The sequence below is a fragment of the Rhizobacter sp. OV335 genome (assembly GCF_900142965.1).
Taxonomy (GTDB): Bacteria; Pseudomonadota; Gammaproteobacteria; order Burkholderiales; family Burkholderiaceae_C; genus Rhizobacter.
The window spans coordinates 1-55,717 of sequence record NZ_FRCQ01000011.1 but is presented as its reverse complement, the minus strand read 5'-3'; the positions used below and the strand labels follow the sequence as shown (position 1 = coordinate 55,717).

54 protein-coding genes and 1 tRNA gene (1 of these 55 cut by a window edge) are annotated in these 55,717 nt (G+C 68.8%); 39 read left to right on the top strand and 16 right to left on the bottom strand.

Annotated features, from left to right (window positions below):
• A protein-coding gene (locus BUE42_RS13495; RefSeq protein ID WP_073465629.1) for an SDR family oxidoreductase crosses the window boundary here: on the top strand, positions 1–979 show its final stretch. 1,019 nt of this gene lie to the left of the window's left edge; the window shows 979 of its 1,998 coding nt (coding positions 1,020–1,998); its start codon lies beyond the left edge, outside the window; the stop codon is at positions 977–979.
• Here the strand turns inward: BUE42_RS13495 and BUE42_RS13490 are convergent.
• The 6 genes from BUE42_RS13490 to BUE42_RS13465 form a co-directional block, all read right to left on the bottom strand.
• On the bottom strand, positions 929–1,855 hold the full coding sequence (locus BUE42_RS13490) for a nucleotidyltransferase domain-containing protein (RefSeq protein WP_073465628.1): 927 nt from the start codon (positions 1,853–1,855) through the stop codon (positions 929–931). The two genes, BUE42_RS13495 and BUE42_RS13490, sit on opposite strands and share 51 nt — an antisense overlap.
• A gap of 67 nt (positions 1,856–1,922) precedes the next feature.
• Positions 1,923–3,158: an MFS transporter gene (locus BUE42_RS13485; protein WP_159445417.1), complete on the bottom strand. Its 1,236-nt coding sequence runs from the start codon at positions 3,156–3,158 to the stop codon at positions 1,923–1,925.
• A 17-nt stretch (positions 3,159–3,175) separates the two neighbouring features.
• A complete protein-coding gene (locus BUE42_RS13480) occupies positions 3,176–4,234 on the bottom strand; it encodes a phosphotransferase family protein (protein ID WP_143171482.1) in 1,059 nt (352 codons plus the stop codon).
• Positions 4,235–4,263: 29 nt separating this feature from the next.
• Positions 4,264–5,031: an SDR family oxidoreductase gene (locus BUE42_RS13475; RefSeq protein ID WP_159445416.1), complete on the bottom strand. Its 768-nt coding sequence runs from the start codon at positions 5,029–5,031 to the stop codon at positions 4,264–4,266.
• A 28-nt stretch (positions 5,032–5,059) separates the two neighbouring features.
• Positions 5,060–6,061, bottom strand: coding sequence for a Fe(II)-2OG oxygenase family protein (locus tag BUE42_RS13470; RefSeq protein WP_073465624.1), 1,002 nt, complete (start codon positions 6,059–6,061; stop codon positions 5,060–5,062).
• A gap of 13 nt (positions 6,062–6,074) precedes the next feature.
• Positions 6,075–7,205 carry a hypothetical protein gene (locus tag BUE42_RS13465; RefSeq protein WP_073465623.1) on the bottom strand — a complete coding sequence of 377 codons (1,131 nt, stop codon included), beginning with the start codon at positions 7,203–7,205 and terminating at the stop codon, positions 6,075–6,077.
• A gap of 298 nt (positions 7,206–7,503) precedes the next feature.
• Here BUE42_RS13465 and BUE42_RS13460 point away from each other — a divergent pair, with 298 nt between their 5' ends.
• Genes BUE42_RS13460 through BUE42_RS13450 form a run of 3 tightly spaced genes read left to right on the top strand, consistent with a single transcriptional unit; the run spans position 7,504 to position 11,853 of the window.
• Positions 7,504–8,889 carry an FAD-containing oxidoreductase gene (locus BUE42_RS13460; RefSeq protein WP_073465622.1) on the top strand — a complete coding sequence of 462 codons (1,386 nt, stop codon included), beginning with the start codon at positions 7,504–7,506 and terminating at the stop codon, positions 8,887–8,889.
• Positions 8,890–8,930: 41 nt separating this feature from the next.
• Positions 8,931–10,571, top strand: coding sequence for an acid phosphatase (gene acpA, locus BUE42_RS13455; RefSeq protein WP_073465621.1), 1,641 nt, complete (start codon positions 8,931–8,933; stop codon positions 10,569–10,571).
• A gap of 19 nt (positions 10,572–10,590) precedes the next feature.
• Positions 10,591–11,853 (top strand): ATP-binding protein, encoded by a 1,263-nt coding sequence (locus BUE42_RS13450; protein ID WP_073465746.1) that lies wholly within the window; start codon positions 10,591–10,593, stop codon positions 11,851–11,853.
• 1 nt (position 11,854) lies between these two features.
• On the opposite strand, the gene BUE42_RS13445 is transcribed toward BUE42_RS13450, so the two are convergent.
• Positions 11,855–13,117 carry a cytochrome-c peroxidase gene (locus tag BUE42_RS13445; protein WP_073465620.1) on the bottom strand — a complete coding sequence of 421 codons (1,263 nt, stop codon included), beginning with the start codon at positions 13,115–13,117 and terminating at the stop codon, positions 11,855–11,857.
• 132 nt (positions 13,118–13,249) lie between these two features.
• On the opposite strand from BUE42_RS13445, the gene BUE42_RS13440 reads away from it, so the two are divergent.
• The 3 genes from BUE42_RS13440 to BUE42_RS13430 all read left to right on the top strand — a co-directional run bounded on the left by BUE42_RS13440 (position 13,250) and on the right by BUE42_RS13430 (position 17,445).
• On the top strand, positions 13,250–14,044 hold the full coding sequence (locus BUE42_RS13440) for a substrate-binding periplasmic protein (RefSeq protein ID WP_369822968.1): 795 nt from the start codon (positions 13,250–13,252) through the stop codon (positions 14,042–14,044).
• A gap of 13 nt (positions 14,045–14,057) precedes the next feature.
• Positions 14,058–16,631, top strand: a complete 2,574-nt coding sequence (locus tag BUE42_RS13435) for a CHASE domain-containing protein (RefSeq protein WP_143171481.1) — start codon at positions 14,058–14,060, stop codon at positions 16,629–16,631.
• Between the two features lie 64 nt (positions 16,632–16,695).
• On the top strand, positions 16,696–17,445 hold the full coding sequence (locus tag BUE42_RS13430) for a class I SAM-dependent methyltransferase (protein WP_073465617.1): 750 nt from the start codon (positions 16,696–16,698) through the stop codon (positions 17,443–17,445).
• Position 17,446: 1 nt separating this feature from the next.
• Here BUE42_RS13430 and BUE42_RS13425 read toward each other — a convergent pair whose 3' ends face one another.
• Positions 17,447–18,286 (bottom strand): tetratricopeptide repeat protein, encoded by an 840-nt coding sequence (locus BUE42_RS13425; protein ID WP_143171479.1) that lies wholly within the window; start codon positions 18,284–18,286, stop codon positions 17,447–17,449.
• Positions 18,287–18,436: 150 nt separating this feature from the next.
• Between BUE42_RS13425 and BUE42_RS13420 the strand changes: the two genes are divergently transcribed.
• Positions 18,437–18,820: a thioredoxin family protein gene (locus BUE42_RS13420; RefSeq protein ID WP_073465615.1), complete on the top strand. Its 384-nt coding sequence runs from the start codon at positions 18,437–18,439 to the stop codon at positions 18,818–18,820.
• A 2-nt stretch (positions 18,821–18,822) separates the two neighbouring features.
• Positions 18,823–19,551: a cytochrome c biogenesis CcdA family protein gene (locus BUE42_RS13415; protein ID WP_073465614.1), complete on the top strand. Its 729-nt coding sequence runs from the start codon at positions 18,823–18,825 to the stop codon at positions 19,549–19,551.
• Here the strand turns inward: BUE42_RS13415 and BUE42_RS13410 are convergent.
• Complete coding sequence (locus BUE42_RS13410; protein WP_083614111.1) at positions 19,526–20,263, bottom strand: cation efflux transmembrane domain-containing protein; 738 nt, start codon at positions 20,261–20,263, stop codon at positions 19,526–19,528. The genes BUE42_RS13415 and BUE42_RS13410 overlap by 26 nt on opposite strands.
• Before the next feature lie 72 nt (positions 20,264–20,335).
• Between BUE42_RS13410 and BUE42_RS13405 the strand changes: the two genes are divergently transcribed.
• Complete coding sequence (locus BUE42_RS13405; protein ID WP_073465613.1) at positions 20,336–20,773, top strand: Cd(II)/Pb(II)-responsive transcriptional regulator; 438 nt, start codon at positions 20,336–20,338, stop codon at positions 20,771–20,773.
• Positions 20,774–20,835: 62 nt separating this feature from the next.
• Positions 20,836–21,771, top strand: a complete 936-nt coding sequence (argB, locus tag BUE42_RS13400) for an acetylglutamate kinase (RefSeq protein ID WP_073465612.1) — start codon at positions 20,836–20,838, stop codon at positions 21,769–21,771.
• Positions 21,772–21,778: 7 nt separating this feature from the next.
• On the opposite strand, the gene BUE42_RS13395 is transcribed toward argB, so the two are convergent.
• Positions 21,779–21,970 (bottom strand): heavy-metal-associated domain-containing protein, encoded by a 192-nt coding sequence (locus tag BUE42_RS13395; RefSeq protein ID WP_073465611.1) that lies wholly within the window; start codon positions 21,968–21,970, stop codon positions 21,779–21,781.
• Between the two features lie 128 nt (positions 21,971–22,098).
• On the opposite strand from BUE42_RS13395, the gene BUE42_RS13390 reads away from it, so the two are divergent.
• From BUE42_RS13390 to tatC, 15 genes are all read left to right on the top strand, one after another.
• Positions 22,099–24,258: a heavy metal translocating P-type ATPase gene (locus BUE42_RS13390; protein ID WP_073465610.1), complete on the top strand. Its 2,160-nt coding sequence runs from the start codon at positions 22,099–22,101 to the stop codon at positions 24,256–24,258.
• On the top strand, positions 24,255–24,641 hold the full coding sequence (gene cueR, locus BUE42_RS13385; RefSeq protein WP_073465609.1) for a Cu(I)-responsive transcriptional regulator: 387 nt from the start codon (positions 24,255–24,257) through the stop codon (positions 24,639–24,641). Before BUE42_RS13390 ends, cueR begins: the two co-directional genes overlap by 4 nt.
• On the top strand, positions 24,638–25,342 hold the full coding sequence (locus tag BUE42_RS13380) for a pyrimidine 5'-nucleotidase (RefSeq protein ID WP_073465608.1): 705 nt from the start codon (positions 24,638–24,640) through the stop codon (positions 25,340–25,342). The genes cueR and BUE42_RS13380 overlap by 4 nt, the downstream gene beginning before the upstream one ends.
• A 17-nt stretch (positions 25,343–25,359) precedes the next feature.
• Positions 25,360–26,016 (top strand): nucleoid occlusion factor SlmA, encoded by a 657-nt coding sequence (slmA, locus tag BUE42_RS13375; protein ID WP_073465744.1) that lies wholly within the window; start codon positions 25,360–25,362, stop codon positions 26,014–26,016.
• Positions 26,017–26,044: 28 nt separating this feature from the next.
• Positions 26,045–26,713 carry a ligase-associated DNA damage response endonuclease PdeM gene (gene pdeM / locus BUE42_RS13370; protein WP_073465607.1) on the top strand — a complete coding sequence of 223 codons (669 nt, stop codon included), beginning with the start codon at positions 26,045–26,047 and terminating at the stop codon, positions 26,711–26,713.
• A 51-nt stretch (positions 26,714–26,764) separates the two neighbouring features.
• Positions 26,765–29,590 carry a diguanylate cyclase domain-containing protein gene (locus BUE42_RS13365; RefSeq protein ID WP_073465606.1) on the top strand — a complete coding sequence of 942 codons (2,826 nt, stop codon included), beginning with the start codon at positions 26,765–26,767 and terminating at the stop codon, positions 29,588–29,590.
• A 74-nt stretch (positions 29,591–29,664) separates the two neighbouring features.
• Positions 29,665–30,543, top strand: a complete 879-nt coding sequence (locus BUE42_RS13360) for an ATP-binding protein (RefSeq protein WP_073465605.1) — start codon at positions 29,665–29,667, stop codon at positions 30,541–30,543.
• Complete coding sequence (locus BUE42_RS13355; protein WP_073465604.1) at positions 30,540–30,989, top strand: NUDIX domain-containing protein; 450 nt, start codon at positions 30,540–30,542, stop codon at positions 30,987–30,989. Before BUE42_RS13360 ends, BUE42_RS13355 begins: the two co-directional genes overlap by 4 nt.
• Positions 30,986–31,375, top strand: a complete 390-nt coding sequence (hisI, locus tag BUE42_RS13350; RefSeq protein WP_047584645.1) for a phosphoribosyl-AMP cyclohydrolase — start codon at positions 30,986–30,988, stop codon at positions 31,373–31,375. The genes BUE42_RS13355 and hisI overlap by 4 nt, the downstream gene beginning before the upstream one ends.
• The gene (locus tag BUE42_RS13345; protein ID WP_073465603.1) at positions 31,372–31,749 is read left to right on the top strand and encodes a phosphoribosyl-ATP diphosphatase; all 378 of its coding nucleotides are present in this window, start codon (positions 31,372–31,374) and stop codon (positions 31,747–31,749) included. Before hisI ends, BUE42_RS13345 begins: the two co-directional genes overlap by 4 nt.
• The gene (locus BUE42_RS13340; RefSeq protein ID WP_073465602.1) at positions 31,746–32,132 is read left to right on the top strand and encodes a DUF4870 family protein; all 387 of its coding nucleotides are present in this window, start codon (positions 31,746–31,748) and stop codon (positions 32,130–32,132) included. Before BUE42_RS13345 ends, BUE42_RS13340 begins: the two co-directional genes overlap by 4 nt.
• Complete coding sequence (locus BUE42_RS13335; protein ID WP_073465601.1) at positions 32,129–32,479, top strand: histidine triad nucleotide-binding protein; 351 nt, start codon at positions 32,129–32,131, stop codon at positions 32,477–32,479. Before BUE42_RS13340 ends, BUE42_RS13335 begins: the two co-directional genes overlap by 4 nt.
• 45 nt (positions 32,480–32,524) lie before the next feature.
• Positions 32,525–32,767 carry a Sec-independent protein translocase subunit TatA gene (gene tatA / locus BUE42_RS13330; RefSeq protein WP_073465600.1) on the top strand — a complete coding sequence of 81 codons (243 nt, stop codon included), beginning with the start codon at positions 32,525–32,527 and terminating at the stop codon, positions 32,765–32,767.
• A gap of 43 nt (positions 32,768–32,810) precedes the next feature.
• Positions 32,811–33,299: a Sec-independent protein translocase protein TatB gene (gene tatB / locus BUE42_RS13325; RefSeq protein WP_073465599.1), complete on the top strand. Its 489-nt coding sequence runs from the start codon at positions 32,811–32,813 to the stop codon at positions 33,297–33,299.
• A gap of 33 nt (positions 33,300–33,332) precedes the next feature.
• Positions 33,333–34,121, top strand: a complete 789-nt coding sequence (tatC, locus tag BUE42_RS13320; RefSeq protein ID WP_073465598.1) for a twin-arginine translocase subunit TatC — start codon at positions 33,333–33,335, stop codon at positions 34,119–34,121.
• Positions 34,122–34,152: 31 nt separating this feature from the next.
• Here the strand turns inward: tatC and BUE42_RS13315 are convergent, their stop codons facing one another.
• Positions 34,153–35,331: a trypsin-like peptidase domain-containing protein gene (locus tag BUE42_RS13315; RefSeq protein ID WP_073465597.1), complete on the bottom strand. Its 1,179-nt coding sequence runs from the start codon at positions 35,329–35,331 to the stop codon at positions 34,153–34,155.
• A 17-nt stretch (positions 35,332–35,348) separates the two neighbouring features.
• On the opposite strand from BUE42_RS13315, the gene BUE42_RS13310 reads away from it, so the two are divergent.
• Positions 35,349–36,110 carry a Nif3-like dinuclear metal center hexameric protein gene (locus BUE42_RS13310; RefSeq protein ID WP_073465596.1) on the top strand — a complete coding sequence of 254 codons (762 nt, stop codon included), beginning with the start codon at positions 35,349–35,351 and terminating at the stop codon, positions 36,108–36,110.
• Here BUE42_RS13310 and BUE42_RS13305 read toward each other — a convergent pair whose 3' ends face one another.
• Complete coding sequence (locus tag BUE42_RS13305) at positions 36,111–39,044, bottom strand: GH92 family glycosyl hydrolase (RefSeq protein ID WP_159445415.1); 2,934 nt, start codon at positions 39,042–39,044, stop codon at positions 36,111–36,113.
• 209 nt (positions 39,045–39,253) lie between these two features.
• The gene (locus tag BUE42_RS13300; RefSeq protein ID WP_255376864.1) at positions 39,254–39,643 is read right to left on the bottom strand and encodes a BLUF domain-containing protein; all 390 of its coding nucleotides are present in this window, start codon (positions 39,641–39,643) and stop codon (positions 39,254–39,256) included.
• A gap of 82 nt (positions 39,644–39,725) precedes the next feature.
• Here BUE42_RS13300 and BUE42_RS13295 point away from each other — a divergent pair, with 82 nt between their 5' ends.
• Complete coding sequence (locus BUE42_RS13295) at positions 39,726–40,493, top strand: Crp/Fnr family transcriptional regulator (protein WP_073465593.1); 768 nt, start codon at positions 39,726–39,728, stop codon at positions 40,491–40,493.
• Between the two features lie 26 nt (positions 40,494–40,519).
• Positions 40,520–41,518: a 4-hydroxythreonine-4-phosphate dehydrogenase PdxA gene (gene pdxA, locus BUE42_RS13290; RefSeq protein WP_073465592.1), complete on the top strand. Its 999-nt coding sequence runs from the start codon at positions 40,520–40,522 to the stop codon at positions 41,516–41,518.
• A 23-nt stretch (positions 41,519–41,541) separates the two neighbouring features.
• Here pdxA and BUE42_RS13285 read toward each other — a convergent pair whose 3' ends face one another.
• A complete protein-coding gene (locus BUE42_RS13285) occupies positions 41,542–44,232 on the bottom strand; it encodes a DUF1631 family protein (protein ID WP_073465591.1) in 2,691 nt (896 codons plus the stop codon).
• Between the two features lie 160 nt (positions 44,233–44,392).
• Positions 44,393–44,821 (bottom strand): large conductance mechanosensitive channel protein MscL, encoded by a 429-nt coding sequence (gene mscL / locus BUE42_RS13280; RefSeq protein ID WP_073465590.1) that lies wholly within the window; start codon positions 44,819–44,821, stop codon positions 44,393–44,395.
• A gap of 186 nt (positions 44,822–45,007) precedes the next feature.
• On the opposite strand from mscL, the gene petA reads away from it, so the two are divergent.
• From petA to BUE42_RS13250, 6 genes are all read left to right on the top strand, one after another.
• A complete protein-coding gene (gene petA, locus BUE42_RS13275) occupies positions 45,008–45,670 on the top strand; it encodes a ubiquinol-cytochrome c reductase iron-sulfur subunit (protein ID WP_073465589.1) in 663 nt (220 codons plus the stop codon).
• 27 nt (positions 45,671–45,697) lie between these two features.
• Complete coding sequence (locus tag BUE42_RS13270) at positions 45,698–47,098, top strand: cytochrome b (protein ID WP_073465588.1); 1,401 nt, start codon at positions 45,698–45,700, stop codon at positions 47,096–47,098.
• A gap of 28 nt (positions 47,099–47,126) precedes the next feature.
• Positions 47,127–47,900 (top strand): cytochrome c1, encoded by a 774-nt coding sequence (locus BUE42_RS13265; RefSeq protein ID WP_073465587.1) that lies wholly within the window; start codon positions 47,127–47,129, stop codon positions 47,898–47,900.
• Between the two features lie 119 nt (positions 47,901–48,019).
• Complete coding sequence (locus BUE42_RS13260; RefSeq protein WP_073465586.1) at positions 48,020–48,631, top strand: glutathione S-transferase N-terminal domain-containing protein; 612 nt, start codon at positions 48,020–48,022, stop codon at positions 48,629–48,631.
• A 21-nt stretch (positions 48,632–48,652) separates the two neighbouring features.
• A complete protein-coding gene (locus BUE42_RS13255; RefSeq protein ID WP_073465585.1) occupies positions 48,653–49,195 on the top strand; it encodes a ClpXP protease specificity-enhancing factor in 543 nt (180 codons plus the stop codon).
• A gap of 13 nt (positions 49,196–49,208) precedes the next feature.
• Positions 49,209–49,284 (top strand) — tRNA-Thr (locus tag BUE42_RS13250).
• 69 nt (positions 49,285–49,353) lie between these two features.
• Here the strand turns inward: BUE42_RS13250 and BUE42_RS13245 are convergent.
• On the bottom strand, positions 49,354–49,671 hold the full coding sequence (locus BUE42_RS13245; RefSeq protein WP_073465584.1) for a DciA family protein: 318 nt from the start codon (positions 49,669–49,671) through the stop codon (positions 49,354–49,356).
• A 16-nt stretch (positions 49,672–49,687) separates the two neighbouring features.
• Here BUE42_RS13245 and BUE42_RS13240 point away from each other — a divergent pair, with 16 nt between their 5' ends.
• From BUE42_RS13240 to argJ, 4 genes are all read left to right on the top strand, one after another.
• Positions 49,688–50,650 (top strand): M23 family metallopeptidase, encoded by a 963-nt coding sequence (locus BUE42_RS13240; RefSeq protein WP_073465583.1) that lies wholly within the window; start codon positions 49,688–49,690, stop codon positions 50,648–50,650.
• Positions 50,651–50,877: 227 nt separating this feature from the next.
• On the top strand, positions 50,878–53,634 hold the full coding sequence (secA, locus tag BUE42_RS13235; protein ID WP_073465582.1) for a preprotein translocase subunit SecA: 2,757 nt from the start codon (positions 50,878–50,880) through the stop codon (positions 53,632–53,634).
• Positions 53,635–53,697: 63 nt separating this feature from the next.
• The gene (locus tag BUE42_RS13230) at positions 53,698–54,300 is read left to right on the top strand and encodes a GNAT family N-acetyltransferase (RefSeq protein ID WP_073465581.1); all 603 of its coding nucleotides are present in this window, start codon (positions 53,698–53,700) and stop codon (positions 54,298–54,300) included.
• Between the two features lie 9 nt (positions 54,301–54,309).
• Complete coding sequence (gene argJ, locus BUE42_RS13225) at positions 54,310–55,539, top strand: bifunctional glutamate N-acetyltransferase/amino-acid acetyltransferase ArgJ (RefSeq protein ID WP_073465580.1); 1,230 nt, start codon at positions 54,310–54,312, stop codon at positions 55,537–55,539.
• The last annotated feature ends 178 nt before the right edge of the window (positions 55,540–55,717 follow it).

Sequence of the window (55,717 nt, the reverse complement as noted above, 5' to 3'; positions counted from 1 at the left end):
CTCGGGCATCGCCTGCCCGGACCTGCGCGACTACGCATGGCGGCTGTGGGATTACTGGGAGCGCCACCTCGACCCGGCGCTGCTGATCGACCGCTCGCTGCGCGGCACGGTGGGCGGCAAGGTGGTGCTGGTGACCGGCGGCTCGTCGGGCATCGGGCTGGCGGCGGCGATCAAGTTCGCCGAGGCCGGCGCGATCACGCTGATCTGCGCCCGCGACGAGGCCAAGCTGGCCGAGGCCCGCAAGGAGATCCTGTTGGCCGCCGGCAAGGACGCCCGCGTCGAGACCTTCTCGTCCGACATCTCCGACGAGGCCAGCTGCCGCGATTTGATCGACTGGATCAACACCAACTTCGGCGGCGTCGATTTCCTGGTCAACAACGCCGGCCGCTCGATCCGTCGCGCGATCGAGAGCAGCTACGACCGCTTCCACGATTTCGAGCGCACGATGCAGCTGAACTACTTCGGCTGCCTGCGCGTGACGATGGGCCTGCTGCCCGGCATGGTCGCGAAGAAGAAGGGCCACATCGTCAACATCAGCTCGATCGGCGTGCTGACGAATGCGCCGCGCTTCTCGGCCTACGTGGCCAGCAAGGCGGCACTCGACGCCTGGACGCGCTGCGCATCGAGCGAGTACGCCGACACCGGCATCACCTTCACGACGATCAACATGCCGCTGGTGCGCACGCCGATGATCGCGCCGACCAAGATCTACAACAACGTGCCGACGCTCGCGCCCGAAGAGGCGGCCGACATGATCGCGCAGGCCTGCGTCTACAAGCCGGTGCGCATCGCGACGCGCCTGGGCATTGCCGGCGAGGTGCTGCATGCGCTGGTGCCGCGCATCGCGCAGATCGTGATGAACACCAGCTTCCGGATGTTCCCGGACAGCTCCGCGGCCAAGGGCGACAAGGCCGGCAAGCCCACGCTGTCACCCGAGGCGATGGCCTTGCAGCAGATGATGCGCGGCATTCACTTCTGACGAGAGCGGCGCCGGTTCCGAGACGTACTCGCGCGCCGCGACCGCGCCGGCGCTGGTTTCCATCCAGCGCTCGGGGGCTGCGGCGATCTGTTCCAGGTGCTGCTGCGCCGCGCAGGTGCCCTTGCTGCGCTCGGGCAGGTCGCGCAGCACCGCCCAGCAGACACGCCGCAGCGCGTGCAGCGCCGCGGCCAGTTGCAGCGCGTTGCCGCCGAGGTGGGTCGAGGCGCTGTCGATCTCGCGCACCACGCGGTCGCTGTCGAGGCCTTCGCGCACGATGCGCTTGACGCTCGCGACCGGGTCGTAGGCGCGGCCCAGCTGGAACAGGCGCAGCGCGAGCGCGATCGCGACCAGGCTGGCCAGCACGTGGCGCGCCGCGAACAGCTCGCCGCGCGACAGGTGGCGGCAGATCGACATGTGGGCATAACCGACGTCGAACTGGGCGCGTGCCGCGATGCGGTCGTTCGTCAGCTGGCGAGCCACCGCCGCCTGGAGCGGCATCAGGTGCCTGGAGCCCCACAGCGGCTGCCAGCGCAGCACGCGCTCGACGACCGGCAGCGTGTCGGGCGTCACGACGAAGAGTTCGAGCTTGAAGCCGTCGGCGTACAGCACCGAGGTGCGGCAGCCGAAGCCTTCTTTCCAGCTCGGACCGCCCACCAGCTGCACCGGCTCGGCGACCAGCGGCAGCAGCGCGGCGGCGACCTGCCGGGCGCCGTCGATCAAGGCCCCCTCGGCCAGCAGCACGACGAGGTCGAGGTCGGACTGGTCGTCATGACGGCCGCTGGCCTGCGAGCCGCCGAGCGCGACCGCCAGCGCATGCGGGCAGTGCTGGAGCGTGGCCTGCGACAGCCGTGCGGCGAGTTGCGCGCAATCTCTCATTTGGGGCTTCTCGTGGGGATGACGGGCAGGGCGAACGGCAGGAGCGGGGGCCGCTGGCGGCGTGGTGTCAGGCCTGCAGCACCGCGCTCACGCGTGCACGCTCGGCCAGCGCCGCGCGCGTCGCGATCACCAGCGCGCCGCCAGCGGTCATCGTGGCCGCCAGCCCGTACACGCCGGCGCCCCAGGTCGGCAGCGCGCGGCTGGCGAACCAGGCGGCGCCGGCCAAGCCGATGCCGTGCGCGCAGGCGGTGTAGATCGCCTGCCCGGTGATGGCGTAACGGCTCGGGCTCAGGTCGCGGACCCACAGCGCGCACAGTGCGTGCATCCACGAGAACGATGCGACGTGCAGCACGAAACCCGCCAGCATCCACGGCAGCGCGCCGTCGGCCGCGAGCAGCGACCAGCGCAGCAGCGACAGCATGACGATCACGCCGAACACCCGGGCGTTGCCCCAGCGGGCGCGCAGGCGGTCGAAGGCGGCGAAGCCGAGCGCTTCGACGCCGAACGCGGCGCACCACAGCGCGGCGATGGCCGGGCCCCCGGCGCCGCGCTGTTGCAGCAGCAGCGTCGCGCTGCCGTAGAACACGCCGTTGGCGCCGATCAGCAGCGTGGCGCCCGCCAGCAGCAGCAGGCCGCTGCGGGTCGCGAGCGAGGGCGGCGTGCGCGCTGACCTTGCGGCGGGGTGCTGCGCGGCAGCCGGCGACTGCGTCTGCGGCCCGCCCTGCACCGTCGCTTGCAACATCGCCTGCACGGCCGATTGCATCCCGCGCAGGCTGAAGAGCAGCACCAGCGCCGACACCAGCACCAGCAGCGGCAGCGCGGCCTGCTGCCACGCCGGGCCGGCCGACCACAGGCCGCCGAACAGCAGCACGCCGGCGCACACCGAGGCCGAGCCGAGCGCCCGCATCGACCCATAGCGCACGCCGCCGCCGGCACCGCGCAGCCGGGTCGCGAGGGCCTCCAGCAGGCTCTGGAAATAGTTGCGGCACGCAGCGATGACGACCACGCCGAGCAGCAGCCCGCCGAAGTGCGTCGAGCTGGCCAGCAGCCAGACGGCGGCCAGGCCGGCCCAGGCCGCCATCCACAGCAGGTGCGACTGGCGCCGCGACGCATCGGCCCACCAGGCGAGCATCGGCCCGGTCAGCAGCTTGACGCCGAACACCGCGCTGAAGATCCAGCCGACCTCGTCGGGGGCCAGCCCCTTGTCGCGCAGGAAGGGTGGCAGGTAGCCCAGCAGCACACCGGCCGGCAGGAAGAAGCCGATGTAGCCGAGCGGCAGATGCCACGTTCGCCAATCTCGCAAGCCTTGCCCGGTGCGGGTCACAGCAGGCGCTCCAGCACGCCCAGGCTCCATTCGCGCACGCGCCGGCCGGCGGCCTCGTCGAGGTGGCCGGTCCAGACGGCGCGCGTCGGGCCGACCAGCCGGTACAGGCACTGGAAGGCCAGGTGCAGGTGCAGGCGCCGCTGCCAGGCCGCCGGGTCGGCCGGCAGCCTGGCGCTGCCGTAGTGATCCCAGGCGCGGGCGACGATCGGCAGCGGGTCGCGGTCTTGGTGCAGCGCGCGGATCGCGTACTCGCTGAGCAGGTAGGCGAGGTCGTAGCTGCCTTCGCCGAAGTGGCCCTGCTCGAAGTCGATCACCGACACCACGTTGTTGCCGTCGACCAGCAGGTTGCGCGAGTTCAGGTCGCCGTGCACCGGCTCGGCTTCGAGCGCCAGGTAGTCGTGGATGAACGCCAGCGCATCGCGGTGCAGCGGCGGCGGCAGTTCGTCGACCAGGCGGACGTATTGCAGCTCGATCTTGAAGGCCTTGAACGGCCGGCTCGCGGCGAGCAGGTGGTTGCGCGGCTGCAGTGGCAGCGAATGCAGCCGGCCCAGCCAGCGCGCGATCGACCGCAGCGGCACCTCGAGCGCGGCTGCCTCGCTGCTGGTGGCCTGCAGGCGCTCGTACAGCGGCGCGCCGGCCGCGGCGTCCATCGCGACGATGTCGTATTCGCTCTGTATCGCGAGCAGCGCCGGCACGTTCAGCGGCCGGGCGGCGGCCTGCGGCGCGCAGGCGCGCGACGCCAGGTCGTGCCAGCTGCAGGCGACGAGGCAGCGCTGCGCGGCACGGGTCGGCAACGGCGGGAAATCGCCCGACAAGGCCACTTCGGTGAAGCGCTTCAGGTAGTGCGTGCCGGCCGGCGAGGTCACCTTCAGCACGCGGTTGAACAGGCCGCCGGCGACCGGCTCGATCGACTGCGGGCTGGGCCAGAGCAGCCTGGCGACCTGGAGCATTTCGCTGTCGATGCCGGTGGTGTCGGCCGGTGCGGTCGATGCGCCCGACAAGGGCAGGCTGAGGGGGGCCGTGGCGAGCGGTGTGGTGAAGGCGGTGTATGACATGGTGGCGTGCCGTGAGTGGAGGGACAGGGTCAACGCAGGGATGCCGCCCGGCTGTCGACCGGGGGCGGGTGGCGATGGATGCCGCGCACGTACAGGCTTTGCGCGACCGGGAAGAGGCTGATCTCCTGCACGTTGACGTGCGCGGGCTGACGGTGGATCCATTCGATCGTGCGGGCGAGGTCTTGCGCTTCGAGCGGCGCAAAGCCCTCGAAGCGCTGGGCGGCGTCGAGCCCGGGCTGGCCGTCGAGCAGGCCGGTGCGGGTGGTGCCGGGCTGCACGCAGCTGACGCGCACGCCCGAGCCGTGCAGGTCGGCGCGCACGCAGCGCAGCAGCTGCTGCGTGTAGGCCTTGCTCGCGGCATAGGCGGCCATCGCCGGCGCGGCGTCGTGGCCGGCGATGGAACCGAGCACGATCAGCGTGCCGCCGCCGCGCTGCTGCAGCAGGCGGGCGACGTCGCGCACGACCAGCGTGGTCCCGAGCACGTTGGTGTCGATGGTGGCGTGCAGGTCGGCATCGCTCATGTCGGTGAGCGGCGCGCCCTGGAACGCGCAACCGGCGCAATGCACCGCGAGTTCGATGTCGTGCAGCCGCAGGCGCTCGCTGGCGGCGAGCCTGTCGAAGGCGGCGCGCAGGCCGGGCCGGGCGACGTCGTGCGGCAGCGCGATGAAGCGCTGCGGCCAGTCGCGCACCATCTCGGCCAGCAGCGCGGCATTGCGGGCGATGCCGATGACGCTGAACCCGCTCGCGAGCAGCCCCTGCGTGACCGCACGGCCGATGCCGCGGCTGGCGCCCGTCACGGCGCACCAGCGGGTGGGTGGGTGCCGCTCATCCATTGATCAGGTACGAGCTGCCCGGGACCAGGTGGGGCACGTGCGGCGCGATCGCATGGACGTTGACCGTCTTGATGCTCCAGCGCTGGCGTTGCGCGGCCTCGTTGCGCACGGCGCCGATCTCCTTGCCGTGCAAGGACAGGTTGTTCGAGATCGATACGAAGTCGCCGGGCCGCATCTGCACCCGACGCTTCACGGCATGCAGCGCCTCGGTCAGGCGCTTCACCGCCCGGGTCGCCGAATCGGTCAGGCCTTCGGTGCGGTTCTCGAAGAAGCGCAGTTCGACCTCGCGCGTCAGCACGGCATGGTCGGCCGCCTTGCCCAGCGCCACGTTGCCGCCCATCATCGACAGGTCGTCGTACGGGGTGTAGAACGCCCCTTCGCGCAACACCGCGAGCGTGTTCTTGTCGAGCGCCGCGAGAACGTCGCGGTTGGCGACGAAGGTGGTCCAGATCTCGTTGTCGTCGCAGCTGCGCAGCGCCAGGATGTTGACCAGGTCGGGGCGCACGAAATGGTTCGCCAGGTCCTTGTGGAAGTGGATCGGGCCGAGCGCCTTCTGCGATTGCGAGGCGCCCAGCGATTCCTTCGGGAAGATGTCCTGGAAGACATCGCCGTCGTTCACGTTCAGGTACGAGATCGGATGCTCGCCGGCCACCTCGGCATGCAGCTGCAGGAAGCCCTCGGCGACGAAGCTGCGCTTCAACCGGTGCTTGTCGGCCACCGGGTCGGCATTGCCGAGCTCGGGCAGCACGTCGTCGATCGGGCAGTTCTCGATGAACACGAACGGCCGCTCGTAGGCCGACACGCGGCGGCGCCCCTCCATGAAATCGCGGTACCGCGCGACGTGGGGGTCGCCCGCGACCAGCATGCGGATCTCGTGGCGGAAGGCCTCGTAGGCCTTGTACGGGTTGACGCGGATGGATTCGAGCCGCCGCACCAGCGCGCTGCGCTCGGTGTCGGCGAAACTGAAGTCCAGCGGCAGTTCTCTGCAGGTCATGTTGTGTTCCCTTTCATCGATCGAGAAGTTTCCGCAGGCCCTGCTTGCCGCTGACCGGGTCGAGCGTGAGCTCGAGCCAGGGGACGCCGGCGGCACGCAGCCAGCCGAGCGCCGCGGCGGCGGGGTCGCCGCGCTGCGCGAGGCCGCGCGTGTCGCCGTGCCAGCACGGGAAATCGGGGTCGTCGGCCGGGAACAGCGCATCGGCGATGTCGGCATGCTGCAGGCCGGCGGTGCTGCCGGCCGAGTGCAGCGTGATGCCGGCCGCATGGCCGGGTTCGAGCGTGGCCCGCACCACGCCGGCCAGCGGCGCGCGCGGCACGTACAGCGTGCCCAGCACCTCGGCCAGCAGGCAGGGCGCGACGATGCGCTTGTGCTGCTGCTGGTAGCTGCGCCGGTACAGCGCGCGGTCGCAGGTCTGGCCGGCGTCGAGGTGGCGGCGCTGCAGGTCGCGCAGGCCGGCGTCGAAGATGCGCCGCAGCTCGGGGTAGTCGACGATGGTGCCTTCGCAGTACGACAGGTAGCTGGGCCACGACCACACGCTGCGGCCGTCTTCGGCATCGAGCAGCACGCGGTCGTTGGCCAGCGGCCGCGCGCCGTGCCGCAGCACCGTGTCGATGAACAGCGTCGACTTGCCGGCCCCCTTGCTGCCGAGGAACAGCCAGGCCGCGCCGTCGAGCACGATCGCGCTCGCATGCAACATGGGTGCGAAGCGCGGGCCGCGGCGCCACAGCGTCAGGTTGCGCGCCGCATGGAAGATCAGTTCGCTGGAGCGCAGCGCGTGCATCGGGTCGATGTGCACGTCCAGGCAGGCGCGGCGCGCGTCGTGGCGGAACAGCATGCCTTCGCCGGGCAGGTGGATCGCGCCGGTGCTGCTGTCGGCATCGAGCTGGGCCGGGCCTTCGAGGTTCCAGTGCGGGTAGTTCAGCGAGCGGTGGAAGCGCGCATGCGCCGGCCAGTCGGCGGCGGCGTCGATCAGCTCGGCGGCGCTCGCGTGGTGCACGCGGATGTCGAGCGACGGCGTGGCGCAGGGCTCGATCGGCGAGGGTTCGTACGAGCGCGCGATGCGGTCGAAGAACCACGCATCGCCGAACGCGCTGTGAAGCTGGAACTGGCTGTCGAGCAGCCGATGACGACTCGTGTCCACGCAGGCCTCGAAGACGCAATGTTCCTCGGCGGCAAGGGCAGCCGAGGCCCGGTTGAAGGGGGGGAGCGTCTCCGTGTGGGAGTCGTGTGCCGCATGACAGGCGGCCGGCTGGCGCGGGCCCCAAGAATTCTTGGGGGCCCTGGGCGGCGGAGTCTAAGGAGCCGGCATGGGCGGGTCAAGCGCCCTGCTGTGATGAGGGCTGTCAGTTTCCTGTCGCGAATCCGACCGAGGTGCAGCTTCTTTCATGTCGACGCATGATGCTCGGCAGCTTGTTGCACACACCCCTCGGAGGATTCTGATGACACGCCAATTCGACGCCATCGTGATCGGCAGCGGCCAGGCCGGCCCGTTCCTCGCCGCGAAGCTGTGTGCCGCCGGCATGAAGACCGCGCTGGTCGAGCGCGAGCACCTCGGCGGCACCTGCGTCAACGACGGCTGCATCCCGACCAAGACGCTGGTGGCGAGCGCGCGCACCGCGCATGTGGCGCGCCGCGCGGCCGACTACGGCGTCGTGATCGACGGCGCGGTGCGCGTCGACATGCAGGCAGTGAAGGCGCGCAAGGACGCGATGGTGGCGCAGTCGGTGGCGTCGCTGTCGTCGTGGCTCGGCGGCATGGAGAACCTGAGCCTGGTCTGGGGCCACGCGCGCTTCGCCGGACCGCAGCGCGTGCAGGTCGGCGACGAACTGCTCGAGGCGCCGAAGGTCTTCATCAACACCGGTGGGCGCGCGCTGCTGCCCGACTGGCCCGGCATCGCCGACGTGCCGGTGCTGACGAACACCTCGATGATGTCGCTCGACGTCGTGCCGGAGCACCTGCTGGTGGTCGGCGGCAGCTACATCGGGCTGGAGTTCGCGCAGATGCACCGCCGCTTCGGCGCGCGCGTCACGGTGCTGGAACACGGCGGGCGCCTGGTGTCGCGCGAGGATCCCGAGGTGTCGGCCGAGATCCGCGCGATCCTCGAGCGCGAGGGCATCGAGGTGGTCACGATGGCGCGCGATTTCTCGCTGGCGCGCACGGCGGAGGGTGCGATCCGGCTGAACATCACGCAGGACGGCCGGCCGCGCGAGTTCACCGGCAGCCACCTGCTGGTGGCGGTGGGCCGTCGACCGAACACCGATGACCTCGGGCTCGAGCACGCCGGCGTGGCCTGCGATGCGCGCGGCTTCATCGAGGTCGACGACCAGCTGCGCACCAGCGTGCCGGGCATCTGGGCGATGGGCGATTGCAACGGCCGCGGCGCGTTCACGCACACCTCGTACAACGACCACGAGATCGTCGCCGCCAACCTGCTGGACGACGACCCGCGCCGCGTCAGCGACCGCATCCCGGCGTATGCGCTCTACATCGACCCGCCGCTCGGCCGCGTCGGCATGACCGAGGCCGAGGTGCGGGCGAGCGGGCGCGACGCGCTGGTCGGCGTGATGCCGATGACGCGGGTCGGCCGCGCGAAGGAGCGCGGCGAGACGCAGGGCTTCATGAAGGTGCTGGTGGATGCGCAGACCGAGCGCATCCTCGGCGCGTCGCTGCTGTGCATCGACGGCGACGAGATCGTGCATTCGCTGCTCGACGTGATGGCGGCCAACGCGCCGTACACCGTGATCGCGCGGGCGGTGCACATCCACCCGACCATCAGCGAGCTGATCCCGACCTTGTTGCAGCAGCTCAAACCGCTGGAGAAATGATGGAAGATGGCGCTCCCTAGAAGAATCCAGGAGAGCGACCGATGAAGATCCGTGCCACTGCCGTTGCGCTGGCGGCGTCCCTTGCCGCGTGCGGCACCCAACCGCCGGTGGGCGGATCCGTCAGCGATGCGAAGCTGCAGGACAGTATCCAGACGATCGTCGTGATCTTTGCGGAGAACCGCGCCTTCGACACCCTGTACGGCCTGTTCCCCGGTGCCGACGGCATTCCCGGCGTGAACCCGTCGTCGCGCGGCACCTGGCAGCCGCAGACCGAGCGCGACAGCAACCTCGTGCTGCCCAAGCTGCCGCAGACCTGGGGCGGCGTCACCGCGGCGGGCCAGGCGGTGACGCTGGCGCAGGGCGCGACCGCGAACCAGGACAACAAGCCGTTCCAGATCGATGCCGAGGCCGGCTACCAGGGCAGCGGCGTGAAGGTCGGGAAGGACGTGATCACGCGCGACCTGTACCACCGCTTCTTCGAGAACCAGATGCAGATCAACGGCGGGCACAACGACAAGTTCGCCGCCTGGGCCGACGGCGGCGGCCTGTCGCTCGGCTACTACGACGGCAGCCGCATGCGGCTGTGGCAGGTCGCGCAGCAGTACGTGCTGGCCGACCGCTTCTACATGGGCGCGTTCGGCGGCTCGTTCCTGAACCACCAGTACCTGGTGTGCGCTTGCGTGCCGGTGTATCCGGAGGCCGAGCAGTCGCCGGCCAAGGGCTCGATCTCGGTCGTCGACAAATTGCCCGACGGGCGCTGGAGCGCGAAGCTGACGACGCGGCCCGATTCGCCGTCGTCGGCGATCGCCGGTGCGCCGAAGTACATCAACAGCAGCAACCTGACGCCGGCCAACTACGCGGGCGATGGCCAGTACTACGCGGTGAACACGATGCAGCCGGCCTACCAGCCGAGCGGCGTGCCGCCCGCGGCCGCAGGCAGCGGCCTGCTGGCCGATGCCGGCAAGGCCAACACGCTGCCGCCGCAGAAGCAGCTGACGATCGGCGACATGCTCGACCGCAAGGGGGTCGACTGGGCCTGGTACGGCGGCGCCTGGAACGCGGCGACCGACGAGGGCCGGCAGCCGGCCGCGGTGGCGCGCAAGATCATCTATGCGTCGCCGATCGGTTTCCAGACGCACCACCAGCCGTTCAACTACTACGCGACGGTCGACCCGACCGATCCGGCGAAGGCCGCGTACCGCAAGGCGCACCTGAAGGATTTCGACGAGAGCTTCCTGAAGGACGCGGCCGCGGGCACGCTGCCGCCGGTGGCGTTCTACAAGCCGCAGGGCAACCTGAACCAGCATGCGGGCTATGCCGACGTGGCGTCGGGCGACCAGCACATTGCCGACCTGATCGCGACGCTGCAGCAGAGCCCGCAGTGGAAGCACATGCTGGTGGTCGTGACGTATGACGAGAACGGCGGCTTCTGGGACCACGCGCCGGTGCCGAAGGGCGACGTCTGGGGCCCGGGCACGCGCATCCCGGCGATCATCGTGTCGCCGTGGGCGAAGAAGGGCTTCGTCGACCACACGCCGTACGACACCGGCTCGATCCTGCGCTTCATCACGCGGCGCTGGCAGCTGGAGACGCTGCCGGGCTTGAAGATGCGCGATGACGGGCTCGCGAAGAACGGGTCGGCGGCGATGGGGGATCTGACGCAGGCGTTGAATTTGCGTTGAGCGATTGAAAGGTTCGACCGTGTTCGACAACGTTGGTGATCTGCTTCTGAAAATCCGATTGGGCGAGGATTCGTTCCTGGAGCTCAAGGAGGTTCGCTTTGCAGGCAAGAGGGTGACCGCGCCGCATCGGGATTCGTTGGCCGATGAACTCGCCGCATTCGCAAACAGCCGCGGCGGGGTGTGTGTTCTCGGTGTCGGCGATTCGCGCGAGGTGCTGGGCATTCCGTTGGAGCGCCTCGATGCGTTGGAAGATTTCGTCCGGCAATCGTGCCTGGACAGCATCGTCCCTCCATTGGCGCCCGTGATCGAACGTCTGACCCTTCCGGACGGCACTGGCTCGGAGGTGCCGGTGCTCAGGATCGACGTCTCGGCCAGCTTGTTCGTGCATCGCAGTCCGGGCGGCTATCTGCATCGCGTGGGCAGCGCCAAACGCGAGATGCCGCCCGACTATCTGGCGCGGCTGTTTCAGCAGCGCAGCCAGGTTCGCCTCATCCGCTTCGATGAGCAGCCTGTTCCGGGTGCCGGGCTGGACGACCTGGTCCCGAAGTTCTGGCAACGCTTTGCCGGTCCACGCATTGCCGACAGCCGGGACGTGCTGCTGGACAAACTGGCCATGGCCCGTGGGGATGCGGATGGAACGCTGCGTCCCACGGTGGCCGGTGTGTTGATGGCGAGCGAAGATCCGCGACGCTGGTTGCCCAACGCGTTCATCCAGGCGGTTGCCTACCGCGGCACCGATGTGCTGCCGCCCGGCGATGGCACCTACCATCAAATCGACGCCAAGGACCTGACAGGGCCGCTCGACGCACAGGTGCTGGCGGCCTGTCACTTCGTTCGCAGGAACATGCGGATCGCCGCGACCAAGCGCGAGGGGCGACGTGACCTGCCCCAGTACGACATGAACGCCGTGTTTGAGGCCCTGGTGAACGCCGTGGCGCACCGCGACTATTCGATCCATGGCGCGAAGATCAGGTTGCGCATGTTTGCGGACCGCCTGGAGTTGTATTCGCCGGGCGCCATTCCCAACACCATGACGGTCGACAGCCTGCCCTATCGACAGGCGGCGCGGAACGAGGCCATCACCAGCCTGCTGGCCAAGTGCGTGGTGCCCGACGATGAGCGCGACCTGACCGGGCGCAGCGCGATGATGGACAAGCGCGGCGAGGGTGTGCAGATCATTCTCGACAACAGCGAGCGCTTGTCGGGCAAGCGCCCGGTCTACAGGTTGGTGGACGAATCGGAGTTGCTGCTGACGATTCCGGCGGCTGGGCCTGTGGAGTGATTCAGTCTCCTGCCTGCCACCCATCCGTCAGCGTCTTCAGAAACGCGATCACATCCGCGATCTCCTGTGCATCGAGCGCCGGCTTGTCGCCCGCGACCCGATCGAACGGCGGATCGCGGTTGACGTTCTCCTTCAGCGCGCCAGGCAGGTCGTCATACAGCTCGACCTTGCCGTCCGCGCCGCGGCCGAACCAGCGCTGCGGCTCCAGGTCGCGCGTCACGTAGAACTGCATCACCTCGTCCAGCGTGTGCAGCACGCCGTTGTGGAAGAACGCCTGCCGCAGCGCCACGTTGCGCAGCGTCGGCGTGCGGAATGCGCCGCAGTGCTCGGGCTGGTTGGCGAGGTCGTGCCGCTCCGGCCCGCACAGGCCCAGGTCGTGGAAGCCCGCATCGCGGTTCGCCGGCAGCTCGCGGTTGCGCGGCACGCCGACCACGATGTGGCCGTGGTCGGTGAAGGACGGGAACGCGCCGGTCGTCGCGCTGACCGCGCTCGGATGGCATGACGCGCAGTTGCCCTTGGTCTCGTCGTTGAACAGCGCGAGGCCGCGCGCCTCCTGCGCCGACAGGTTCGCGCGGCCGCGCAGCACCGCGTCGTACTTGCTGCTGTACGGATGGAACTGCGCCGCATCCTGCTGGAACATCTCCAGCGCCAGCAGCGCCCATTGAAAGGCCGGCTCCACCGCATCGAGCGCATCGGCGCCGAAGGTCGCGCGGAACTCGCCGGCATACGGCGCGCGGCGCAGCCGCTCCACCACCTCGGCCGCGCTCGCGTTGGCCATCTCGTTCGGCGACAGCAGCGCGAGCCCCGATTGCTCGTGCACCGTCGCCGCGCGACCATCCCAGTCGTGGCCGCCGGCGGGGCCCTGGTCGACGCTCTCGTCGACGTCGTCGTCGAAGCGGTGCTCGGTGAACGGCGGCACGTTCTGCAGGTAGCGCAGCGAAGGCGTCGCGCGAAAGCCCAGTGCCTGCCCGTCGCGCCCGCCCGGCTGCACCGGCTTGCCGTTCGGCGGGCCGTAGGCCGAGGCCGGGTCGTGGCAGCTCGCGCAGCTCTGTTCGCCGGAGGCCGACAGCGCCGGGTCGAAGAACATCGTGCGCCCGAGCACCTGCATGCGGCGGAATTCCGGCTGCCGCTGCGCCTGCATCGCATAAGCCTCGGCGGCCTGCGCACTGGCCGGCGCGAGGCAGGGCCGGCCGGCCAGCAGCAACAGCGCGGCGAGCGCGAGGCGGGCGCCACCGGCGAGGGAGCAAGAGAAAGAAGTCGTCATCGAGGCGCAGATTCTGCCGCTCCGGCCGAGGGTGCCGTGGCATTTTCCCGATCGTTGCGGCAAGTCCCGGGGCCACGCGGCCCGCGCCGGGACTATGCTGCCGGCCCAGGGGGTCTCTGATCGAGCATGCAGATGTCGTTGTATTGGCTGCGGGCCTGGGGATGTGTGTGGGCCCTGGCCTTCGGCGGTGGCGTGGCCATCGCCGCCGACAGGCCCGATTGCCCGCGCCCGATGAGCCTCGCGCTGCACGAGCACGGCCTGCTCTACTCGGGTGTCACCGGCGAGGGCATCGACAAGGACATCGCCGATGAACTGGCGCGCCGCAGCGGCTGCAAGTTCGTCGTCTCGGTGCTGCCGCGCGCCCGCATCTGGCAGCTGATCGAAGGCGGCGCGCTCGACTTCAGCCTGTCGGGCATCACCAACCCGGCGCGCGAGCAGTTCGCCGCGTTCGCCTGGTACGTGTCGAACAAGTACTACCTGCTGGTGCGCCAGGATGCCGGCGTCGCCGAGCTGGCCGATTTCGAGCGCAACCCGAAGCTCCGGCTCGGCGTGATCCGCAGCTTCCGCTACAGCACCACCGCCAACCGCCTCGTCGACGCGCTCGATGCGCAGGGCCGCGTGAGCCACGCGTCCAGTCTCGAGCCGCTGTACCAGGTGCTGCTCGACAACCGCGTGCAGGCGATGATCATCGAGCCCTTCGACTACCCGACGGTGCAGCAGGGCACGATCCGCGCGCAGACCCGCATCGTCGAGTTCGACGACCCGCCGGTGCCGCACGGGCTGATCATGTCGAAGAAGTCGCTGTCGCCGGCGCAGCAGCAGGCGTGGCGCGCGCTCGTCGACGAGATGCGGGCCGACGGCAGCATGCAGCGCATCTTCGAGAAGTACTTCTCGGCCGATCTGGCGCGCACGATGACTCAATTTTGAGCACGGGCCCGGCGTGAAGCGAGCCTTTCCGTTGCTGATGTCGCTGCTGGTCGCGGCGCTCTCGCTCACGGTCACCGCGCTCGCGTGGCGCCATGAGCGCGCGTCCGAGGAGGCCGCGCTGCGCGCGAGCTTCGACTTCAGCCTGCGCCAGGCCACCAGCCGCATCGAGCAGCGCATGGCGGCTTTCGAGCAGATGCTGCGCGGCGTGCAGGGGCTGTTCCTCGCGTCCGGCTCGGTCGACCGCGCGCATTTCGACCGCTATGTCGATGCGCTGCTGGTCGGCGTCGACTTCAACGGCCTGCAGGCGATCGCCTACGGGCCGCTGGTGCAGGGTCCCGACGTGGCGGCGCACGAAGCGGCGCAGCGCCTGTCCGGCGTGGCCGGCTACCAGGTGCGCCCGCCCGGCCCGCGCGCGAGCTACGTGCCGGTCACCTACATCGCGCCGGCGGTCGGCCGCAGCCTGAGCGCGCTCGGCTACGACATCTCCACCGACCCGTCGCGCCGCGCCGCGCTCGACAAGGCGCGCGATTCCGGCAGCGTCGCGATCACCGGTCGCATCCGCCTCGTCACCGAACCCGACCATGCGCCGCAGTACGGCTTCCTGATGCTGCTGCCGCTGTACGCGCCCGGACAAACGCTGGACAGCGTGGCCGCGCGGCGGCGCAACGTGGTGGCTTGGGTGTGGGCGGGCTTCCGGATCGGCGACCTGATGTCCAGCCTGTACGGCGAGTCGACGCCGGGGCTGGACCTGCGCATCTACGACGGCGTCGAGCTGAGCGACGACGCGATGATGTACCGCTCGATCGGCGCAGAGGCCGACCGCCAGCCGGCGCGCTTCGAGGCGCAGGAGTACATCGGCGTGGCCGGGCAGAGCTGGACGGTGCAGGTGCGCAGCACGCCGGAGTTCGAGGCGCGCCACCACCGCGAATCGGCCCGCATCATCGGCTTCGCCGGCATCGGACTGAGCCTGCTGCTGGCCGCGCTGACGTGGCAGCTGACGACCGGGCGCATGCGCGCCTACAGCGTCGCCCGCGTGATGACGCGCGAGCTGCGCGACAGCGAGCTGCGCTACCGCCGCATCGTCGAGACGGCGAACGAGGGCATCTGGCTCGTCAACGCGCAGGGCAGCCTGTCCTTCGTCAACCCGAAGCTGCTGCGCCTGCTCGGCCAGGGCGCGGCCGACATGCTCGACCGCCCGCTCGCCGAGTTCCTCGACGACCCCGGCGGGCGGCTGGCGCCCGATGCGCTGGCGAGCCGGCAGGCGGGCACGGTCGAGGCCGTCGAGCTGCGCATGCACCGCAGCGAAGGGCAGCCGCTGTGGGTGTCGATGTCGGTCACGCCGGTGTTCGACGAGGCCGGCCGCTATGTCGGCTCGCTCGGCATGGTGACCGACATCAGCGAGCGCAAGCAGGCCGAGGCGAGGCGCGTGCTGCTCGAGGCGCAGCTGCGCGAGTCGCAGAAGATGGAGGCGATCGGCACGCTGGCCGGCGGCATCGCGCACGACTTCAACAACATCCTCGCGGCCATCCTCGGCAACGTGTCGCTGGCGCGCGACCGGCTCGACGAGGCCCATGGCGCGACGCCGCCGCTGAAGCAGATCGAGATGGCCGGCGTGCGCGCGCGCAGCCTGGTGCAGAAGATCCTGGCGTTCAGCCGCATGCAGCCGCATGAGCTGGTGAGCCAGCCGATGCGGCCGATGATCGAGGAATCGATCGCGCTGCTGCGCTCGACGCTGCCGGCCACCGTGGAGCTGGTGCTGGCGCTCGAGGACCGGCCGCTGTTCGTCAGCGCCGACGCCACGCACGTGCAGCAGATCCTGCTGAACCTGTGCACCAACGCCTGGCATGCGCTGCAGGGCAGCAGCGGCCGCATCACGATCGGGCTGGACGAGCGCCGCATCGATGCCGACGAGGCGCAGCGCCTGGGCGAGCTGGCGCCCGGCGCCTGTGCCCACCTGTGGGTGGCCGACAACGGCGTCGGCATGGACGAGTCCACACGCGCGCGGGTGTTCGAACCCTTCTTCACGACCAAGCGGGTCGGGCAGGGCACCGGCCTCGGGCTCTCGGTGGTGCACGGCATCATGACGGCGCATGCCGGTGCGATCGACGTCGAGAGCGAACCAGGGCGCGGCAGCAGCTTCCACCTCTACTTCCCGCTGTTGGCGCACCGGCCGCAGCGCGCGGAGGTGGCGGCCGCGCCGGTGCAGGCGCCCACGGGCCGCGGCCAGCACGTGATGGTGGTCGACGACGACCCGGCGATGCTGCTGATGGTCGAGAGCCTGCTGCAGCGCGCCGGCTACCGCGTGACCGGCATCGACCAGCCGCGCGAGGCGGCGGCGCTGCTGCAGCGCGACCCTGGCGCCTACGACCTGGTGGTGACCGACTACAACATGCCGGAGCTGACCGGCATGGAACTCGCGGCCGAGATCGCGCGCATCCGCGCCGACCTGCCGGTGGTGATCAGCTCGGGCTTCATCTCCGACGAGATGCGCGCCGCGGCGCAGGAGGCCGGCGTCAAGGGCCTGATGCAGAAGGAATACACGCTGGAGCAACTGGGCGGCATCGTGCATGCGGTGCTGAACCCCTGAATCCCCTGTCGGGCGCCTGAAACGCATCCGTCGCAGAATGCGGCCTCTTTCCAGGGAGCCGAAGATGAGCCAGCCGCGTGTTCGCCGAATCGTGATCCTGTCGATGCTCGCGGCGATGGCGTTGCCGTGGCCGGCCCGGGCTGCCGCCGATGCAGCCACCGATGCCGATCCGGCCGCGCTGCTCGCCAGCCCGCTGCGCACCGACGACGACCGCAAGGCCGATGCCGGCCGCCACCCGATCGAGCTGCTGCGCTTCGCGCAGGTGCAGCCCGGCATGTCGGTGCTCGACGTGTCGGCCGGTGGCGGCTACACGGCGCAGCTGATGGCGCTGGCGGCCGGCCCCGAAGGCAAGGTGTGGGCGCAGGTGGAGCAGCGCAGGCCGATGCTCGACAAGCGCCTGACGGCCCATCCGCAGCCGCAGCTCGCGGTGCTGGTGCGGCCGTTCGAGGACCTGTTTCCGGCCGATGCACCGCGTGTCGACCTGGTGACGCTGGTGCTGTCGTACCACGACATCGCGTATTCGACGGTTGACCGCGCGAAGCTGAATGCCGCGATGTTCGCGGCGCTGAAACCGGGCGGGCACCTGGTGCTGGTCGACCATGCGGCGAAGGCCGGCACCGGCACGGCCGATGCGAAGCGCCTGCACCGCATCGACGAACAGCTGGTGCGGCAGGAAGTCGAGGCGGCCGGCTTCGTGTTCGAAGCCGACAGCGATTTCCTGCGCAACCCTGGCGACCCGCGCGAACAGGCCTTCTTCGACATGAAGCAGCCGGCCGACCGGTTCGCGCTGCGCTTCGTGCGGCCGCGGCCCTGAGTCACCAACCGTCGCTGCCGCCGCCGTCGGAGCCACCCCCACCGCCGCCGCTGTCCCAATCGCCGCCGGAACCGAAGTCGACCGAGCGGTTCGACAGCTCATCGGCTGCGCCGTTGTCGAAGTAGCCGGGCGTGAGGCCGCCATCCGACGCATGGCTGGCCGACGACGATCCGCCGTCGCGGTGGCCGTCGAGCATCTTCTCGGCCAGCATGCCGGCCGCGAAACCGCCGGCCGCCGCCAGGCCGGTGCCCAGCATGCCGCTGCCGGTGCCGCCGCCCATCGGGCTGTAGTTCGGGCCGTAGCCGCCGGTCGGCATGCCGCCGGCATAGGCGGGCGTCATCGGCTGAGCGCGGCGGGCGCTGAACATGCGCCACAGCAGCACCGCGATCACCGCGAAGCCGGCGCCCCAGATCCAGCCGGGGATGCCGCTGCTGCGCTGCTCGACGGCGCGCGGAGCTTGCATCGCCGTGCCGGCCGTGTTGCCACCGGTCGCATTGCCCCCAACGCTGGCGCCGCGCTGCTCGCGCTCCAGCAGCTGCTCGAAGCTCTTGAACTTCTCGGGCTGCGTGAAGCCGATCGCCGGATCCAGCTGCTTCGCGAGGCGTACCTCCTGCAGCGCGAATTCGTAGCGCTTGTTGTGCGCGAGGATTTCGGCATACACGTAGTGCGCCTTCGCGCTGCCGGGCTTGGCGGCCACCACGTCGCGCATCAAGGTTTCGGCCTGGGCGTAGTTGCCCTTCTGCACCTCGGCCTGCACATCGGTGACGGACGGCAGCGCGAACGCCGCGGCCGACACCAGGCCCATGGCCACGAAGGCCAGCATGGCAAGAAGTCGTTTCATGTCGGTTTGCCTTTCTCTGTCAGGAGGACCTCGGTAAAGAGGAACTTGCAGCCGGTAGGTGGGGGCCTGCGTGCCGCGCCACAAGACCCGGTGTGTAAGTTCGGGGGCCGGCGAGCGACCCACGTGTTCGTTCTCCCTGGAGTGTGCGTGATGCGAACCCTGTTCAAGTTGTTGACCCTGTGGCTGGCGGGTGCGGCCGTTTCGATCGCCGCGGCGGCGCCCCGTCCCTTCGACCAGGCCGCCTTCGACAAGGCGGTCGCGGCGGGGGGGCCGGTCATCGTGCAGTTCCACGCCGACTGGTGCCCGACTTGCCGTGCACAGAAGCCGGTGGTCGAGCAGGTGCTGAACGAGCCGCCGATGAAGCCGGTGCAGTTCTTCGTCGCCGACTTCGACACCGAGAAGGCGCTGAAGAAGGCGCTGCGCGTGTCGCAGCAGAGCACCTTCGTCGTGTTCAAGGGGGGCAAGGAGGTCACCCGTTCGACGGGGCAAACCACGCGCCCGGGCATCGAGGTGGTGTTCGCGCAGGCGCTGTGAGCATGGATTTCGGTGCCGCGACCTTCGGCCTCGGGTACCTGGCGGGCGTGCTGTCGACGCTGTCGCCCTGCGTGCTGCCGCTGGTGCCGATCCTGCTGGCGACGGCGGTCGGTGCGCACCGGTTCGGTCCGTATGCGTTGGCGCTCGGGCTGGCGCTGTCGTTCAGCGTGGTCGGGCTTTTCCTGGCGACGGCAGGTGCCGCGCTCGGGCTGGATTCGGGCAGCTTCCGGGCGGTCGCCGCGGTCGTGATGATCGCCTTCGGCGTGCTGCTGCTGTCGACACGGCTGCAGGCGCGCTTCGCGGGGGCGACGTCGGGCCTGAGCGCGGCCGGCGACCAATTGCTGTCGCGCCTGCGGCTCGAGGGTGCGGGCGGCCAGTTCGTGGTCGGCCTGGTGCTGGGCGTGATCTGGAGCCCGTGCGTCGGCCCGACGCTCGGCGCCGCGACGACGCTCGCCTCGCAGGGCAAGGACCTGGCGCAGATCGCGCTGCTGATGGCCTTGTTCGGGCTCGGGGCCGGCACGCCGCTGCTGCTGCTGGGCTCGCTGTCGCGCAGCGCCGTCGCCCGTTGGCGCGGCCGGCTGATGGCGGCCGGGCAGGGCGGCAAATTGCTGCTGGGCGTGCTGATGCTGGCCATCGGCATCACGATCCTGGGCGGATGGGACAAGCGCTTCGAGGCCTGGGCGGTCGACGTGTCGCCCGCCTGGCTCACGAACCTGACGACGCGGTACTGAGCGGGCCGGCCCGCCGCAGCTCGGTACGCGCCTGCCGCATCACCGCGATGCCGCCTTGCAGGCCGAGGCCGGCCATCAGCAGCGCGACCACGACGTCCGGCCACATCGTGCCGGTGCCGAACACGCCGACCGCCGCCAGCAGCACTGCGGCATTGCCGATCGCGTCGTTGCGGCTGCACAGCCACACCGAGCGCATGTTGGCATCGCCGTCGCGGAAGCGGTAGAGCAGCAGCGCGACGCCCAGGTTCACCGCCAGCGCCAGCGCGCCGATCCAGCCCATCGTGGCCGCCGCCGGCGACGCGCCGTACCAGGCGTGCCACAGCGCCAGCCCCAGCACGCCGGCACCGTAGACCGCCATCGTCGCGCCCTTGAACCAGGCGACGCGCGGCCGCCAGACGGCGGCCAGCCCGAGCGCGACCAGGCTCAGCCCGTAGTTGACGGCATCGCCGAAGAAATCGGCCGCATCGGCCAGCAGCGAGGCCGAATCGGCGTGCACGCCGCCGCCGATTTCCAGCACCGCCATGCCGGCGTTCAGCACCAGCGCGACCCACAGCACGCGGCGGTAGGCGGCCGAGACCGGGCCGGTCGGCAGGTGGTCGTGGGAATGACCGTGGCCGTGGTCATGGCCCGCGTGGCCCGCGTGGCCCGCGTGGCCCGTGGTAAGGGCACCGGCCGGGGCGTGGTGATCGTGATCGCAGCAATGTCGTGACATGGAGAACTCGAGGCAAGGCGAAAGCGCTGTGGCACATTCGAAAGCCTGGAGTCCCTCCAAGGTCAAGTCCCCATGCGCATCAAGGATGTATCCGAAGCCACCGGCGTGTCGGTCGACACGATCCGGCACTACGAGAAGGCCGGGCTGCTGCCCGCGCCGGCGCGTGGCGGCAACAACTACCGCCGCTACACCGAGGCCGATGTGCAACGGCTGCGCTTCATTCGCAACTGCCGGTCGCTGGACATGAGCTTGGACGAGGTGCGGCCGCTGCTCGAGTTCCTCGACCACCCGCAGGCCGATTGCTCGAAGGTGGACGCGGTGATCGAAGGCCACCTGGCGCACGTGCGCGAGCGGCTGGCGAGCCTGCAGGTGCTGGAGCGCCAACTGGAGCTGCTGACCCAGGTGTGCGGCCCGCAGCGCATGCACGAGCTGTGCGGCATCGTGATGGCCTTGTCGAAGGATGCGCCGGGCGGCGTGCCGCCGGCCGGACGCGGCGTGCACACGACCTGAATCCCGACCCTACAATTCGCGCCGCAGCGGTCCGTGGCGGCCGCGTTCCGGAAAGCCTCCTCATGAACAACGAGCCCCCCGCCAGCAAGCCCGCCGGCCACAACAACGGCCCCGACCTGTCGCACATCTCCCCGCGCGACAAGGCGGAGATCCTGGCCCAGGCGCTGCCGTACATCCAGAAGTTCCATGGCAAGACCATGGTCATCAAGTACGGCGGCAACGCGATGACCGATCCGTCGCTGCAGCAGGACTTCGCCGAAGACGTGGTGCTGCTGAAGCTGGTCGGCATCAACCCGGTGGTGGTGCACGGCGGCGGGCCGCAGATCGAGGACGCGTTGGCCAAGATCGGCAAGAAGGGCACCTTCATCCAGGGCATGCGCGTCACCGACGAGGAGACCATGGAAGTGGTCGAGTGGGTGCTGGCCGGCCAGGTGCAGCAGGACATCGTCGGCCTGATCAATGCGGTCGGCGGCAAGGCCGTCGGCCTGACCGGGCGTGACGGCGGGCTGATCCGGGCGCACAAGCTGAAGATGGTCGACCGCGACGACCCGACCAAGGTGCACGATGTCGGCCAGGTCGGCGAGATCGAGTCGATCGACCCGTCGGTCGTCAAGGCGCTGCAGGACGACCAGTTCATCCCGGTGATCTCGCCGCTGGGCTTCGGCTCGGAGAACGAGAACTACAACATCAATGCCGACGTGGTGGCCGGCAAGCTGGCCGAGGTGCTGAAGGCCGAGAAGCTGCTGATGCTGACCAACATCCCGGGCGTGCTCGACAAGCAGGGCAAGCTGCTGACCAACCTGTCGGCGCGCGAGATCGACGAGCTGTTCGCCGACGGCACGATCAGCGGCGGCATGCTGCCGAAGATCGCATCGGCGCTCGATGCGGCGAAGAACGGCGTCAACACCGTGCACATCATCGACGGCCGGGTGCCGCACGCGATGCTGCTGGAGATCCTGACCGAGCAGGCCTACGGCACGATGATCCGCAGCCACTGAGGCGTGGCTAACGGGGCGGGTACCCTGCCTCGGTCAACGCTGCGGCGAGGAGGCTTCGATCGGACGCCGATTCCACCTCGACGGTGTGCTCCGCGAGGTTCACCACGACCAGCGCGTGGGGATCGGCCTCTTTCAGCGCCTGCGTCACCGCCTTGACGCAATGGCCGCAACTCATGCCGTCGACCTGGAACTCGATCATGGGGTTCTCCGTTGAGGTAGTGCGCAGACTGTGAAGCTTGCCACCGTGGCAAGGTCAAGCCGGGGAATGAATCCCCACGCGCTCCAAGGCCTTGACCTTGCCATGATGGTAAGGTCGAGACTCCCGGCATGAACACGAACTCCCTGTCCCTCAGCATCGACGGCATGACCTGCGCGTCCTGCGTCACGCGTGTCGAGAAAGCCCTGCGGAAGGTGCCCGGCGTGGTGTCGGCGACCGTCAACCTGGCGACTGAGCGGGCCGAGGTGCAGACGAGCGCCGGCGATGCCGCGGCGCTGCTGGCGGCGGTCGAGAAGGCCGGTTATGCGGCGCATGTGCATGAAGACGACGAGGCACCGGCCGCCGCCGCGCCGGCCTGGCCGGTGATCGCGGCCGCCGCGCTGTCGTTGCCGCTGGTGCTGACGATGCTGCTGTCGCTCGCCGGCATCGACGCGATGCTGCCGGGCTGGCTGCAACTGCTGGTGGCGGCGCCGGTGCAGTTCGTGCTCGGCGCCCGTTTCTACCGCGCCGGCTGGAAGGCGCTGCGCGCGCGCACCGGGAACATGGATCTGCTGGTCGCGCTCGGCACCTCGGCCGCGTTCGGCCTCAGCGTGCAGCAGCTGCTGGCGCATGGAGGCCACGGCCACCTGTATTTCGAAGCGTCGGCGGTGGTGATCACGCTGGTGCTGCTCGGCAAATGGCTGGAGCAGCGCGCCAAACGACAGGCGACCGATGCGATCCAGGCGCTCAATGCGCTGCGCCCGCAGACGGCGCGCGTGCGGCGGGACGGTGTCGAACTCGAGCTGCCGATTGCGCAGCTGCGGGTCGGCGACCTCGTCGTCGTGCGGGCCGGCGAGCGCATGCCGGTCGACGGCGAGCTGCTCGAAGGCGAGAGCCATGTCGATGAATCGCTGATCACCGGCGAGGGCCTGCCGGTGTTGCGCCAGCCGGGCGGGCGCGTCACGGGAGGATCGGTCAACGGCGAAGGCCTGCTGCTGGTGCGGGCGACGACGCTCGGTGCCGAATCGGCGCTGTCGCGCATCGTCCACCTGGTCGAGTCGGCGCAGGCGAAGAAGGCGCCGATCCAGAAACTGGTCGACCGTGTCAGCGCGGTGTTCGTGCCGGTGGTGCTGGTGATCGCGGTCGTCACGCTGCTCGGCTGGGGCCTGGCGACGGGGGCCTGGGAGCAGGCGGTGCTGAACGCCGTCGCGGTGCTGGTGATCGCCTGCCCGTGCGCGCTCGGCCTCGCGACGCCGGCGGCGCTGATGGCCGGCACCGGCGTCGCGGCCCGGCGCGGCATCCTGATCAAGGACGCCGAGGCGCTGGAGCGCGCGCGCCACGTCGACATCGTCGCGTTCGACAAGACCGGCACGCTGACCGAAGGCCATCCGGAACTTGTCGCCTGCGAACCGGCCGACGGCGATGCACCCTCGCTGCTCGCTGACAGCGCGGCGCTGCAGGCCGGCAGCGAGCACACGCTGGCCGCGGCCGTGCTGGCCGCCGCGAAGCGTGATGGCATTGCGATCACGACGGCGGGCCAGGTGCGCAGCGTCGCCGGCCGCGGGCTGTCGGGCGAGGTCGGCGGGCGCACGCTGCTGCTCGGCAGCAGCCGCTTCATGGCGGAGCAGGGCATCGACCTGTCGCCGCTGCAGGCGCGCGCGGACGCGTTGCAAGCCGACGGCCGTACCGTCTCGTGGCTGGCCGAGGCGGCACCGCTGTCGCGGCTGCGCGGCCTGCTGGCGTTCGGCGACGCCGCGAAGCCGCATGCGGCCGACGCGGTGCGCCAGCTGCAAGCACTCGGCGTGCGCTGCCTGATGCTGACCGGCGACAGCGCCGGTGCTGCGGCCAAGCTGGCGCGCGAACTCGGCATCACCGAAGTGCACGCCGCGCTGCTGCCGCAGGACAAGGCGGCGCTCGTCGAGACGCTGCGCCGCGGCGGCGCGCGTGTCGCGATGGTTGGCGACGGCATCAACGATGCGCCGGCGCTGGCGGCGGCCGACGTCGGCATCGCGATGGGCAGCGGCACCGATGTCGCGATGCAGGCGGCCGGCGTCACGCTGATGCGCGGCGATCCGCGCCTGGTCGCCGATGCGCTCGAGATCGCGCGGCTCACGCAGCGCAAGATCCGCCAGAACCTGTTCTGGGCCTTCATCTACAACGTGGTCGGCATCCCGCTGGCCGCCTTCGGGTTGCTGAACCCGGTGATCGCCGGTGCGGCGATGGCGTTCAGCAGCGTCAGCGTGGTCGGCAATGCGCTGCTGTTGCGGCGCTGGAAGGGAGCGGCACGATGAACATCGGCGAAGCGGCGCAACGCTCGGGCGTGTCGGCGAAGATGGTGCGGCACTACGAATCGCTGGGGCTGCTGCCGTCGGTCGTCCGCACCGACGCGGGCTACCGCCAGTACGGCGACAACGAGGTGCACACGCTGCGCTTCATCCGGCGCGCCCGCGACCTCGGCTTCGGCATGGCCGAGATCGGCGAGCTGCTGAAGCTGTGGCAGAACCGCCGGCGCGCGAGCGGCGATGTGAAGCGCATCGCGCTCGCCCACATGGCCGACCTCGACCGCCGCATCACCGAGATGGAGGCGATGAAGCGCACGCTGTCGCGGCTGGCGAGCTGTTGCCACGGCGACCAGCGGCCCGATTGCCCGATCCTCGATGAGTTGGCCGAATGAGCAGCGGGCGGCGTCACTCGACAGTCTGGCTCTTCGACCTCGACAACACCTTGCACGACGCGTCGCACGCCGCGTTCGGCCCGACCAACCAGGCGATGAACGACTACATCGCGGCGCACCTGGGCCTGGCGCCGGCCGAGGCGTCGGCGCTGCGCCAGCACTACTGGGACCGCTATGGCGCGACGCTGCTCGGCCTGGTGCGCCACCACGGCGTCAACGCGAGCCACTTCCTCGAGGAAACGCACCGCCTGCCCGGCCTCGAGGACCGGCTGCGCACCCACGCGCACGACCGCGCCGCGCTGCGCCGGCTGCGCGGCCGCAAGGTGCTGCTGACGAACGCGCCGCGCTCCTACGCGCTGCGCGTGCTGCGGGCGCTGGGGCTCGCGGACTGCTTCGACGGCGTGATCAGCATCGACGAGATGACGATGTTCGGCGACCTGCGCCCGAAGCCCGACGCGCGCATGCTGCGGCGCGTCGCGGTGCGGCTGAAGGTGGCGCCGCGGCGCTGCGTGCTGGTCGAGGACACGCTGGCGCACCAGAAGTCCGCGCACCGCATCGGCATGCGCACGGTCTGGATGCAGCGCTACCTGAAGACGGCCAAAGTTGCGAACAACAGCACAGAAGTTGGCGTTCACCCTTGCCGAAAGCCCCCCTATGTGTATGCAAGAATTCGATCGCTGAACAAGCTCCCCACCCTGTGACAACTCCGACCGCCGCGATGACCGACACCCCTGCCATCCCCGAAGACACCAGTCCCGAGGTGGCAGCCGACGCGGTGGCCGAACCGGCGGGCCGCAAGCGCCCGAAGCCCGGCGAACGCCGTGTGCAGATCCTGCAGACGCTGGCCCACATGCTCGAGCAGCCGGGTGCCGACCGCATCACGACCGCCGCGCTGGCCGGCAAGCTCGATGTCTCCGAAGCGGCGCTGTACCGCCATTTCGCGAGCAAGGCCCAGATGTTCGAAGGCCTGATCGAGTTCATCGAGCAGAGCGTGTTCACGCTGGTCAACCAGATCACCGAGCGCGAGACGAGCGGGGTCGTGCAGGCGCAGAAGATCCTCACCGTGCTGCTGCAGTTCGGCGAGAAGAACCCCGGCATGACGCGCGTGATGGTCGGCGATGCGCTGGTGTTCGAGAACGAGCGCCTGGTCGCCCGCATGAACCAGTTCTTCGACCGCATCGAATCGCAGCTGCGCCAGAGCCTGCGCAGCGCCGCCGAAGCGGCCGGCTCGTCGACGCCGACGGTCGATGCGAACGCGCAGTCGTCGGTGCTGACCGGCTTTGCGGTCGGCCGCCTGCAGCGCTATGCGCGCTCGGGCTTCAAGCGCGTGCCGACCGAGCACCTGGACGCCGCGCTGCGCCTGCTGGTCGGCTGACGCCGGCCTCCCTCTTTTTCACACGGCCATGGTCACGGCGGACGTCGGCGGCCAGCGCCTCGCGTTGTTGCCGCAGAAGGCCATCTGGTGGCCGGCGCAGCAGGCCTTGCTGATCGCCGATGCCCACCTCGGCAAGGCCGTGTCGTTCCGCCGGCTCGGCGTGCCGGTGCCGGAGGCGACGACCGGCGACACGCTGTCGCGGCTGACCGGGCTGGTCGAGCGGCATGGCGCGCGGCGCATCGTGTTCCTCGGCGATTTCCTGCACTCCGTCCATGCGCATGCCGCCTCGACGCTCGATGCGCTCGCGCGCTGGCGCGAGCGCCATGCGGATCTGCATCTGACGCTGGTGCGCGGCAACCATGACGCCCATGCCGGCGATCCGCCCGCCTGGGCACGCATGGAGGTGGTCGACGAGCCGCTGCTGCTCGGCGGCCTGGCGCTGTGCCACCACCCGGTGCCGCGCGACAGCGCCTATGTGCTGGCCGGCCACCTGCACCCGGGCATCGTGCTCGGCGGACGGCCTCACGACCACCTGCGGCTGCCGTGCTTCTGGTTTGGCGCGCGCGTCGGCGTATTGCCGGCCTTCGGTGCGTTCACCGGGCTGAAGACGATCCGGCCGGGCGCCGGGGACCGGGTGTTCGCGCTGGCCGACCAGGCCGTGCTGGCGGTGCCACCAGCCGCTCAAGAACCCGGCTGAGTCGGCCGATATCCGGCAAAGCTCCGCATCTGGCGGCGCATGGTTGCCGTCATGCCGATCTTTCCCCGTGTGCCGTTCCATCGTCTCGCCGCCCTGTGGCTGGCGGGCGTGGGCGTGTGCGTGATGGCCGGCGTGCTCAGCGGCCGCATCGAACTGGCGCGCCTGTTCCTGAACGCGGTGCCGGCCAGCTTCAATGCCGGCCTGCTCGGCCTCGTGGCGGCCGTCGCGCTGTGGAGCGACCCGCGCGTGCCGTCGCGCCGGCTGGCGTGGTGCGCCGCGCTGCTGGTGCTGCTGCCCGCGTTGGTGCTGGCCGAGCACCTGAGCGGTCTCGACCTGGGCATCGACCTGCCGGCGCTGCACCGCGCGATGCAGTCGACCTCGTCGCACCCCGGGCGCCTGGCGCCGAACTCCTGCCTCGGTTTCCTGTTCGCCGGGCTGGCGCTGTGGCTGCAGCACCGGCCGGGGCTGCGCTGGCGCAGCCTGCTGGTGTCGTGCAGCGTGTACGGCACGCTCGCGGTCGGGTTGTCGGCGCTGACGGGCTACGTGCTCGACCTGCAGGAGATGTACAAGCTGCTGTCGTTCAACAGCATGTCGGCGGCCGTGATGGCAATGCTGGTGGTGCTGGGCGCGACGCTGTGGTCGAGCCTGCTGGCCGGAGAGTCGAGCGACACGGCGGGCGAGCGGCCCGAAGACCGCATCACGCGCACCGCCGTCGGCGTGCTGGGCATCGTGGCCGTGGTGTCGGGCGTGGCCGGCTTCGGGCTGATGCAGCGCGCCTACAAGATGACGGTGGCCGAGGGGCTCGAGACCGCGGCGCGCGGCCATGCCGGCGCGTTCGCGCACAGCCTGAAGCAGGAGATGGAGATCGCCGAGAGCGTGTCGCGGCAGCTCGCTGTGCAGCGGGCGCTCGCGCAACTGGCGGTGAAGCCGACCGATGCGCAGGCCTTCGACGACCTGCGCGAGCTGGCGGCCAGCGTGCTGGGCCAGGATTACAGCGCCTTGCGCGTGCAGAACGGGCAAGGCGAGTCGCTGCTGGAGGCGGGTTCGGCGCGGCTGCGTGTGGCCTCGGTGGCGCTGCCGCTGGGCGATGGCCACTCGACGCTGCTGTGGGACGACGGGCTGGTGCTGCACAGCGAGCTGCCGGTCGAGCGCAACGGCGAGCGCGTCGGCGGCCTGATGCTGGAGCGACGGCTGGGCGTGCTGACCGGGCTGCTGTACGACCTGCAGCACCGCGACGATTCGACCGACGCGCTGCTGTGCGCGCGCATCGATGACGACGCGGTGTGCCTGCCGAGCCGCTTCTACGAGGCCGGCCGCCACATCGCGATGTACCGGAAAGACGGCCAGCCCTATCTGCCGATCTCGAAGGCGCTGCTCGGCATGACGGGAACCGATTCGGTGAAGGACCTGCGCGACGTGCCGGTGCAGGCCGGCTATGCGCCGCTGCGAGGCGTCAACCTGGGCCTGGTGGTCAAGACCGACAGCGGCGAGCTGTTCAGCTACATCCGCTCGCGGCTGCACCTGCTGACGGGCCTGCTGGCGGCGCTGGTGCTGGTGGGCGCCTGGCTGCTGCGCTCGCACGTGCTGCCGCTGGCGCAGCGCCTGGCGCGCAGCGAGCGCCGGCTGCAGATGGTGTCGGACAACCTGCCGGCGCTGGTGTTCCATGTCGACGCCGACCTGCGCTACCAGTTCGCCAATGCCCGCTACCTGCCGATGGCCGGCCTCGACCCGAAGGCGATGATCGGCGAGCGCATGCAGGACGTGCTGGGCACGGAAGCGTTCGCTGTCATTGCAGAACACATCGCGGCCGCGCTGCGCGGCGAGCGCGTGCGCTACGAGCGGCACGGTGAGTGGCTCGGCCGCGAGCACCATCACCTGGTCGAGTACGTGCCCGAACGGCGGCCGGACGGCAGCGTCGCCGGCCTCTACGGCATGGTGATGGACATCACCGAGCGCCACCAGGCGCAGGCGCAGCTGGCCGCGAGCGAGGCGCGGCTGCGCACGATCACCGACAACGTGCCGGCCTTGATCACGTATGTCGACACCGACCTGCGTTTCCAGTTCTGCAACCCGGTGTTCGAGGCCTGGACGGGCATCCGGGTGGCCGATGCGCTGGGCCGGCGCATGCAGGACGTGTTGCCGCCGAAGGTGATGGCGTTGCGGCAGCGCCAGATCGAGCGCGCGCTGCGCGGCGAGACGGTGCAGTTCGAGACGGTGGCGGTGCTGGGGCAGGGGCCGCGGCATTTCCAGGTGAACTACCTGCCGCACCGCGACGAGCAGGGGCGGGTGATCGGCGTGTACAGCCTGACGAACGACATTTCGGCGCAGAAGGAACTCGAGCGGAAGCTGCAGACGCTGGCGCGGGTCGATGCGCTGACGGGCCTGGCCAACCGGCGGCAGTTCGAAGAGCGTTTTTCGGAGGCGATGTCGCGCTGCCGGCGCAGTGGCCGGCCGATGGCGCTGATGTTCATGGACATCGACAAGTTCAAGGGCATCAACGACACGCTCGGCCATGCCGGTGGCGACGAGGTGCTGAAGACCTTCGGGCAGCGGCTGTCGGCCAGCGTGCGCAAGACCGACACGGTGGCGCGGCTGGCGGGCGACGAATTCGTCGTGATCCTCGAAGGGTTGAACACGGTGGACGAGCCGCATTTCCTGGCCCGCAAGATCCTCGCGGCGATCTCGGCGGAGCAGCAGGTGCTGGGGCATTCGTTGAGCGTGACGACGAGCATCGGGATCTCGTTCTACGAGGGTGACGACAGCACCGAGGGTTCGCTGATGGCGCTGGCGGACAAGGCCTTGTACGAGGCCAAGTCGGCCGGCCGGGGGACGTACCGGTGTGCGCCGCGTTCCGTCGTCGTTGCCGGGCGTGGTTGATCCGGGCACCAAAACGCGACCGCTACACTGACGGCCCGTTCCAGCCTTGGTGCCGGTAGACCCGGCGGTCCCGCATGTCTTTCGCTCCCGACACGTTGCTGCAACTGATTCAACGCGCCGATGCGCTGCTCACCCGGTTGGAGTCGGTGCTGCCGCAGCCGCTGGCCGCACCCGACTGGTCCGCGTCGATCGCGTTTCGCTACCGCCGGCGCGGTGCCACCGGGCAGCTGCTGCCGGTCCGCCATGTCGCGCATGTGCGCTTGTCGGAGCTGGTCGAGGTCGAGCCGCAGAAGGAACGCCTGTTGCGCAACACCGCGCAGTTCGTCGCCGGCCATGCGGCCAACAACGTGCTGCTCACCGGTGCTCGCGGCACCGGCAAGAGTTCGCTGATCAAGGCCTGCCTGAACGAGTTTTCCGACCGCGGGCTGCGCTTGATCGAAGTCGACAAGGCCGACCTGGTCGACCTGCCCGACATCGTCGACCTGGTCGCCGAGCGGCCCGAGCGCTTCGTCGTGTTCTGCGACGACCTCAGTTTCGACGAGGGCGAACCCGGCTACAAGGCACTCAAGTCCATCCTCGATGGTTCGGTCTCGCAGGCGTCGGACAACGTGCTGATCTACGCGACCAGCAACCGCCGCCACCTGCTGCCCGAGTACATGAAGGAGAACCTCACGTACCAGCACACCGACGACGGCGAGGTGCACCCCGGCGAGGTGATCGAAGAGAAGATCTCGCTGAGCGAACGCTTCGGGCTGTGGGTCAGCTTCTACCCGTTCAGCCAGGACGAATACCTCGCGATCGTCGCGCAGTGGCTGCGCGGCTTCGGGGTCGGCGAGGACGAGATCGCCATCGCCCGCCAGCCCTCGCTGGTGTGGGCGCTGGAGCGGGGTTCGCGCTCGGGCCGGGTCGCGTTCCAGTTCGCGAAAGACTACGCCGGGCGGCACGCGTCATGAGCGGCGGCGACGAACGCACGCCGGTCGAGGTGGCTGTCGGCGTGCTGATCGATGCCGAGGGCGGCTTCCTGCTGACCAGCCGGCCTGAAGGCAAGGTCTACGCCGGCTACTGGGAGTTCCCCGGCGGCAAGCTGGAGGCCGGCGAGAGCGTCGAACAGGCGCTGCGCCGCGAGCTGCACGAGGAGATCGGCATCACGATCGGGCCGGTGCAGCCGTGGAAGATCGAGATCGTCGACTACCCCCATGCGCGCGTGCGGCTGCACTTCTGCAAGGTCTTCGAGTGGACCGGCGAGTTCGAGATGCGCGAACGCCAGCAGATGGCCTGGCAGAACCTGCCGGTGCAGGTGCAGCCGGTGCTGCCCGGTACCGTGCCGGTGCTGGCCTGGTTCGCCGAGGAACGCGGTTTCTCGGGCCCGACTTACGCCACAGATACACTCGCCCGATGAGCTGGCTCGACGAGATCAAGTGGGATGCGCAAGGCCTGCTGCCGGTGATCGCGCAGGAGGTCGGCAGCAACGACGTGCTGATGTTCGCGTTCATGAACCGCGAGGCGCTGGCCCGCACCGCCGAGCTCGGCGAGGCGGTCTATTACAGCCGCTCGCGCCAGCGCCTGTGGCACAAGGGCGAGGAAAGCGGGCACGTGCAGCAGGTGCACGAGATGCGCCTGGATTGCGACAACGACGTGCTGCTGCTGAAGGTGACGCAGCGCGGCCACGAACCTGGCATTGCATGCCACACCGGCCGCCACAGCTGCTTCTTCCAGCTTTACAAGGACGGGGCCTGGCAGACCGTCGAGCCGGTCTTGAAAGACCCCGGGACGATCTACAAATGACGGACGTGAAAACCGCGGTGAGCACCTCGAACGGCAACGACACGCTGGCCCGCCTGGCGGCGGTGATCGAGTCGCGCCGCCAGGGCGACCCGGACAAGAGCTACGTCGCCCGGCTGTTCCACAAGGGCACCGATGCGATCCTGAAGAAGATCGGCGAAGAAGCCACCGAGACGGTGATGGCCGCCAAGGACGGCGACCGCCAGAAGATCGTCTACGAGGTCGCCGACCTGTGGTTCCATTCGATGCTCGCGCTGAGCGCCTTCGGCCTGACACCGGCCGACGTGCTCGCCGAGCTGGAGCGGCGCGAGGGCCTGTCCGGCCTCGAGGAATTCGCCGCGCGCAAGTTGCAAACCCGAGAGGCGGACGGAACATGAACGATGTCGTGAACACTTCTGAACGGGACTCGTCGCTGAAGACGATCGGCCACATCAGCTACCTGCTGCATGCGATCGTCGCGGTGGGCGCGGTGCTGCCCGGCACGCAGGCCTCGATCACGCTGCTGATCGTCGCCTTCATCCTCGACCTGGTGAAGAAGGACGAAGCCGCCGGCAGCTGGCAGGAGTCGCACTTCCGCTGGCGCATCCGCTCGGTGATCTGGGCCGCCGTGCTCTACGTCGTCACGCTGCCCTTGTGGTTCCTGTTCGTGATCCCCGGCTGGATCGCCTGGGGCGTCATCTCGATCTGGTTCCTCTACCGCGTCGTGCGCGGCTGGGTGAACCTGAACTCGAACACGCCGATGCCGGTGCCCGCGCCATGAGCCAGGATCCGAGCTGCATTTTTTGCAAGATCGCTGCGGGCCAGATCCCCAGCCGCAAGGTCTATGAAGACGACGAACTGATCGCCTTCCACGACATCGCGCCGTGGGCGCCGATCCATTTCCTGATCGTGCCGAAGGAGCACCTGGCCTCGCTGTACGACACCGTGCCGGAGAAGCACCAGGCCTTGCTCGGCAAGATGCTGGCGCTGGCCCCGGAGCTGGCCCGCGAGCAGGGTGCAAGCAACGGTTTCCGCACCGTGGTCAACACCGGCGCCGATGGTGGGCAGGAAGTCCCACATTTGCACATGCATGTCATCGGCGGACCAAGGCCCTGGGCCAAGGGTTGACTCGGCCACCACCTAGAATCCACTATTTCCCGCAGGAGAAGAATCATGGGTTCATTCAGCATCTGGCACTGGCTCATCGTGCTGGTGATCGTGGTCCTGGTGTTCGGCACCAAGAAGCTCAAGAACATCGGCAGCGACCTCGGTGGCGCCGTGAAGGGCTTCAAGGACGGCATCAAGGATGGCTCGGCCAGCGCCGGCACCGACGCCGCCGTGCCGCCGTCGCAACAGGTCGGCCAGAAGCCCGCCGATCCGAACACCGTCGACGTCGAAGCGAAGACCAAATCGTGAGCATCCGAGGCCGGCCCGGGCTGGCCCGTCGGATGGCGGCCGCATGATCGATTTCGGGTTCGACAAGATCGCGCTGATCGGCGCCGTGGCGCTGATCGTCATCGGCCCCGAGCGCCTGCCCAAGGTCGCCCGCACCGTCGGCCACCTGCTTGGCAAGGCGCAGCGCTACGTGGCCGACGTGAAGGCCGAGGTCAACCGCTCGATCGAGCTCGAAGAGCTCAAGAAGATGAAGGGCGAGTTCGAGGACGCGGCCCGCAACGTCGAGCAGACGGTGTCGAACGAGATCCACCAGACGCGCGCCGACATGGCCAGCGCCTGGGACGCGCCCGGTGATGCCGTCTCGAGCCCGAACAGCGGCCAGCACCTCGGCTGGGAACCCCCGCCGCCGCAGTACAAGCACCCGAAGAAGAACTGGCGCCTGAAGCGCGGCGCGACGCCGCAGTGGTACAAGCAGCGCAACGGCGTGCGCAGCAAGGCGCAATCCGGCGCGGCGCGTGTCGCGCGCTTCCGCCCGCCGCGCTCGTCGGTCTGACGCTCCTTGGCCAGAAAACCGTGAATCCCTCCCATGAAGTTGAACAGCGACGGCCGTGATGAGCTGGAAGGCACCGAGCAGCCCTTCGTCACGCACCTGATCGAACTGCGCGACCGGTTGATCCGCGCGGTGATCGCGATCGGCGTGTGCTTCGGCATCCTCGCGATCTACCCCGGTCCGGCCGCGCTCTACGACCTGCTGGCGCACCCGCTGGTGGCCGCGCTGCCGGCCGGCGGCAAGCTGATCGCGACCAACGTGATCTCGCCGTTCCTGGTGCCGCTGAAGATCACGCTGATGGCGGCCTTCCTGCTGGCGCTGCCGGTGGTGCTGTACCAGGTGTGGGCGTTCGTCGCGCCGGGGCTCTACACGCACGAGAAGAAGCTGGTGCTGCCGCTGGTGATCTCGAGCACGCTGCTGTTCTTCATCGGCGTCGCGTTCTGCTACTTCTTCGTGTTCGGCAAGGTGTTCGCGTTCATCCAGACCTTCGCGCCGAAGAGCATCGCGGCCACGCCGGACATCCAGGAGTACCTGAGCTTCGTGCTGACGATGTTCGTCGCGTTCGGTGCGGCCTTCGAGGTGCCGATCGTCGTGGTGGTGCTGGCGCGCATGGGCATCGTCACGCTCGACAAGCTGAAGGCGTTCCGCGCCTACTTCATCGTGCTGGCCTTCATCGTCGCGGCCGTCGTGACGCCGCCCGACATCGTCTCGCAGCTCGCGCTCGCGATCCCGATGTGCATCCTGTACGAGGTCGGCATCTGGGCCTCGGTGATTTTCATCAAGCACACGCAGGCGCCGCCGGAAGACACCACGCAGAAAGTCTGATGCCGCGGAGGGTCTCTGACGACCCCCCGGCTCACTCCTGCCGCGGAACCACCTTGCTGCGTGGCCGCTGCGCCACCATGACGCTGATCTCCAGCGCCTTGTCGCCGCGCTGCACGCCGATCTGCGCCTTTTCCTTCGGCTTCAGCGCGGCCACCGCGGCCAGCAGCTGCACCGTGTTGCCCACCGGCGTGTCGGCCACCTTGACGACCACGTCACCGGGTCGCAGGCCGCCGCTCGCGGCCGGGCCGTTCTGCAGCACGCCGGTGATCAGCACGCCTTCCTTGATCGGCAGGTTGAAGGTCTCGGCGATCTCGGGCGTCAGGTCGCGCGGTTCGACGCCGATCCAGCCGCGGGTGACCTGGCCGTCGCGGATCAGCCCCTCCATCACCTGGCGCGCGGTCGTCTCGGGGATCGCGAAGCCGATGCCCAGGCTGCCGCCGCTGCGCGAGTAGATCGCGGTGTTGATGCCCAGCAGGTTGCCGTTGGTGTCGACCAGCGCGCCGCCCGAATTGCCGGGGTTGATCGCCGCGTCGGTCTGGATGAAGTTCTCGAAGGTGTTGATGCCCAGCTGGTTGCGGCCGAGCGCGCTGACGATGCCCGAGGTCACCGTCTGGCCGACGCCGAACGGGTTGCCGATCGCGAGCACCACGTCGCCGACCTGCAGCGTCTCGGCGCTGCCGAACGCGATCACCGGCAGCTTGTCGAGCGTGATCTTCAGCACCGCGACGTCGGTGTCGGGGTCGCTGCCGACCACCTTGGCCTTCGCGCGGCGCGCGTCGACCAGCTGCACCTCGATGTCGTCGGCACCTTCGACGACATGGTTGTTGGTCAGCAGGTAGCCCTCGGGCGAGACGATCACGCCGGAGCCGAGGCCGACCTGCGGCTGCTCGCGCTGCTGCGCGCCCTGTTCACCGAAGAAGAACTTGAACCACGGGTCTTCGCCGTGCGGGCTGCGCGCCGGCGCCTTGCTGGCCGTGATGCTGACGACCGCCGGCGAGGCGCGCCGCGCCGCGCCGCTGTAGCTGGGGGCGCTGCCGCCGGGCGGCAGCGACACGGTCTGGATCGACGGCGCCTGGCTGATCGACACGATGCTCGGCAGGCCATTGCCGGGCTGGCGGCGCACCCAATCCGGCTTCAGCGTCGCGACCACGAACAGCACGGCCACGGCCACCGTCACGGCCTGGGAGAAAATCAGCCACGTCTTGCGCATCAACAGGGTCCTGTGTCATGGCCGCACGCTCCGAAATCGAGTCCTACCTGAACACGCTGCTGGACGTGGGCCGCTTCCGCGATTATGGGCCGAACGGTCTGCAGGTCGAGGGCAAACCCGAAGTGCGCAAGCTGGTGTCGGGCGTCACCGCAAGCCAGGCCTTCATCGAGGCGGCGATCGAGCGCGGCGCCGATGCGCTGCTGGTGCACCACGGCCTGTTCTGGAAAGGCCATGACGGCCGCATCACCGGCTGGCTGAAGGGCCGCATCGAGCGGCTGCTGGCGGCCCAGGTCAACCTGCTGGCCTACCACCTGCCGCTGGACGCGCACCCGCAGTTCGGCAACAACGCGCAGTTCGGCGTGCGGCTCAATTTCATGGCCGACGGCCGCTTCGGCGACCAGGACCTGGGCTGGATCGGCAGCCCGGCGCAGCCGCTGACGGTGCCGGCGCTGACGGCGCTGCTGAGCCTGCGGATGAACCGAGCACCGGTCGCGGTCGACCCGGGTGCATCCGGGATGGGCCGCCCGATCCGGCGCGTCGCCTGGTGCACCGGCGGTGCCCAGGGGTACTTCGAAGCGGCGATCGCCGCCGGTGCCGATGCCTACGTCACCGGCGAGATCTCCGAACCGCAGGCACACCTCGCACGCGAGACCGGCGTGGCCTTCTTCGCGTGCGGGCACCACGCCAGCGAGCGCTATGGTGCGCCTGCGCTGGCCGCGCACGTGGCCGAGAAATTCGGCCTCGAGCACGAGTTCATCGAGATCGACAACCCGGCGTGATCAGGGCGCGACGCGGATGTCGTCGACGAATCCGCGAAACGTGCCGGTGGCGTCCGGCCGGTCGTAGGCCACCAGGATGCGCGCGATCGTCTTGCCGGCTGCCCACTGGCCGATGTTCGAGCGCACCTCGTTCCAGCTGTTGCCGGCGAGCCGGCCGCCGCGGCCCTGGAACTCCGGATGCACCCGCACGCCGTTCTGGTCGGTCGCCCCCGAATCGCGCAGGCTGCTGCCGTCGGTGAAGATCAGGTCGACCGCCACGAACGCGCTGTTCGGCGCCGAGCTCTGCGGGTAGATCCAGTACGACAGCGTCGTGCTCGCGGTCACCGGGATGCGCACGTCGAACACCTTGTTGTACGAGAACGAGCGCGTCGCGTCGGCGTCGTTGCCCGAGTACATCAGCGCCGTCGTGCCGCTGTGCGCGATGTTCTCGCGCCGCGTCGAGGTCTCCATCTGCGCCAGCCCGCAGCAGAAGCCACCGATGTTGGCCTGGAAGTCGACGGTGTCGTTCCAGTCCGGCTGCGCGATGCCGGCTTCGAAGTCCGAGAAGAAGCCGCTCGCGTTGGTGGTCGTGCGCGGCGCATCGAACGACGGCGGCGCATCGGCCGCAGCGCTGCCCCAGGCGGTGTTGGCGCTGCCGCCGAGCACGAAGTCCAGCGTGGTGTCCGTGCCCAGTTGCGTCAGTGCCAGCCAGGTGCGCGTCGACGTCGCGCCGTTCAACTTCAGGCTCTGCACGTAGGTCCCGTTCGCGCCCGCGTTCGATGCGTTGATCGTCAGCGTGCGGCCGTTGCCCATGCGCACCGCGGTGCTCGGGAACAGCGGGCTGCCGAGCACGAAGCCGCCGAGGCCCGGGATCTCCGGGTACAGCCCGAGCGCACCCCACACGTACCAGGCCGAGGTGGCGCCCAGGTCGTCGTTGCCGGTCAGACCGTCGGGCCCGGTCTTGTACAGGTCGGTCAGGATGCGCCGCACCACCGCCTGCGACTTGTACGGCGCCCCGGCGAAGTTGTAGGCCCACGGCGTGCCGTGCTCCGGCTCGTTGCCCATGAAGGCATACGGGCTGTTCGGCCCCGAGTCGAGCTGCGTGAAGTGCTCGTCCAGCCGCGCGATGGCTGCCGCGTTGCCGCCCATGCGGTCGAACAGGCCGCGGTAGTTCTGCGGCACCATCCAGGTGTATTGCGCCGAATCGCCTTCGACGAAACCGGCGCCGTCGGTGCGCGTGAACCCGCTCTTGAAGCTGCCGCCCGCGGTGCGCGGATGGAGGTAGCCGCTGACCTTGGAGTACAGCGGCTTCCACATCTGCGCCTGCGTCAGGTACTTGTCGCGCTTGACGGTGTCGCCGAGCGACGCCGCGAACTGCGCAATCGCCGAATCAGCCAGCGCGTACTCCTCGGCCGACGCAGCGGCGCCCCACAGGTTGGGCGTCTCGATCGGGATGTAGCCGTGGCCCAGGTAGTCGGCCAGTCCCGGGCGCGTCTCGCAGTTGCGCGAACGGGTGCCGGGCTGGGTCGCGCCCTGCTCCATGTAGCGCAGCGCGGCGGTGGTGTCGAAGCTGCGGCCGCCGAAGGCGTACAGGTTGGCGACGATCACCGCGCCGGCATCGCCCACCATCACGCAGGTGTCATCGTTCGCGGTCGGCCACTTCGGGTAGCCGCCGCCGCCCTTCTCGGCGTCGACCACCATCGACTGCGCCATGTCGCTCGCCTCCTTCGGCGCGAGCCAGCCGATCAGCTGCACCTGCGAGCGGTAGATGTCCCAGCCGGAGAAAGTGGCGTACTTGTCCCAGCCGTTCGTGGTGTAGGTCTTGTTGTCGAAGCCGATGTACTGGCCGTTCACGTCGCTGAACAGGTTGGGGTGCAGCAGCGAGTGGTACAGCGCGCTGTAGAACTTGGTGCGGTCGTCGGTCGAGCCGCCGGTCACCTGCACCTTGTTCAGCGTCGCGTTCCAGGTGGCCTGGGCCGCGCTCTTCAGCCCGTCGAAATCCCAGGCCGGGTTCTCGGTCTGCATGTTCAGCTTCGCGTTCGCGGTGCTGACGTACGAGACGCCGATGCGCAGACCCACCTGCCCGCCGCCGGCGAACTTGACCCAGCCGCCGTTGTTCTGCGCGCGCGCCGCGGTGCGCGAACCGGGCGTCACGGTGTCGCCCTGGTAGGTGCCGAAGCTCGCGAACGGCTTGTCGAACTGGCCGTGGAAGTAGACGAAGTAGCCGCCGCCGCCGCATACGCCGCCGGTCTCGACGAAGCCCTGGACCGAGTCTGTGCCGACGATCTCCAGCTGCGCGCTGCGCGCGCCGACGCCGTTGCGGCCGATGTTCAGGATCATCGTCGCGTCATTGGTGGCCGGCCAGGTGAAGCGGCCGGCGCCGGTGCGCTTCGTGACGGTCAGCTCGGCATTGACGCCGTTGTTCAGCCCGACGCGGTACGAGCCCGGCACGGCCTGCTCGTTGGCGTGCGAGAAGCCGACCTGGTAGTTCTCGATGTGGGTGCCGGGCGAGCTGGCGATGTTGCCGACGATGGGCAGCATCGAGATGTCCTGCTGGATCGAGCAGCCGGTGCCGCTGGAGTGGATCAGGCTGATGCCCTGGATCACGCCCTTGTCGTAGTTGTAGCCGCCGAAGCCGTAGAACTCGCCGTAGCCGGTGTCGGGGCTGTACTGCACCATGCCGAACGGCAGCGTCGCACCGGGGAAGGTGTTGCCGACCGCACCGCCGGTGCCCTGGTTGTCGGGGTTCGGGTTGCCGATCTTGGTGCCGACGAACGGGTTCACCAGCGGCAGCAGGTTCACGTCGGCCGCCTGCGCGGCTTCGGTCGGGGCACGCGACGCAGTGACTGGCGCGTCCTCGTGCCCGCCACCGCCGCAGCCCGCCGCCAGCAAGGCCGCGAGCCATCCCAGCCGCAGGGCGAAGCCTCGCCGCGGCGTTGAACGATCTTGTTGCAATCTTGTCTCCTCAGTCGTGCGAATGATCGACCGATGCTCAGCGGAGCTTGGCGTGCGGTCTTGTCCGCACGAAACTGCCACACGTCTACTTCTTGCTCTGGAGGCACCCTGGCTGTGCAGCGTAGGGGCAGGGCGACTCCGGCCGGACGGGAGATTCCCGCGCAGGAGTCAGCGCAACGAGCGAAACAAGCCGGGGTCGGTCACCGGTTTCAGGACGACAGGTCCCAGCCCGGCACGCGCTGCAGGAACGTCTGCAGGGCCTGGGCGGCGGTAAGGGCTGTGCCGTCCTCGAAGACGTCGAGGTCGTCGGGCTCGCAGTAGCCGGTGAGCCAGCGCGGCAGCAATCGCGCGCTGCCGTCCTCGTTCTCGAACAGCACGCGGTAGCCGGTGTGGCGCGGATCCGCCTGGATGCGTTGCGCCAGCGAGACGACATGCGCGCGCGGACCCTCGATCAGCTGGCAGAAGCGCGCGCCATCGAACACCAGCGCGCCGGTGACGCCGAGCTGCTGGTTGCGTTCGCGGGACACGTGCAGAATCTGCGCAACCACCGAGAAGTCCCGACCGGACGCGAGATGGCTGAGGTAGAGGACGCGGTACACGGGTGATGGGGCGGACAACGGGGCGAGTGGGTTCAAGAGGAGGCCCAAACCTCCAATCTATCGGCCGCGGAGGGCCGCACACATGTCAAAAGACACTGCACCGCAACACCCCGCGGTGCGCATTCCGTGCAGCGAGTGCCCGCTGCGCGCGCTGCCGCTGTTCGTGGGGGCGGCGCCCGACGAGCTGGCGCTGATCCAGTCGCTGAAGCACCGCGAGCTGCGGCGCGACAGCGGGGCCAGCATCATCGACGAGGGCGCGACCGACGCGCCGCTGTTCACGCTGTTCTCGGGCTGGGCTTTCCGCTACAAGACGCTGAGCGACGGCCGCCGGCAGATCCTGAACTTCCTGCTGCCCGGCGACTTCATCGGCGTGCAGCAGAAGATGACCGATGCCGCGGTGCATGGCGTCGAGGCGCTGGGCGAGGCCTGGCTGTGCGTGTTCGAGCGTGATTCGCTGTGGTCGCTGCACCAGCACACGCCGCGGCTCGGCTTCGCGGTCACCTGGCTGGCCGCGCACGAAGAGGCGCTGGTCGACGACAACCTGCTGTCGGTGGGCCGGCGCAGCGCGGCCGAGCGGGTGGCGACGCTGCTGGTGCACCTGTTCCGGCGCGCCGCCGCGCTGATGCCCGATGCCGGCGCGAATGGCGTGCCGTTCCCGCTGACGCAGCAGCACGTCGCCGATGCGCTCGGGCTGTCGCTGGTGCACACCAACAAGACCTTGCGCAAGCTGGAGCGGCGCGGGCTGCACCGCATCGAGAATGGGCAGCTGTTCCTCACCGACGTGCAGGCGCTGGAGCGCATTGCCGACCTGTATGGCGATGGCAAGCTGTCGCCGCGGCCCTTGATCTGAATCGCTGACCTGAAAGGCGCCACCGAATGACGAACCGTGCACCGATCGCGCTGACGCAGGGCGATGCCTGCGGCATCGGCCCGGAGATCATCGCGAAGCTGTTCCGCACGCCGCAGGCGGTGGGCTGCTTCGTGATCGGCGATGTGGCGGTGCAGCGCCGTGCGGTCGCATCGACCGGTGGCGGGCTGGTGGTGGCCGCGATCGAGCGCGCGGCCGATGCGCCCGACGTGCCGCCGGGCTGCATCCCGGTGCTGGTGCCGCCCGGCCTGCCGGTCGACCTGATGGCGGCGCCGATCGGGCAGGTCGATGCGCGGGCCGGTGCGGCGGCGGCGCGCTGCATCGAGCAGGCGGTGCGGCTGGCGCGCGGCGCGGAGATCGCGGCCATCGTCACCGCGCCGATCCACAAGGAGGCGCTGTCGGCCGCCGGGGTCGCGTTCCCGGGGCACACCGAGATGCTGCAGGCGCTGTCGGTGGATGCCGGCGCGCCGCTGCCGCCGGTGCGCATGATGCTGGCCAACGACGAGCTGCGCACCGTGCTCGTGACGATCCACCTGTCGCTGCGGCGCGCGATCGATGCGGTGACCTTCGACGCGGTGCTGCAGACGCTGCGCATCTCGCAGCAGGCGGCAGCCCGCTGGGGCGAGCCGGCGCCGCGCATCGCGGTGGCTGGGCTGAATCCGCATGCGGGGGAAGGCGGGCTGTTCGGCGATGAAGAGATCCGCATCATCCGCCCGGCCATCGAGGCCGCGCGTGCCGAGGGCATCGATGCGACCGGCCCGTTCGCGCCCGACACGGTGTTCATGCGCGCCCGCCGCGGCGAGTTCGACCTGGTGGTGGCGATGACGCACGACCACGGGCTGATCCCGGTGAAGTACCTCGGTGTCGAGCAGGGCGTCAACGTGACGCTCGGGCTGCCGTTCGTGCGCACCAGCCCCGATCACGGCACCGCGTTCGACATCGCCGGCACCGGCCGCGCCGATGCGTCGAGCTTGTTGGCGGCGCTGGAGATGGCACGTCGCCTGTAGCCCGGATGCCAATCCGGGTCGGGTCAGTGGCGTGTCGTCGGCTGGGAAGAAGACGACGCCGACAACGCCGCCAGCTGCTTGCGCGCCCGTGCGGTCGCGCGCTCCATCAGGTAGGCCTGCTCGAACGCCTTGAAGCGCCCGGTTTCGCACATGCGCGCGAGCATCCGCGAGGTCAGCGACACCGTCTCGTGGTGGCGCTTGCCGCGCGTGAACACGAAGAACGCGCGCCCCGGGCTCACGTAGCTCAGGCGCACCTTCTGCCACTGGTCGTTCAGGTGCATCTGGTAGGCGAAGCCGAGCTTCACGTGGTCCATCAGCTGCACGCCGTGCGACGGCTCGGCCGGCTCGCTCGGGGACAGGTCGAGGTCGATGTCGACGCCGCCAACGTGCAGCGGCCCCGGCTGCGTGTCGCCGCCACCGGCGCCCGGCTCGGTGTCCGGGCCGGTGTCGGCGGTCAGGTCGATGTCGACGCTGCCCGACCAGTCGATCGAACTCTCTTGCACCAGGCCGATGCGTTTGGCCTCGTCCGGCGAGAAGTGGGGTTCGATCGGCGCGGCGCCCATGCTGGACATCGGCACGTCGCGCAACAGGCCGTCAGGCTCCGGCAGCGCCGTGTTGAACACGCCTTCGAGCTGCTTGGACAACAGGTTGTACTCGAGCTCCGACAGCGGCTGGCCCTTCAGCGAATCGGCATGCGCCGGCAGCAGCTTGCTGAAGAACTCCTTCTGCGCCGCGTCCGGCCAACCGATCAGCGCCATCCCTTCGTTCAGGTCCTTCATCAGCGGCGGCAGCTGCATCAGGAACTTCTTGCGCATCGCCGGCGAGCCCTTGGGCTGCACGCTCATCACCAGGTCGCGGCCGGCGCGCTTCAGGCGCTGCACCAGCTCGGAGTTCACGCCGTGCGCCTTCGTGCCCTGCGCGAGCGCCTGGCTCCACACCTGGGCCAGGAAGTTGCGCAGGTAGTCGGGCAGCGCCATCGGGTTCAGCGCGGCCTGCAGCTGCAGCATGTAGCGCTGCTGCACGCGCAGGTCGGATTCCTTCGCGTCGACCAGCGTCACCGCCGACGCATTCGCCTGCACCTCTTCCCTGGCCTGCTGCGCGATGAAGGTCTCGAGCGCGCCGAGCTTGGAGGTGTAGAGCTCGATCTGGTCGAAGTCGCCCTGCACGATCTCCTGCACCAGGTCGCGCACCCGGGCCATGAACTGCTTGCCGGCGCCTTCGTCGAGGTCGTCGAACGCGACCGCGAGCGACGCGATGCGGTTCACGAAACGGCGCACCGGGTGCTTGCGCGACGAGAAGAAGCTCGGGTCGGCCAGCGCGACGCGCAGCACCGGCAGCTGCAGGCGGGCGATCTGGCGCGCCATCTGCGGCGGCACGCGCGGGTCGGACAGAATCTGGTCGAACAGGCTGCCGACCACATCGATCACCATGTGGTCGAGCGAGCCGGTCGAGGCCTGGCGCAATTCGTCGCGGTGCTGGCGGATCACGTTGACCGCCATCAGGCCCGACAAGCCCTCGTTCAGGCCGCCGCTGCCGGTGATGGCGCCGCTCAGGCTGGCGAGCGCGCTCGCGCGCCCGAGGCCGGGCGAGCCGGTGTGCAGGCCGCCGCCGGTCGGCCCGCCCAGGTCACCCGGGCGGGTGGCCAGGAAGGTCAGCCGGCGGATCAGCGACATCAGCTCGGCATCGGCCTGCGCGCTGACACCGGGGCGCGGCGTGAAGCGGCCGGCGCCGGCGTTCGGGTTGCCAAAGCTCGCGTTGCCGCGGCCGGCGCCATCGCGGCCGAGCGTGCTGGTGCCGGGGCGGCCCATCGTGCCGACGCCTGCATTGCCGCCACTCCCGCCACTCCCGCCGCCATTGCCGCCTGCCCCGCCGCCGGGACCGCCGAAGCCGCCGCGGGATGACGCGCCGGGCATGCCCTGGCCGCGGCCGGGCAGGCCGCCCTGGCCGCTGTCGAAGTCGCCGGTCATCGTGGTCGGGCTGTACAGGTTGCCGCTGCCGGACGAGCCGCTGTCGCGCAGCGTCGCGTAGCCGGAATTGACACGGTCGCGCGCCAGCTCGTTGCCCGGGCCTTCGACGCCGCGCACCGACAGGCTGACCGGTTGCACGCCGCGGGCGCGGAAATCCTTCAGGATGTCGCCATAGCAGGTGGGCATCGCGCGCGCCAGCGCGAGGCTCATCTCGCGCGCCAGCACCTTGCGCGTCTCGCGCTCGTTCGACACCGATTCGATCGCGCGGAACACCGCGGCGCCCATCACCTCGCCGCGCAGCGGGTTGCGTTCCTGGTCGGCGCGCCCGATGCCCAGCAGCGTGCCGGTGTAGGCCGCCATGTCGCGCAGCTCCCACTCGCAGGCGTGGGTGATGGCCTGGCTGATGCGGTCGGCCGACATCTGCTCTTCCATCTCGGCGTCGCCAACGATGCTGAGCGACATCCAGTCGGTCTCGGCGAGGCTGCGGCCGCTCTCGCGGTTCGGGCTCAGTTCGCGCGTCACGCGCTTGCTCAGGGTGTCGCCGAACACCAGCACGAAGGTGCTCATGTGGCGGCGCAGGTCGAGCTGCGCGGTGATCAGGATGTCGCGTTCGTAGATGCGCATCGCCGCCGAAGCCAGCGTGCCCAGATGGGTCGACACGCGGTCCGCCACCGCCGCGGTGGTCGTCTTCAGGTGGCTGATGGCGGCGTCGAACGCCGCTTGCGAACGTGGATCGATCGGATTCATCTACGGACAGGGCCGATGGGCGGACCGGGGCGAAACCGCCGGACGGGTGGTCCGGACGGAGATACCGCCAGTATGAGCCCAAACGCAAGGGGCACGCGCCGCGTTGCGGCGCGGCGACGTCGGCCGGCGGGGAGCATTTCACGCCCCGCGGCGCGAACGGTCACTTCTTCAGCGAATCGCGGATCTCGCGCAGCAATTGCACGTCTTCGGGCACGGCGGCCGGCGGCGCGGCCGGGGCCTCGTGCTTGAGGCGGTTGATCTGCTTGACCATCACGAAAATGATGACGGCCAGGATCACGAAGTTGAGCGCCACGGTAATGAAGTTGCCGTAGGCGAACAGCGGAACGCCGGCTTTTGTCAGCGCCTCGTAAGTCTGCGGGCCCTTGAAGTCGGCCGGTGGATTGGCCAGCATCAGGAAATAGTTCGAAAAATCGAGCCCGCCGATCAGGCGGCCGATCACCGGCATGATCAGGTCCTTGACGATGGAATCGACGATCTTGCCGAAGGCCGCGCCGATGATGACGCCGACCGCGAGGTCGACGACATTGCCCTTCATCGCGAAAGCCTTGAATTCGGTGGCGAATCCCATGGGGTGCTCCTGTTCTTGGTGTTGCGCGGCAGTATTGACCAGCAATGGTGGATGTCAAGCCGAAACCCGCGTCAATGAGGGTCCGCCCGCAGTGGCGCGGACCCCTCGGCGCCGGGGGAGGGGGTTGACACGTCCGCTAGAATTCTCGGTTGCCCGTGACTAGAAGTCGCAAGCCGAGGACCCCCAATGAGTGACAAGCAAGGTCGTTCAGACAGCAGTGAGCAAAGAGGCGAGCAAGGTGGTTCACACCATGGTGAATCCCATGTCGATCAAGGCCGTCGCACCTGGGTGGCCATCGCCTGCGGTGCCGGTGCCGTCGGTGGCGTCGCAGCCGCCGTCCCTTTTGTCAGCACCTTCCAGCCCTCCGAGCGGGCACGTGCCGCCGGTGCCGCCGTCGAAGTGGACATCAGCGACCTGAAGCCGGGCGAGAAGAAAACGGTCGAATGGCGCGGCAAGCCGGTGTGGATCGTCCGCCGCACGCCCGAGCAGCTCGCCACGCTGCCGAAGAACGACGCGCAGCTCGCCGACCCCAATTCGCAGCGCAAGCCCGATGAGCTGACCCCCGAATACGCACGCAACGAGGGCCGCTCGCGCAAGCCCGAGGTGCTGGTGGTGGTGGGCATCTGCTCGCACCTCGGCTGCTCGCCGAGCGACAAGTTCCAGGCCGGTGCCCAGCCTTCGCTGCCCGACGACTGGACCGGCGGTTTCCTGTGCCCGTGCCACGGCTCGACCTTCGACATGGCCGGCCGCGTCTACAAGAACAAGCCCGCGCCCGACAACCTCGAAGTGCCGCCGCACATGTACTTGTCCGACGCCAAGCTGCTGATCGGCGAAGACAAGAAGGCCTGAGCCCCGAGCACCCCGGAGAACAACGACATGGCTGAATTCAAGCAAGTGCCCGCCAATGCGTCCGTGGGCGTCAAGCTCATGACCTGGGTCGACAACCGCTTCCCCGCCACGAAGATGTGGAACGAGCAGTGGGGGCAGTACTACGCACCGAAGAACTTCAACTTCTGGTACTTCTTCGGCTCACTCGCGATGCTGGTGCTGGTGATCCAGATCGTCACCGGCATCTTCCTCGTGATGCATTACAAGCCCGACGCGGCGCTCGCCTTCGCATCGGTCGAGTACATCATGCGCGACGTGCCCTGGGGCTGGCTGATCCGCTACATGCACTCGACGGGCGCCTCGGCGTTCTTCATCGTCGTCTACCTGCACATGTTCCGCGGGCTGATGTACGGCAGCTACCGCAAGCCGCGCGAGCTGGTCTGGATCTTCGGCTGCGCGATCTTCCTGTGCCTGATGGCCGAGGCCTTCATGGGCTACCTGCTGCCGTGGGGCCAGATGTCGTACTGGGGCGCGCAGGTCATCGTGAACCTGTTCGCCGCGGTGCCGTTCGTCGGCCCCGACCTGGCGCTGCTGATCCGCGGCGACTACGTCGTGAGCGACGCCACGCTGAACCGCTTCTTCAGCTTCCACGTGATCGCGGTGCCGCTGGTGCTGCTGGGCCTGGTGGCAGCCCACCTGATCGCGCTGCACGAAGTGGGTTCGAACAACCCCGACGGCATCGAGATCAAGGCCAAGCGCGGCCCGGACGGCCACCCGCTGGACGGCATCCCCTCGCACCCGTACTACTCGGTGCACGACATCTTCGGCGTCGCCGGCTTCCTGCTGATCTTCAGCGCGGTGGTGTTCTTCGCGCCCGAGTTCGGCGGCTATTTCCTCGAGTACAACAACTTCATCCCGGCCGATCCGCTGAAGACGCCGGCGCACATCGCCCCGGTCTGGTACTTCACGCCGTTCTACTCGATGCTGCGCGCGACCACCACGCTGATGGTGCAGGTGCTGTCCGGCATCATCGCGGTGGCCACCGTCGCGGCCTTGCTGAAGGGCAAGTTCGGCGGTGCCGCCAAGCTGGCGATGGTGGTCGTCGCGGTCATCGCGGTCGCGCTGCTGAACGTGTTCGACGCCAAGTTCTGGGGCGTGGTGGTGATGGGCGGTGCCGTCATCATCCTGTTCTTCCTGCCCTGGCTGGACCACAGCCCGGTCAAGTCGATCCGCTATCGCCCCGACTGGCACAAGCTCGTGTACGGCGTCTTCGTCGTGTTCTTCCTGATCCTGGGCTACCTGGGCGTGCAGCCGCCGTCCGAAGTCGGCAACTACGTGTCGCAAGTGGGTACGCTGCTGTACTTCGGCTTCTTCCTGCTGATGCCGTGGTGGAGCCAGCTGGGCACCTTCAAGCCCGTGCCCGACCGCGTGACCTTCCACGCCCACTGATCACCACGAGAGCCCCGGAGACAACACCATGAAGAAACTCCTTCTCACGTTGCTGGCGAGCCTGGCACTGATGGGTGGCGCGGCGCAGGCTTCGGAAGGCGGCGTGGCCTGGGACAAGTTCCCGTCGGCCAAGACCACCGACCTGGCGGCGCTGCAGAACGGCGCCAAGCTGTTCGTCAACTACTGCCTGAACTGCCACTCGGCCGCGTTCATGCGCTACAACCGCATGCGTGACATCGGCTTGACCGAAGCGCAGATCAAGGCCAACCTGCTGTTCGCGACCGACAAGGTCGGCGACACGATGAAGACCTCGCTCGACCCGAAGCAGGCCAAGGACTGGTTCGGTGCCTTGCCGCCTGACCTGTCGGTGATCGCCCGTTCGCGTGCCGACATCGGCAAGGGCTCGGGTGCCGACTACCTGTACACCTACCTGCGCAGCTACTACCGCGACGACACCAAGGCGACCGGCTGGAACAACCTGGCCTTCCCGAGCGTCGCGATGCCGCATGTGCTGTGGGAACTGCAGGGCCAGCGCGTCGCGAAGTTCGTCGAAGAGAAAGACCCGCACGACGAGGCGAAGTCGATGCATCGCTTCGCCGGCTTCGAGCAGGTGACGCCCGGCAAGCTGAGCGCCAACGATTACGACGAGGCCGTGGCCGACCTCGTCGCCTACCTACAGTGGATGGGAGAGCCAGCCCAGGGCCAGCGCATTCGCGTCGGCGTCTGGGTGCTGCTGTTCCTCTCCGTGTTCGTCGTCATCACCTGGCGCCTGAACGCGGTTTACTGGAAAGACGTGAAATAACGATGTGATTTCGCGCCCCGGGCTGCACGACGGCCCGGGTCGACGACGCAGCGGCTGCCTGACGGCGTGCCTGCTGCGTCTTGTGTTTTGTTTGACCTCAGCTTCAAGGAGCCACCACCATGATGGTGCTTTACTCCGGAACGACCTGCCCTTACTCGCATCGTTGCCGCTTCGTCCTGTTCGAAAAGGGCATGGACTTCGAGATTCGCGACGTCGACCTCTTCGCCAAGCCCGAAGACATCGCGCTGATGAATCCGTACAACGAGGTGCCGATCCTCGTCGAGCGCGATCTCATCCTGTACGAGTCGCACATCATCAACGAGTACATCGACGAGCGCTTCCCGCACCCGCAGCTGATGCCGGGCGACCCGGTGGCGCGCGCCCGCGTGCGGCTGTTCCTGCTGAACTTCGAGAAGGAGCTGTTCTCGCACGTCAACGTGCTCGAGTCGCGCGGCCTGAAGCCCAACGACAAGCAGCTCGAGAAGGCGCGCGCGCAGATCCGCGACCGCCTGACGCAGCTCGCGCCGATCTTCCTGAAGAACAAGTACATGCTGGGCGACGACTTCTCGATGCTCGACGTGGCCATCGCACCGCTGCTGTGGCGCCTGGACTACTACGGCATCGACATGTCGAAGAACGCCGTGCCGCTGCTGAAGTACGCCGAGCGCATCTTCTCGCGCCCGGCCTACATCGAGGCGCTGACGCCGTCCGAGAAGGTGATGCGCAAGTGATTGCGTGACTGAACACTCCGCATGGCTTCCACTCCCACGGCACCGGGCAACGCCGGCTCATCGACCCGCCCGTACCTGATTCGTGCGTTGCACGACTGGTGCACCGACAACGGCTTCACCCCGTACCTCGCGGTGTTCGTCGACCGGGGCGTGCACGTGCCGGCCGAGTACGTGAAGAACAACGAGATCGTGCTCAACGTCAGCTTCGAAGCCACCACGGCCCTGAAGCTGGGCAACGAGCTGATCGAGTTCAAGGCACGTTTCGGCGGCGTCGCCCGCGAGATCGCGGTGCCGGTGGACCATGTCATCGCGATCTATGCGCGCGAGAACGGGCAGGGCATGGCCTTCCCGATGCCCAGCGAATCGGCGGCCGAGACGGCCGGCGCGTCGGATGACGCCGCGCCGCCGGAACGTCCGGCGGGCGGCGGGCTGCGCCTGGCCACGACCGAAGGCAGTGCCGAGCCGGCGGCCGCGGCACCGGCTGGCGAGTCTGAAGAAGACAAACCGCCCGAACCTCCGGCGGGCGGCGGCGGGCCGCGTCCGGCGCTCAAGCGCATCAAATAGAATCCCCGCCTCAGCCCTTGTAGCTCAGCTGGTAGAGCAGCGGTTTTGTAAACCGAAGGTCGCGGGTTCGATTCCTGCCGGGGGCACCACCATCGATCTGGCCGCAGTGGTCTAGGCCAGACACATTTCTTCATCAACCCCCTGACACACGTCAGGCCTCAGGTTGATTGAACCTTCACCCGTATTGCAGTAACCTGCCAGCCCCGGGCACGGAGTGTTTGCTCCATCCGGGGTTGCAGCTGGCGCAGCTTGGAGGCGACCGCAGAGTTGGCCGCAAGCAGAGACCAGCCCTCATCGTCGACCGGCCCGGGCTTCACATGCAGGGCCAGTGTGGGTGGCAAACAGTTTCGTACCGCATCGAAGCGTGCATTCGACTCCTGCAGCAAGCGCTGCAAGTGAGCCAGAGGCGCACTTCGGCTCAGGGCCTCTTCGATGCGCAAGGCGTTGGGGGTGACCGGGGATGTCTTCGGTTTCACCGGAAGGAGTTTAGCGATGCAGATCCTGATCACGCACGGCACCTTGGCCCGAACGCGTGTATTGCGCTTCAACCGCTTCCAGGCCTTCGGTGCCCTGGTGGGGTTGGCGCTGGTGCTGATGCTGCTGTCCGGCACCATCTACCACGTGGTGTTCCTGAAGGCGGCGCGCGAAGGCTGGCCGGTGGTCAGCCAGATCGTCCGGCTGGTGGTGCGCGATGAATTCGCCCAGCGCGACCGCTTCGTCCGCGAGAACCTCGACGCGATGGCGCAGAAGGTCGGCGAGATGCAGGCCAAGCTGATCAAGCTTGAGGCGATGGGCGAGCGAGTCTCGGGCCTGGCCGGTATGAAACCGGAAGAGTTGAAACAGATCGTGCCGGCCGCCGTGTCCGGCGGGCAGGGCGGCCCCTTCGTGCCGGCGCGCACGCCGTCGTTCGATCAACTGACCGGCATGGTGTCGTCGCTCGACGAAGCGGCCGAGCAGAGCACCGACCTGTTCACGATGGTCGAGTCGCGCCTGTTCGAGCAGCGCATGCAGCAGCTGATGGTGCCCAACAGCCGGCCGATCGACGTGCAGGTCGGCTCCGGCTTCGGCTTCCGCACCGACCCGTTCACCGGGCGTGCCGCGCTGCACACCGGTCTCGATTTCCCGACCGACGTCGGCACCCCCATCATGGCGGCGGCCGGCGGCGTGGTGCGCTCCACCGACGTGCACCCGGCCTACGGCAACCTGCTCGAGATCGACCACGGCAACGGCCTGGTGACCCGCTATGCGCACACCTCGCGCATCGCGGTCAAGACCGGCGACCTGGTCCGGCGCGGCCAGGTCGTGGCCTATGTCGGCACCACCGGCCGCTCGACCGGCCCGCACCTGCACTTCGAGGTGCTGGTCGAGGGCGTGCCGCAGGACCCGGCGAAATTCCTGGCCGGCGGGGCGAAGGCCGGCAACACCGCGGCCGCGAAGGGTGCCGCCCGGCGCTGAGCCGGTGCTGAGCCGGCGCTGAGCTGACAACGCACCCCGGCCACGCCGGCGACGTCCGCTTGCCGTAAAATCCGCCGCTTTCGCTGTTCGTGCGCCGGGCTTGTAAAGGCGGGCCGCACCCTCAGCTCACCCCAGCATCCAAGAAGTCGGCCCCTTTTCTTTTCGAGAAGTCGCGAAGAATCGTGAGAGGTCGCAGCTGCCTTCCGTATACCAACCCCTGACGCTGCATGTTGCCCAAGCTTCTCACCCAGATTTTCGGTAGCCGCAACGACCGACTGCTCAAGCAGTACCGGCTGGTTGTGCAGCAGATCAATGCGCTGGAGCCGCAGTTCGAGCAGCTCAGCGACGAGGCGCTGAAGGCCAAGACGGCCGAGTTCAAGGAACGCCACGCGAAGGGCGAAACGCTCGACGCGCTGCTGCCCGAGGCCTTTGCGGTCGCCCGTGAAGGCGGCAAGCGCATCCTGAAGATGCGCCACTTCGACGTGCAGCTGATCGGCGGCATGTCGCTGCACAACGGCAAGATCGCCGAAATGCGCACCGGCGAAGGCAAGACGCTGATGGCCACGCTGCCGGTCTACCTGAATGCGCTGGCCGGCAAGGGCGTGCACCTGGTGACGGTGAACGACTACCTGGCGCGCCGCGACGCCGAATGGATGGGCAGGCTGTACAACTTCCTGGGCCTGACGGTCGGCATCAACCTGCCGCAGATGTCGCGCGAGGAGAAGCAGGCCGCCTACGCCGCCGACGTCACCTACGGCACCAACAACGAATACGGCTTCGACTACCTGCGCGACAACATGGTCTACGAGACGGCCGACCGCGTGCAGCGCGGCCTGTCGTATGCCATCGTCGACGAGGTGGATTCGATCCTGATCGACGAAGCCCGCACGCCGCTGATCATCAGCGGGCAGGCCGAAGACCACACCGAGCTCTACGTGCGCATCAACGCCGTGGTGCCGCAACTGAAGAAGCAGATCGGCGAGCTCGACCTGCGCACCGGCGAAGGCGTGATCGAGCCGGGCGACTTCACCGTCGACGAGAAGACGCACCAGGTCTTCCTGACCGAAGACGGCCACGAGAACGCCGAGCGCATCCTGCGCGAGGCCGGCCTGCTGGTCGAGGGCGCGAGCCTGTACGACCCGCAGAACATCACGCTGATGCACCATGTGTACGCCGCGCTGCGCGCGCGCCACCTGTACAACCGCGACCAGCACTACGTGGTGCAGGACGGCGAGGTGATCATCGTCGACGAGTTCACCGGCCGGCTGATGACGGGCCGCCGCTGGTCCGACGGCCTGCACCAGGCGGTCGAGGCCAAGGAAGGCGTCGAGATCCAGAGCGAGAACCAGACCCTCGCATCGATCACCTTCCAGAACTACTTCCGCATGTACGGCAAGCTGTCGGGCATGACCGGCACGGCCGACACCGAGGCCTACGAGTTCCAGGAGATCTACAACCTGGAAACGGTGATCGTCCCGCCGAACCGGCCGACGGTGCGCAAGGACGAACTCGACCTGGTCTACAAGACCAACAAGGAAAAGTTCAACGCTGTCATCGACGACATCCGCGACTGCGTCAAGCGCGGCCAGCCGGTGCTGGTGGGCACGACCTCGATCGAGAACTCGGAGCTGATCTCCACGCTGCTGCAGAAGGCGCAGCTGCCGCACCAGGTGCTGAACGCCAAGCAGCACGCGAAGGAAGCCGAGATCGTCGCGCAGGCCGGGCGCCCGGGCGTGATCACGATCGCGACCAACATGGCCGGCCGCGGCACCGACATCGTGCTGGGCGGCAACGTCGAGAAGCAGATCCAGCTGATCGAGGCCGACGACGCCGTCGCCGAAGCCGACAAGGTCTCGCGCTCCGACACGCTGAAGAGCGAATGGCAGGGCCTGCACGACCAGGTGAAGGCGGCCGGTGGCCTGCGCATCATCGCGACCGAGCGGCATGAGTCGCGGCGCATCGACAACCAGTTGCGTGGCCGCTCGGGCCGCCAGGGCGACCCGGGGTCGTCGCGCTTCTACCTGTCGCTCGAAGACCCGCTGATGCGCATCTTCGCCGGCGACCGCGTGCGCGCGATCATGGACCGGCTGAAGATGCCCGAGGGCGAGGCGATCGAGGCCGGCATCGTCACGCGCAGCATCGAGAGCGCGCAGCGCAAGGTCGAGGCGCGCAACTTCGACGTGCGCAAGCAGCTGCTCGAGTACGACGACGTCTCGAACGACCAGCGCAAGGTGATCTACCAGCAGCGCAACGACATCCTCGAGGCGCCGCAGCTCGATGCGCAGGTGGCGAGCCTGCGCGAGAGCACGCTGACCGACGTGGTGCGCACCTACGTGCCGGCCGAGAGCGTCGAGGAGCAGTGGGACCTCGATGCGCTCGAGAAGACGCTGCGCGACGAGTGGCAGCTCGAGCTGGCGGTGAAGGCGCATGTCGAGAAGAGCCAGGCGATCACCGACGACGAGATTGTCGAGATGGTGGTGAAGGCCGGCCACGAGGCCTTCGCGGCCAAGCTCGCGATCGTCGGTGCCGAGCAGTTCATCCCGTTCGAACGGATGATCCTGCTGCAGCAGATCGACCAGCACTGGCGCGAGCACCTGGCGGCGCTCGACTACCTGCGCCAGGGCATCCACCTGCGCGGCTATGCGCAGAAGAACCCGAAGCAGGAGTACAAGCGCGAGGCCTTCGAGCTGTTCAGCCAACTGCTCGATGTCGTCAAGATGGACGTGACCCGCATCCTGATGACGGTGCGCGTGCAGACGCAGGAGCAGGTCGCGCAGGCGGCCGAGGCGATCGAGGAACGCGCCGAGGCCATCAGCAACGTGACCTACACGCACCCGAACGAAGACGGCAGCGTGTCGCAGGAGCCGGATGTGGCGCGCTTCGCGCAGATGGTGGCGAGCGGCATCCCGCCGGTCGGCCGCAACGACCCGTGCCCGTGCGGCAGCGGCAAGAAGTACAAGCAATGCCACGGCAAATTGGCTTGACTTGACCTGATGCAGCAAACGACGGAGCCTTCGGGCTCCGTTGTCGTTTGGGAGATCTGATCGATGGATGAAAGCACGCTGCAAGGCGCGCCGCGCGAGCTGTTCACGCCGCGGCTGCGGCTGGAGCATCCGCGCGAATCGCACGCGGCCGTCGTGATGGAGAGCGTCAACGCGTCGCTCGGTGAATTGGGCTTCATCGCTTGGGGGCAGATGCCCTTCACGGCCGAAAGGGCCGAGAGCTTCTGCCGCCGCAATGCCGAGCGCGTGGCAAAGGGCGAGTGCCTGATCTATTTCGCATTCGACCGCGAGACTGGTGCCTTCGTCGGCAACCTCGACCTGCACAGCTTCGAGTTCGAGGTGCCGCGCTGCCAGATCGGCTACGTGGCCGATTCGCGCCAGGCCGGGCGCGGCCTGATGCACGAGGCTGGTTCGGCGCTGCTGCAGCTGGCGTTCGGGCTGGGTGTGATGCGCATCGAGGCGTGGTGCGATGCACGGAACCACCGGTCGATCGGGCTGGCCGAGCGCCTGGGCATGAAGCGCGAGGGCCTGCTGCGGGCCTACGAGCGCGACGAAAGCGGCGAACTCAGTGACCAGGTCGTGCTCGCGAAGCTGCACGATGACATCGCCTCTTTCTACAATGCATTCCCTCACCCGCTGCCCGACTGAGAGACCGCCATGCCCGTCAACCTGAGCGCCCCCGATCCCAAGACCCTGCACCCCGTTCCCGGCGTCAAGCTCGGCATCACGATGGCGGGGGTGCGCAAGGCCAACCGCCGCGACCTGAGCGTGATCACGCTGGCCGAGGGCTCGCAGGTGGCCGGCGTCTTCACCAGCAACCGTTTCTGCGCCGCGCCGGTGCAGCTGTGCCGCAAGCACCTGGCGAGTGGCACCGGGCCGCGCGCGATCGTGATCAACACCGGCAACGCGAACGCCGGCACCGGCGAAGACGGCCTGGTGCGTGCGTTCTCGACCTGCGTGGCGCTCGCGCGCCACCTGGAGCTGGCGCCCGAGCAGGTGCTGCCGTTCTCGACCGGCGTGATCATGGAGCCGCTGCCGAACGACCGCATCGAGGCCGGCCTGCCGGCGGCGCTGGCCGACCTGAAGGAAGACAACTGGGGCGTGGCCGCCGAGGCCATCATGACGACCGACACGTTGCCGAAGGCGGCGTCGCGCCAGCTGCGCATCGGTGGCAAGACGGTCACGGTGACCGGCATCAGCAAGGGGGCCGGGATGATCCGCCCGAACATGGCGACGATGCTGAGCTTCGTGGCCACCGACGCGGTGATCGCGCCGGCGCTGATGCAGAGCCTGGTGAAGGAGGCGGCCGACTTGTCGTTCAACCGCATCACGATCGACGGCGACACGTCGACCAACGATTCGTTCGTCGTCGTCGCGACCGGCCAGGCCGGGCATGCGCCGATCACCAGCGTCGACAGCGTTGAAGGCGCGGCGTTGCGCGAGGCGCTGGTCAGCGTCGCGCAGCAACTCGCGCAGGCGATCGTGCGCGATGGCGAGGGCGCGACCAAGTTCATCACGGTGCAGGTCGATGCCGGTGGCAGCGAGGCCGAGTGCCAGCAGGTGGCGTATGCGATCGCGCATTCGCCGCTGGTCAAGACGGCGTTCTTTGCGAGCGATCCCAACCTCGGCCGCATCCTGGCGGCAGTGGGTTATGCCGGCATTGCCGATCTCGACCAGACGAAGATCGACCTGTTCCTCGACGACGTGCACGTCGCGAAGCAGGGCGGGCGCAACCCGAGCTACCGCGAGGAAGACGGGCAGCGCGTGATGAAGCAGAGCGAGATCGATGTGCGCGTGGTGCTGAACCGTGGTGTGGCAACGGCTACGGTGTGGACCTGTGACCTGAGCTACGACTACGTGAAGATCAACGCGGATTACCGGAGCTGACGTTCTCGTGTGCGGCAAAGGCGCGGGTGGGGAGGCTGTGGCTCGCCGTCAGGTGCGGTCATCGCCCCTGGGGGGCAATGACTGCCCTGCGCTGACTGGTTTCATGGCCCGTCGCCGAAACTCCCGTCACTCACTTCGTTCGTTGTGGTCAAACAGTCGGCGACAGTCAGTTCACGAA

Excerpts from the sequence above, each read along its gene's own strand:
- BUE42_RS13460 (WP_073465622.1), top strand. The coding sequence starts at position 7,504 with ATGACACGCCAATTCGACGCCATCGTGATCGGCAGCGGCCAGGCCGGC.
- BUE42_RS13295 (WP_073465593.1), top strand. The coding sequence starts at position 39,726 with ATGTCAAAAGACACTGCACCGCAACACCCCGCGGTGCGCATTCCGTGC.
- BUE42_RS13265 (WP_073465587.1), top strand. The coding sequence starts at position 47,127 with ATGAAGAAACTCCTTCTCACGTTGCTGGCGAGCCTGGCACTGATGGGT.
- BUE42_RS13230 (WP_073465581.1), top strand. The coding sequence starts at position 53,698 with ATGGATGAAAGCACGCTGCAAGGCGCGCCGCGCGAGCTGTTCACGCCG.
- pdxA (WP_073465592.1), top strand. The coding sequence starts at position 40,520 with ATGACGAACCGTGCACCGATCGCGCTGACGCAGGGCGATGCCTGCGGC.
- BUE42_RS13420 (WP_073465615.1), top strand. The coding sequence starts at position 18,437 with ATGCGAACCCTGTTCAAGTTGTTGACCCTGTGGCTGGCGGGTGCGGCC.
- BUE42_RS13270 (WP_073465588.1), top strand. The coding sequence starts at position 45,698 with ATGGCTGAATTCAAGCAAGTGCCCGCCAATGCGTCCGTGGGCGTCAAG.
- BUE42_RS13355 (WP_073465604.1), top strand. The coding sequence starts at position 30,540 with ATGAGCGGCGGCGACGAACGCACGCCGGTCGAGGTGGCTGTCGGCGTG.
- BUE42_RS13340 (WP_073465602.1), top strand. The coding sequence starts at position 31,746 with ATGAACGATGTCGTGAACACTTCTGAACGGGACTCGTCGCTGAAGACG.
- mscL (WP_073465590.1), bottom strand. The coding sequence starts at position 44,821 with ATGGGATTCGCCACCGAATTCAAGGCTTTCGCGATGAAGGGCAATGTC.
- pdeM (WP_073465607.1), top strand. The coding sequence starts at position 26,045 with ATGGTCACGGCGGACGTCGGCGGCCAGCGCCTCGCGTTGTTGCCGCAG.
- argJ (WP_073465580.1), top strand. The coding sequence starts at position 54,310 with ATGCCCGTCAACCTGAGCGCCCCCGATCCCAAGACCCTGCACCCCGTT.
- BUE42_RS13430 (WP_073465617.1), top strand. The coding sequence starts at position 16,696 with ATGAGCCAGCCGCGTGTTCGCCGAATCGTGATCCTGTCGATGCTCGCG.
- BUE42_RS13490 (WP_073465628.1), bottom strand. The coding sequence starts at position 1,855 with ATGAGAGATTGCGCGCAACTCGCCGCACGGCTGTCGCAGGCCACGCTC.
- BUE42_RS13240 (WP_073465583.1), top strand. The coding sequence starts at position 49,688 with ATGCAGATCCTGATCACGCACGGCACCTTGGCCCGAACGCGTGTATTG.
- BUE42_RS13255 (WP_073465585.1), top strand. The coding sequence starts at position 48,653 with ATGGCTTCCACTCCCACGGCACCGGGCAACGCCGGCTCATCGACCCGC.
- BUE42_RS13470 (WP_073465624.1), bottom strand. The coding sequence starts at position 6,061 with ATGACCTGCAGAGAACTGCCGCTGGACTTCAGTTTCGCCGACACCGAG.
- BUE42_RS13395 (WP_073465611.1), bottom strand. The coding sequence starts at position 21,970 with ATGATCGAGTTCCAGGTCGACGGCATGAGTTGCGGCCATTGCGTCAAG.
- BUE42_RS13360 (WP_073465605.1), top strand. The coding sequence starts at position 29,665 with ATGTCTTTCGCTCCCGACACGTTGCTGCAACTGATTCAACGCGCCGAT.
- BUE42_RS13380 (WP_073465608.1), top strand. The coding sequence starts at position 24,638 with ATGAGCAGCGGGCGGCGTCACTCGACAGTCTGGCTCTTCGACCTCGAC.
- BUE42_RS13335 (WP_073465601.1), top strand. The coding sequence starts at position 32,129 with ATGAGCCAGGATCCGAGCTGCATTTTTTGCAAGATCGCTGCGGGCCAG.
- acpA (WP_073465621.1), top strand. The coding sequence starts at position 8,931 with ATGAAGATCCGTGCCACTGCCGTTGCGCTGGCGGCGTCCCTTGCCGCG.
- BUE42_RS13315 (WP_073465597.1), bottom strand. The coding sequence starts at position 35,331 with ATGCGCAAGACGTGGCTGATTTTCTCCCAGGCCGTGACGGTGGCCGTG.
- BUE42_RS13415 (WP_073465614.1), top strand. The coding sequence starts at position 18,823 with ATGGATTTCGGTGCCGCGACCTTCGGCCTCGGGTACCTGGCGGGCGTG.
- BUE42_RS13285 (WP_073465591.1), bottom strand. The coding sequence starts at position 44,232 with ATGAATCCGATCGATCCACGTTCGCAAGCGGCGTTCGACGCCGCCATC.
- slmA (WP_073465744.1), top strand. The coding sequence starts at position 25,360 with ATGACCGACACCCCTGCCATCCCCGAAGACACCAGTCCCGAGGTGGCA.
- hisI (WP_047584645.1), top strand. The coding sequence starts at position 30,986 with ATGAGCTGGCTCGACGAGATCAAGTGGGATGCGCAAGGCCTGCTGCCG.
- argB (WP_073465612.1), top strand. The coding sequence starts at position 20,836 with ATGAACAACGAGCCCCCCGCCAGCAAGCCCGCCGGCCACAACAACGGC.
- BUE42_RS13345 (WP_073465603.1), top strand. The coding sequence starts at position 31,372 with ATGACGGACGTGAAAACCGCGGTGAGCACCTCGAACGGCAACGACACG.
- BUE42_RS13390 (WP_073465610.1), top strand. The coding sequence starts at position 22,099 with ATGAACACGAACTCCCTGTCCCTCAGCATCGACGGCATGACCTGCGCG.
- BUE42_RS13410 (WP_083614111.1), bottom strand. The coding sequence starts at position 20,263 with ATGTCACGACATTGCTGCGATCACGATCACCACGCCCCGGCCGGTGCC.
- tatB (WP_073465599.1), top strand. The coding sequence starts at position 32,811 with ATGATCGATTTCGGGTTCGACAAGATCGCGCTGATCGGCGCCGTGGCG.
- petA (WP_073465589.1), top strand. The coding sequence starts at position 45,008 with ATGAGTGACAAGCAAGGTCGTTCAGACAGCAGTGAGCAAAGAGGCGAG.
- BUE42_RS13310 (WP_073465596.1), top strand. The coding sequence starts at position 35,349 with ATGGCCGCACGCTCCGAAATCGAGTCCTACCTGAACACGCTGCTGGAC.
- BUE42_RS13405 (WP_073465613.1), top strand. The coding sequence starts at position 20,336 with ATGCGCATCAAGGATGTATCCGAAGCCACCGGCGTGTCGGTCGACACG.
- BUE42_RS13365 (WP_073465606.1), top strand. The coding sequence starts at position 26,765 with ATGCCGATCTTTCCCCGTGTGCCGTTCCATCGTCTCGCCGCCCTGTGG.
- BUE42_RS13425 (WP_143171479.1), bottom strand. The coding sequence starts at position 18,286 with ATGAAACGACTTCTTGCCATGCTGGCCTTCGTGGCCATGGGCCTGGTG.
- cueR (WP_073465609.1), top strand. The coding sequence starts at position 24,255 with ATGAACATCGGCGAAGCGGCGCAACGCTCGGGCGTGTCGGCGAAGATG.
- tatA (WP_073465600.1), top strand. The coding sequence starts at position 32,525 with ATGGGTTCATTCAGCATCTGGCACTGGCTCATCGTGCTGGTGATCGTG.
- secA (WP_073465582.1), top strand. The coding sequence starts at position 50,878 with ATGTTGCCCAAGCTTCTCACCCAGATTTTCGGTAGCCGCAACGACCGA.
- BUE42_RS13445 (WP_073465620.1), bottom strand. The coding sequence starts at position 13,117 with ATGACGACTTCTTTCTCTTGCTCCCTCGCCGGTGGCGCCCGCCTCGCG.
- BUE42_RS13480 (WP_143171482.1), bottom strand. The coding sequence starts at position 4,234 with ATGTCATACACCGCCTTCACCACACCGCTCGCCACGGCCCCCCTCAGC.
- tatC (WP_073465598.1), top strand. The coding sequence starts at position 33,333 with ATGAAGTTGAACAGCGACGGCCGTGATGAGCTGGAAGGCACCGAGCAG.
- BUE42_RS13440 (WP_369822968.1), top strand. The coding sequence starts at position 13,250 with ATGTCGTTGTATTGGCTGCGGGCCTGGGGATGTGTGTGGGCCCTGGCC.
- BUE42_RS13260 (WP_073465586.1), top strand. The coding sequence starts at position 48,020 with ATGATGGTGCTTTACTCCGGAACGACCTGCCCTTACTCGCATCGTTGC.